Below are 54783 nucleotides of genomic sequence, written 5' to 3'. Positions count from 1 at the left end.
CCTCGGCCCACAGTTCGCCCCCGTGCGGGTGCCAGGTCAGTCTCTCGGCGATGACGGCGCGGTCTCCCTCGGCGCCGGCCTCCTCGAAGGCCACGTGGGCCATCGAGCCGACCCTCTCCGGCAGCGCGAGGTAACCCTCGCCGTGCACGTAGGTGTTGCCGCCCCACAGGTTCTGTCCGGACAGGTGAGAAGCGGTCAGCTGGAGGCCCTTGTGCCAGCGGTGGTCGTTGGGCCGGTAGTCCGTGACGAGTGCGCCGGACAGGGTCCGGACCGGGTGGAGGTACGGCTTGGGCGCCTCCCAGTCGGCTTCGGGACGGTACACGTAGGAGAACAGCTCGGTGCCGGCCGCCCCGTGGGCCACGGTGACGCGGTCGCCGTGGACATGGGTGAGTGAGAGCGTCATGCGTGGTCCTCTTCCTCGCGCGGGGGGCGGCCGGCCTCGGACGCGGATGCCGGCACCACCTCGTAGCAACCGCTTACCGTCATGGCGTTCCCACGTTCTAACCGGCGCGCCTCCGTAAGGTCAACCCCCAACGACCTGCGACGCGCCGGCGGGCCCGCTGCACCGCCTGGCCGTGTGGGCACCGGCGGGGGCAAAGACGAGTGCCCTCCTCGAGAGCACTCTCGCTCGGCGAGACACCGGGGCGCACGCCGTGCCGCCCTACGCTTTTCGACCATGGAAATCCCGAGACGACTCATCGAACTCAGGCATGCCGTCGAGGCCGCGGACAACCGTTACCGCAGCAACAGGGGCGAGAACGCCACGGTCGCCCTGGCTGTCTGGTCCGACGCCACCGCCGCCCTCGCCCAGGGCATCGCCGCCTACGCCGACGAGACCGGCGTCCCGCACCACGAGGTGGAATCGGCCGTACAGCGCGCGGCAGGGCGACGCGCTCCCGCCGACTGAGCGCTCCGGGCGCGCCGTTGACAGTCCTGGCTAATGGCAGTAGCTTTTAGTTAATGTCGTTAGCCCGACTGGGGAGTGAGACATGACCGAGTACCTTGCTGTCGACGGCGGCACGATCGCGTACGAGGTGACGGGGTCGGGCCCACTGATCGTCCTCGCGCACGGCATGGGGGACAGCCGCGCCGCGTACCGTGCCGTGATCCCGCAGCTGGTGGCCGCCGGTCACCGGGTCGCCGCGGTGGACCTGCGCGGCAGCGGCGAGTCCGGCGTCGACTGGCCGGAGTGGAGCCGCACCGCCATCGCGGGTGACCTGCTCGCCCTGATCCGTCACCTGGGCGGCCCTGCCGTACTGGTCGGCCACTCGGTCTCGGGCGGCGCCGCCACCATCGCCGCGGCACGGGAACCCTCGCTGGTCACCTCGGTCGTCGAGCTGGCACCGTTCACCCGCAAGCAGTCGGTGCGCCCCGGCGACCTGCGGGTGAGGCGGTTCCGGCGGGGCATGCTGCGACTGATCGCCACGGGCGTGTTCGGCAGCCTGCGACTGTGGCGCTCCTACCTCGACGTGGCGTACCCGGGCGTGAAGCCGGCCGACTGGGCCGAGCGGCTCGACCGCATCGAGTCCCTGCTGCGCGAGCCGGGCCGGATGAAGGCCATGCAGGGCATGGGGCGCAGCGCCCCGACCGACGCCGGAGCCCAGCTCGGCAATGTCCGCTGCCCGGTCCTGGTGGTGATGGGCACCCTCGACCCGGACTGGGCCGACCCGCACGCGGAGGGTTCGGCGGTCGTCGATGCCCTGCCGTCCGGGCTCGGCCGCCTGGAGATGATCGAGGGCGCCGGTCACTACCCGCACGACCAGTTCCCCGACGAGGTGGTCTCGCTCGTGCTCGCCTTCCTCCGCTCGGACGCCGCCCGTGCCTAGGGCGGGCCTGGATCCGGCGGCCGTGGTCGCGGCCGGTGCCGCCCTGGCCGACGAAGTGGGCTTCGCCAACCTGACGATGGGCCTGCTGGCCGAGCGGGTCGGCGTACGCACCCCTTCCCTGTACAAACACGTGAGCGGCCAGGACGACCTCAACCGGCGGATCGCGGTCCTCGCCCTGAACGAGGCCGCCGACGCCGTCGGTGGCGCGGTCCAGGGCTACGCGGGCCGTGACGCCCTGGCGGCCGCGGCGCGCGCCTTCCGCGCCTTCGTCCTGACACACCCCGGCCGGTACGCCGCGACGATCGGCCAGGAACCGTCGGGGCCGGAGGACCCCCTGACCACCGCGGGACAGCGGCTGCTCGGCGCGTTCACCGCGGTCCTGCGCGGCTACGACATCGACGACCGCGACGTGAACCACGCCCTGCGCCTGCTCCGCAGCCTCTTCCACGGCTTCGCCGCGCTGCAGGCCTCGGACGGCTTCCAGTGGAGCACCGACGTCGACGAGAGCTTCGAGTGGCTCATCGCCTTCGCGGACCGGGGCCTGCGCACCCTGTGACACCAGCGCCGCGCACCCCCTTCGGCGCACCCGCCGGGACGAACGCGCCCGGGTGGGACGGGGTACGGGCGGGCTCCCTGCGCGCGGACGTCGCACCCGACGGCGTCACCGCGATGCTGCGCGGCGTGTTCCTCCCGACGGCCGCCGACGACGAGCCGGAGCGCACGCACCGCCTGCTCGACCTCGTCGTCGACGCCCTTCGCCCGCCCGGGAGTTCGGGACCCGGGCCGGTGGGTCACCGGCGGGCCGAGGCCGCCAGCATCGGGAGCGAGACGATGTCGGCGAGGGCCTGCTGGCCGGCGATGTTCGCGTGGACCCCGTCACCGGTGTCGTACGGCGGGTGGATGCTGTTCGGTCGTACGGGGTCTTCGAGCACCTGGTCGAAGGGGAGGATCCCGTCACAGGTGCCGCCGCAGCTGTTCCACTTCGAGACGAAGGTACCGACGGCGTGCCGGTCGCGGTTGTGCTGGTCGGTGTAGCCCGGGCGAGGGGTGATGGGCGTGACGTACACCTGGACGCCCGCGGCCCGCAGTCGCCGGAACACCTCGCGGTAACTCGCCTCGATCTGCGCGGCGTCGCAGCCGGCCGGGAGGTCGTTGGTTCCGTAGTAGTAGAGGACCCCCGTGACCCCGTGCAGGGAAAGGACGTCGCGTTCCAGCCGGGCGGCGGCGTCCAGGCCTCGGACGGACTCACCGATGCCCGGGCAGGTCGCGGCGCTGGTGGTGCCGCCGATGCCCGCGTTGGCGACGGCGAACTGCCGGGTGGGAGGCAGCTCGGAGGTGATGCGCCGGGCGAGGTCGTCGGTCCACCTCAGGTCGGCTCCCGGGCGGCTGCAGTCCGGCCCGCAGTTCGTCGACCCGGTTCCGTCGACCACTGAGCTGCCGTAGGCGACGAGGCTCCCCCGCAGGCGCGGGTTGCGCACGTCGACCGCGCTGACCAGGAGGGTGGAGCCGGTCGTCCCGGTGAACGCGGTGCCGCCCGGGTCGGCGGTGTGGTCGCCCGAGCCGGGCGGGGTCAGGTAGTTGGTGCGGAAGGCGCTGTCGTGCCGTCCCGGAACCACCGTGCCGGAGACGGAGAGCGACACCGCGATGTCGTCCTGGGCGGCGGTCCTCAGTGCGGTGGTGTCGCTCCACACCTCACCGCCGGGCGGGACGACGACCCGCCGCCTGCCGTCGAACGTGACAGGGCGCGGGCGCCCTTGCGTCGCGGCGTCCTGGCCGTCGCTGTGAGCCACGGTCGCCGCGTCGACGGTGAGCGGTGCCTCGCCGAAGGTGTTCTGGACGCGTATCCGGACCGCGTCACCGCCCTGGCTCAGGTGGGTGATCATGCGCATCGACTGGTCGCGCAGCGGGGTGGGCGCGAGGCCCTGCTGTGAGGCGGCCCAGGACGTGAACCAGGCGTTGCTCCCGGGGTGACGGTCCGGCCCGGTGCCGGCGGGAGCGGCGGCGGTGCTCGCGGACGCGGCGAGGACGGAGGACGCCAGGGTGAGGGCCAGGGTGGCCGCGACGCCTCTGGCCAGGGGCGCCCGGGCGGTGGTGAGTGCTCGGGCAAGGAATCGGTGCATCGGTGCCTGCCTTTCCGACGTGGCTGGACGGGTGCGGGACTGGATCCTCCCCGGCCCTCCCCCGGCTCACGCCACTCGAGGCACCGCGGCCTCTCGCGCAACGTGAACACCCCGACTCCGCGTCCCCGACGCGGTGTTGCGCAAGCCGAACGCGCCGACGTCCCGCCCGTGGGGCGAGCGGCGAGGGCAGCCATGGACAGCCACCGACCCGCTGTGACGTGATCCCCGCGGCGGAACGGCCCTGCTTGGCGTGGTCACCGGGCGATTCCGGGCAGGCGCTGCGGCGTCTGGACCGCTCGGACCGATCATGAGCATCGCGGTTAGTAATGAATACCGTTTTCATGTAGCGTCGAGGTCCAACGCACGGCTCCGCCGCTCCCCGAGCGCGCGCGGAGCCGTCCGGCCGTCTGCCGAAAGGACCCTTCCCATGGCCGTTCCCAAGCGCAAGATGTCCCGCAGCAACACCCGCCACCGCCGGGCCCGGTGGAAGGCGAGTGCACCGGCCCTGGTGCCCGTGACGGTGAACGGGGTGACCCTGCGGGTTCCGCCGCACCTGGTGCCGGCGTACCGGCGCGGTCTCCTGCGCCCGGAGGGCTGACACTCCTCCCCCGCGTTGCAGGCGTGCGGGCCCCGGCGGAGACTGGCCATGAGCGACGGCGGCCGGAGAGGGCCTGGGCGATGGGCGACTACGCGGACCTTCCTGGGGTCAGGACCTGGTACGAGACCGAGGGGACCGGCGAGCCGCTGGTCCTGCTGCACGGCGGTCTGTGCACCAACGACACGTGGGGGGCGCAGCGCTCCGATCTCGCCGCCGCGTACCGCGTCTTCCTGCCCGAGCGGCGCGCGCACGGCCACACCCCGGACGTGACGGGTCCCCTCGCCTACCGGGACATGGCCGAGGACACCGTGGCGTTCGTCGAGACCGTCGTGGGCGGCCCCGCACACCTGGTCGGCTGGAGCGACGGAGGGATCGTCGCCCTGCTCGTCGCCGTCGCCCGGCCCGACCTGGTGCGCAGGGTCGTGGTGATCGGGGCCGACTTCCGTCCCGCCACCGAGTGCTTCGCCGAGCCCGGCATGCTCGACGCGATGACGCCCGAGGGACCGGACCTGGCGTTCTTCCGCGAGATGTACGAGGCCGTCTCGCCGGACGGTGCGGACCACTGGCCGGTGGCGGCGGCGAAGGTGCTCGACATGTGGCGCACCCAGCCGACGCTCACCACGGACGAGCTGGCCCGCATCCAGGCGCCCACGCTCGTCATGGCCGGTGACGACGACCTGATGACGCTGGAGCACACGACCGCCCTGTACCGCGCCGTTCCCGGTGCGCAGCTCGCCGTCGTGCCCGGAGCCTCCCACCTGGTGCCGCTGGAGAAGCCGGCCCTGGTCAACGGGCTGATCCGGGACCACCTCACCCAGGACGAGGTCGAAACGATGCTGCCCGTCAGGCGGGCGCCCGCGCGCACCGAGTGACGCGACGTCAGTGGCGCGGAGCCACGGGAGCCACCGGGTCGAGGGCCAGTGCGGCGAAGGTCGCCAGCCAGTGGTCGGTGGTGAAGTCACCGCGCTCCACCGCCGGCATGCCCGCCGCGAGATGCGCCCCGGCCGCCTCGTCCAGGCGGGCGCGGGCCGGGCCGTCGGGCAGGGCGTCGGCGAGTGACCGCAGGGCCGCGGCCCTGCTGAGTGTCAGGCCGAGCAGATGGCCGATCTGCGGGTCGGCGTGGTCGGAAACGACCGGCACCTCCAGCAGCGCGCAGGGGGCACCGGTCCGGAGCCCGGGCAGGAAGCGGTCGAGCCACGCCGCGAGCCGCTCGGGCGCCAGGACCCTGCGCATCGCGTCGGCCTCGGTGAGCGCCGGGGACAAGAAGTCCTGCCCCGACGGTTCCCAGTGCGCGGGCGCGTCGTGGTCGTCGGCGAACCAGCTCAGCAGGCGGTCCCGCACGGCCCGGTCGGTCCCGGCCGACAGTTCGCCGGAGTCGAGTGCGAGGCCCAGCGCGAAGGCGCTGTTGGGATGGTTGCCGTGGCGTACGGGATAGGTGGCCTTGGGCAGCCAGTCGGCCAGCAGACCGTCGACGGCGTCCACGGCGGGCTTCAGTGCCCCGGTCCAGCGTTCGCCCTCCGCGCCCCCGTGTGCCCGGCACTCGGCGGCGAGCGCGAGCAGCCACGCCCAGCCGTAGGGGCGCTCGAAGGACGGGCGGTCGCGCAGGTAGGCGGCCTCGGTGGCGAGGTTGCCGGGGGTGAGGTGCCGGTCGAGCACGGCGACGGCCGCATCGGTGTCGGGGAGCGCGGGGGTGCCTCCGTGCCGGCGGAGCAGGCGGACGAGCAGCCAGTGCATGTGCACCGAGGAGTGCCAGTCGTACGCGCCGTAGAAGGCGGGGTGCAGGGAACGGGGTTCGAGGTGCTCGTCGGCAGAGGTGATCAGGTGGGCGGGGAAGTTGGGGTACTCGCGGGTGATGTTCGCCAGGGCGAGCTGGGCGAAGGGGGCCGCGTGGGCGCTGAGCGGCATCAGTGGGTGGCTCCTTCGGTGACCTTCAGGTCCTGCTCGGCGGGGGTGCGGGTCGCGGTGGCCAGCAGGGCGCGCAGGCCGTGGGCGACGGTGGCGGACGGGAGGGCGGGTGCGGTGCCGTCGGGCACCTGTTCCGGCGCCCAGGGCACGTGCGCGAACCCGCCGCGTATGTGCGGGAACTCGGTGGCGATGAGATGGCCGAGGCCGTACGCCACGTGATTGCAGACGAACGTGCCGGCCGTGTTGGAGACGGCGGCCGGGACGCCGGCCTCGCGCATCGCGGCGACGCACGCCTTGACGGGCAGGGTGGAGAAGTAGGCGGCGGGGCCGCCCGGGACCACCGGTTCGTCGATGGGCTGCCCACCGGCGTTGTCGGGGATGCGGGCGTCGTCGACGTTGATGCCGACGCGCTCCACGGTGACGCCCGGGCGTCCGCCCGCCTGGCCCAGGCAGAGCACCAGGTCGGGGGCCTCGGTCCGGATCGCGTCGCGCAGGGCGTCGAGGGACTCACCGAAGACGCAGGGCAGTTCGGCGGCGGTCACCGTCAGCCCGGCGGGCGGTTCGGCGGCCACCAGGGACGCCGCCTGCCAGGACGGGTTCACGCGCTCGCCGCCGAAGGGGGCGAAGCCGGTGATGAGGACACGGGTCATGGGCGTTCCTTGCCTTGCGGTTCGGGTCGTACGGGTGCCGGTGCGGGCGGGGCCCGTACCGGCGGTCGGAAGGCGAGACGGTCAGAAGGCGAAGAGCGCCATGATGACCGTGCAGCAGCCGAGCAGCGCGATGCCCGTCGGCAGCTGTGCCTTGATCGGCCCGTACTGGTCCTTCAGTTCGAGCAGCGTGGCCGGGACGATGTTGAAGTTGGCGGCCATCGGCGTGCACAGGGTGCCGGCGAAGCCGGCCAGCATGCCGACCGCGAGGACGGCGGGCTCGTTGCCGTGCATCTGCTGGATGAGCACGGGCCAGCCGATCGCCGCCGTCATCACGGGGAAGGCGGCGAAGGCGTTGCCCATGATGACGGTGAACAGGAACATGCCCACGCAGTACGCGACGACGGCGAAGTACTTCGAGTCGTCGGGGAGGATCTTGTTCATGATGTCGCCGACCTGGTCGCCGACCCCGGCGGCGGCGAAGATCGAGCCGAGCACGGCCAGCAGCTGGGGCAGCAGCAGTGCGGAGCCCATCGCCTCCAGCATGGAGCGGCCGGAGTGGATCGGGACGGAGAGCTTCTTCTCGCCGGTGACCAGCATGCCGACGACGAGCGCGGCGATGCAGCCGAGGCCGAGCCCGAGGAGGGTGGCCTTGCCCGTCTCGAAAAGGCCGGACTCGTCCAGCACGGAGGCGCAGACGATCGCGACGAGCGGGATGGTCAGCGCGGGTACGAAGATCTTGTTGCCGAGCCGGCCTGCGGCGGCCTCGCGCTGCTCGCCGGTGGTGGTGACCGGGACGCCCTTGCCGAGGAAGTTGAAACCGGCGAGCACGATCAGGGCGAGGACGGCGACGCCGAGCGGTTCGGCGGGCAGGGTCCAGCCGCCGTTGCCCGCGGTGGCGTTGGCGACACCGGTGCCGTAGGGGAAGGTGAGTCCGAGCAGGCCCCAGAACGCGGCGGAGGTCCACCGCTTGGGATTGCTGCGGTCCGTGGCCATCTGCACGGCCATCACCACGAAGACGAGGCCTATCAGCCAGTACAGCCATTCGACCTTGATCACTTGTCGGCCCCCTCGGGAAGCGGCAGGTCGTGTTCGGCGGCGGCCTGCGCCATCTCGCGCTCGAGCTGCTTGTCCATGAGCAGCAGCCGGGCACCGTGGATGAGGAAGGCGCAGACGGCGAGCGGGATCGCCCACAGGGCGAGCTGGGTCGGCTCGATGTCCTGGTGGTACGTCGAGTTCACGAAGCCGGTGATCAGCAGGATGGAGCCGATCGCGATGAAGCAGTCCTCGCCGAAGAAGACGCCCACCGTGTCGGCCGAGGCCGAGTAGGAGCGCACCTTCTCGCGCAGCTTGTCGGGCAGCTTGGCCCCGGTGGAGCGTTCTGCGGCGGCCTCGGCCATGGGTGCGACCAGGGGCCGCACGGTCTGGGCCGGGCCGCCGATGCTGTTCAGGCCGAAGGCCGCGGTGACCTGCCGGACCAGCAGGTAGACGGTGAGGAACCGGCCGGCGCTGAGCTTGCCCAGCCGGCCGATGAGATTGCGGGCCTGCTCGCGCAGGCCGTAGCGCTCGAGCAGCCCGATCACCGGGAGCACGATGGCGTAGACGGTGACCGAGCGGCTGTCGGCGAAGGACCGGCCGAAGGCCGCGAGGACCTCCAGCGGGTTCATCTTGCCGAGCAGTCCGGTGACGATACCGGCGACGCCCACCACGAGGACGGGGTTGCGGCGCGTGACGAATCCGAGGATCACCACGACCACACCGAGGAGAACGATCATTCGGTGGCCTTCTTCAGGCATGAGGGGGCAGGGCACGGATCCGGAGCTTCGGAACGTGACTCATCGGTCCTGGGGACCATAGCTCCAGATACGTGGCAGATGCACGGACACTAGCGATCGTTGAACGATCTAACAAGAGGTGGATCCTCATCGTCTCCGGGAGCGGTCGAGCGGGCCGCCTCTTGTCGGATCGTTCAACGATCGTCTACTTTCAGGGTGTGATCGACCTCAACGCAGACCTCGGTGAAGGCTTCGGCCGCTGGACCCTCACCGACGACGACGCCCTGCTCTCCGTCGTCACCAGCGCCAACGTCGCCTGCGGATTCCACGCGGGCGATCCCTCGGTGATGCGCCGCGTCTGCGACCTCGCCGCGGAGCGCGGGGTGCGGATCGGGGCGCAGGTGTCCTACCGCGACCTGGCGGGCTTCGGACGGCGCGCCATGGACGTGCCCGCCGACGAGCTGGCGGCCGAGGTGGCGTACCAGATCGGCGCGCTCCGGGTGTTCGCCGAGGCCGCAGGGGCCGTGGTCGCCTACGTCAAGCCGCACGGCGCGCTCTACAACCGCACCGTCCACGACGACGGGCAGGCCCGTGCGGTCGTGGCCGGGGTACGGCTGGCGGGCGGCGCGCTGCCCGTGCTGGGCCTTCCCGGCTCGCGGCTGCTCACGGCCGCCGCCGACGCGGGGCTCACCGGCGTCCCGGAGGCCTTCGCGGACCGTGCCTACACCGCGCGGGGCACCCTGGTCCCCCGCCGCGAGCCGGACTCGGTGGTGACGGACGAGGACGCGGTGGTACGCCGTGCGGTGGCGTTCGCCGTGGAGGGCTCCGTCGAGGCCGTGGACGGTACGGCCGTCGCGGTCGCCGCCCGCTCCCTGTGCGTGCACGGCGACACCCCGAACGCCGCCCGGATCGCCGCCCGGGTGCGTGCGGCGCTGGAGACGGCCGGGGTGGGGATCGGGGCGTTCGCATGACCGGTGCACGGTCCCTCACCGCGCGTCCCGCCGGCCGCCACGCCCTCCTCGTCGAGTTGTCCGACGCCGAGCACACCGCGGCCTTCCACGCCGAGGTGCTGCGCCGGCGCGCCGCCGGTACGCTGCCGCCGGTCACGGAGGTGGTGCCGGGGGCGCGGACCGTCCTGCTGGACGGGGTGCCGGACCCGGAGGCGCTGGCCCGCCGGGTCGCCGGCTGGGAGGTGCCGCCGGTCGCGGACGACACGGGCGACGCGGTGGAGATCCCCGTGCGCTACGACGGGCCGGATCTGGCCGACGTGGCGGCCCTGTGGGGGGTCGCACCGGACGAGGTCGGCGCCCGCCACAGCGCGCACACCTACCGGGTCGCGTTCTGCGGCTTCGCGCCCGGGTTCGGCTACCTCACCGGGCTGCCGCCCCGGCTGCACGTCCCCCGCCGGTCCACGCCCAGGACCCGCGTGCCGGCCGGCGCGGTCGCCCTCGCCGGTCCCTACAGCGCGGTCTATCCCCGCGCCACCCCGGGCGGCTGGCAGCTGATCGGCACCATGCCCGACCCACGGCCGCTGTGGGACCCGGCGCGGGAGCGGGCGGCGCTGCTCACACCGGGCACGCGTGTGCGGTTCGTCACAGCGGACGACACAGGGACGGACAGCGCGAGGACGGCGGACCCCAGGGCCGACCGCGCCACGGCGGCCGACGCGGACCCGGAGGCCGGGGCATGACGGCCAAGCTGACGACGGTGCGCTCCGGTGCGCTCACGACGGTGCAGGACGCGGGCCGGCCCGGCCACGCGCATCTGGGCGTCCCCCGCTCCGGCGCGCTGGACGCGCCCGCGATGCGGCTCGCCAACCGCCTCCTCGGCAACGACCCCGACGCCGCCGTCCTGGAGACGACCCTGACCGGCTGTGCCCTGCGGCCCGACCAGGACGTCACCGTCGTGGTCGGCGGGGCACCCTGCCCGGTGACGGTCGACGGCGGGCCGGCCGCCTGGGGCGCCCCGGTGCGGGTGCCGGCGGGCTCGGTGCTGGACGTCGGTGTGGCGACCGCGGGCGTCCGCTCGTACGTGGCCGTCGCGGGCGGCATCGCCGGCGAACCCGTCCTGGGCAGCCGCTCCACGGACCTGCTGTCGGGGCTGGGCCCGGATCCCCTGCGCGACGGGGACGTCGTGGCGGTGGGCGCTCCCCCGCGGCCGGTGCCGCTGCCCGTCGCCGCCCCCTGGCCCGGACCGCCGGCCGAACTGGTCCTGCCGGTGCGCCTGGGTCCCCGCGCCGACTGGTTCTCCCCGGCCGCGCTGCGCACGCTCACCTCGGCCACCTACCGTGTCTCCCCGCACAGCAACCGGATCGGCCTGCGCACCGAGGGGCCGCCGCTGCAGCGCACGTCGACGGGTGAACTGCCCAGTGAGGGCATGGTTCTGGGCGCCGTACAGGTCCCGCCGGACGGACGTCCGGTGATCTTCCTGCACGACCACCCGACGACGGGGGGCTATCCGGTCGTCGCGGTCGTCCCGGAGCCGGCTCTCGCGGCGGCGGCCCAGGCTGCGGTCGGAACACCGCTGCGCTTCACACGCGCCTGACGACCGACCAGCCGGTCACCGCGCCGACCGCGTACCAGAACAGGTCCGGTGCGTTGAAGGTGGACCCCAGCACCAGACGGGCCGCCGTGCTCTGCCGGGCGAGGTGCGCCGGCCCGTCGGTGAGCTGGAGGAACTCCACTCCCCAACTCACCGCCAGGGCCACGGCGGCGGCCTTCGCCGGTGCCGTTCTCGGCGCCGCCACGAGGACGAGGGCGAACAGCAGCAGGGTGTACAGCGCGTCTCCGCCGTACTTGGCCACCTCCCCCGTCGCGACGGCCCTGAGTGCCAGTCCGGCGCCGACGATCACCGCTGCGGCCGTCGCGGCCGCGAGGCGCTTCCGCGTCGGATCGTCCCGCGCGGGGACCCTGGTGGAGGAGGAGGTCATGCGTCCATTGTGCGGTCGGTTCCGCCGCCGATTCTCCACGGCCTGTGGCGGACGCGCGTAGACCTCGGGCACCATCGTCCTGCACCGCACGACTGCGTGGTCAGCTTCCGCGAGAATCCGCCGGGACGCGAGTGGAGTGGGGTCAGTGCTTCAAGTCGAGTTCGACCAGGGCGCGTTGGCCCGGTTACGGGTGGCGCGGGGCGCCGACGCCCTCTGGGAGACGGTGCTGAGCCTGCAGCTGCTCCAGAACGGCCAGGAGTCCCTGGCCTACGACCCCTGGCGGCGCGAGGTGCGCCGGGCCCTCCACCGGGCCGGACTGACCGACGACGTCAGGGCGTTGATGTCGCTGTGTCCGGCCGCGGGGTACTTCCCGGACTTCCTGACGCCCGGTCTCGGCGACCTCGGACTGGAGGACGCCGTGGACCGGGTGCAGTCGACGCCCCGGCGCCGACTCGTCACCGAACTGACCCGGTTGTGTGCGGAGTCGCACGGTCCGGTTCCGCGCAGTGTGCGGTGGGTCGCCACCGGGGAGTCGACGGCACTGCGCTGGCTCGGCGGCACGTTGCGGCGCTACCACGCCCTCGCCGTGGCACCGTACCTGTCCGTGATCCGCGCCCGGGCCGGTCAGGACCGTGCCCGTCGGGCCGAGGCGGCGCTCGCCGGCGGGGCGGAGGCGCTGCTGGCGAGCTACGCGGAGCTGCCGGGCTGGCGGCGGCCCGACGGCACCCGGCTCGCCACCCCCTATCCCGAACCCCGGTTGCTGCGGCTGGGCGGGCGCCCGCTGACGCTGGTGCCCGCCTTCTTCTGCGTACGCGCCCCACTGGCCCTGGTGGACGAGTCGCTGCCGCACGTGCTGGTGCATCCGCTGTGCCCTGAGCCCGGCTGGCTCCCGCGGCTGCGGTCCGGCGCGGCCGGGCCGTCCGTCGCGCAGCTGATCGGCGCGTCCCGGGCCTGGATGCTGGAGTCGCTGGAGGCGCCGATGACGACGACGGCCCTGGCCACCGCGCTGCGCCTGGCCCCCTCCACGGCGAGCCGGCACGCCGCCGTACTGCGCGAGGCGGGGCTGGTGAGCACCCGGCGCGAGGGCAACCGGGTGCTGCACCACCGTACGGCGTTGGGGTCCGCGCTCCTGGAGGCTCAGCAGGTGGGCACGCCCGGGAGCCACGCGTCGGCCACGTCGATGAAGATGTTGGAGACGTAACCGCCGTAGTCGGGCAGGTAGGACCAGGCGTCGTTGCTGTAGCCGTCGTAGTTCACGAGCTGGCCGTGGACCTGGCACCGCACGCGCACGGTCGTGGGCCCGGGCAGACTCGCCACGCGCGTGGATGCGGCCGTCGCCTGCTGCCGGACGCTCACGTCGGTGCCCCAGGTCGGGAACGACGTGGTGTCTCCGCCGCCGTCGGTCCACAGGTAGGTGACGGTCACCCAGCCGTTGTCGTTCAGGCCGACGTTGTAGAAGGTGCCGTCGGCGAGGTCGATGCCGGCCGGGTTGGCGACCTGCCGGCCGAACTCGTCGCGCCCGCCGTTGTAGCCGTCCTCGTACGCGGCCTGCGCCTCGGGCAGCCCCTGCGGCAGGTCCTTCCACTGCTCGCGCTGCGCCGAGGGGTTCCAGTGGTCGTCGTGCGTGTTCCACGGGCCGACGTCCCAGACCGGTGCCGTCTCGCAGCGAGCGGGCCCGCACACCTGCACCGAGTACTGACCGCTGCCGTTGGGTGACAGGGCACGGCGGGAGGGGAGCGCCACGAAGTGGTCGTTCGCCTGGATGACGTGACCGTTGGCGGTGGTGTGCCCGACGAGCCCCTCGCGGGTGGCGTAGACGCGGGCGGAGAAGGCGGAGGCCGTCGCCGCCGGTGCGGGTTCGGCGGGGGCGGTGCCCGTGTCGTCCGCCGTCAGGGTCACCGCGCGCACGGCCGCGGTGGGCTCGCCCTTGGCGTTCCACAGGGTGAGGCGGGCCTGGACGTCGACGACGTCACGGGGCAGCTCGGCCGGGGTGCCGGCCGCCGCCCGCCGCCACTCGGTCCAGGTGCCGTCGGCCGTGCGTCCGCGTACGTCGACCTCGACGCTCGCCGCGTCGGGCACCGTCGCGTCGAGGTCCGCGGTGACCCGGTTCACGGGCCGGTCCACGTGGTGCGTCTCCAGTACGGCGGAGGCGTAGCCGCGGTCCCGGCCGAGGGAGGCGGGGCTGACGGAGCCGTCGCGCACCCGCAGGGCGCCCGAGTCGTACCGGACGTTGACGTCGTCGGTGCCGGTCCTGGACAGGTCCGCGCGCCAGGACACCGGGGCGGGCGGGACGGCGGCGTCGGCGGCCGGGGCGGGCGCGGCGGCGAGGGTCATGCCGGCGAGGGCGAGCAGGCCCACCGTGCCGGTCAGGGCGCGGGTGGTCCGCGGTCTGCGGCGCGGGGCGGAGCCGCGGCGGAGGAGGGTAGGCGTCAGCATGTGGGCACTCCCGGGAGCCAGGCGTCGTCGACGTCGATGAAGATGTTGGAGACGTAACCGCCGTGGTCGGGCAGGTACGACCAGGCGTCGTTGCTGTAGCCGTCGTACTCGACGAGGCCGCCGTGGACCTGGCAGGCCACGCGGACGGACGTCGGTCCTGGCAGACTCGCCACCCGTGCGGAGCCGGTCGTCGGCTGCTGACGGATGCTCACGTCCGTCCCCCAGGTGGGGAACGGGGTCCCGGTGGCGCCGTCGTCGCCCTGGACCAGACTCATGTAGTAGGCCCAGTCCCAGTTGGGGCCGGGGTCGGTGTGGTCGTTGCCGGGGACCTCGCTGTGTCCGACGATGTGCGCGCGGTCCTTGGGGATTCCGTACTTGTCGGTGAGGTAGCGGGTCAGCGCCGCCGACGAGCGGTACATGGCGTCGGTGAACCAGGCGGGGTCGTCGACGTAGCCCTCGTGCTCCACGCCGACGGAGTAGGGGTTCGCCGAGCGGGCGTGCCAGGCGGTGTCGCCCTCGCGCACCGCCTGGGTGATCTGCCCGTCGGAGGACCGCACCACGTAGTGAGCGCTGACCTGGGCGGACGGATTCTGGAACCAGCTGATGGACCCCGCGTACGAGCCCTGGGTGACGTGGATGACCACGGTCGTGACGGCCGAGCTGCGGCCGGCGGCGTAGTTGCCGGAGTAGGCCGGGTTCCAGAGCGCCGAGGGGTATTCGGCGGCCGCGGCGAGTCCCGCCCCGGTGTCCACCCCGGCGTACGTGCCGCGTTCGGGCCGCACCGTGCGCGGGGCGACGGTGACTTGTTCGCCGCCGTCGACACGGGTCCGTACGCCCTCGCCGAGGATCTCGTAGACCGCGTCGGCGTACAGGCGGGCCGCGGCCTTGCCGCCGGGGGCGCCGTAGCGGGCGGCGACGGGGTACCAGGCGCCGAGCCGGTCACGGTCGGCGGCGTCGAGGCCGGCCTCGTCGGCCAGGGCGCGCAGTACGGCGGCGGCGCCCCGGATGTTGGCGCCGGTGTCCTGCCTGAGGTCGGCGAGGCTCGCGCCGGTGAGCCGCGCGGCCCGTTCCAGGGTGTGCCGTTCGGGGTTGCTGACCAGGTGCATCATGCCGTAGCCGTGGTCCTGGCTGGGCAGTCCGGCGTGGTCGTCGAGGCGGGTCTCGCCGTAGCCGATGGCGACGAGGAGGTCCCGGGGGACGTCGTGGGCGTCGGCCGCACGGGCGAACGCCGCGTTGACGGAGGTGCCGGGCGGGACGGGCGGCGCGGGTGCGGCGGTGGCCGGGGACGGCTGGCCGGTCAGGGCCAGGGCGGCTGCGACGGCAGCGGCGCACAGTGCGGTGCGCGCACGTCTGGCGGGGAGTCCGGAGGACATGTGGGGGCTCCGCTCTCTCCGGTGCCCGCGGGGGGTGTGGGGTGACGACCGCACGGGCACCGGGAGGGCGCGGCCGACCGGATGCGTGGGCCGAACGCGCCCGCGAGGCACGGGAGTTGTTCGCACACCGGTCGTCGCATGATGGATCGCCCAACTTGTCGTGAGCAAGTCATTGCAGCCTGAGCGAAAGGCCTTGCGGTCACGCGTGCAGCCCACATGCGAAGCCGACATGCGCAGCCGATGCGTACGGCCGGCCTGCACAGCTACATGTACAGCCAAGGCTGTACAGCTCTTCCTGCGGACATTAATCTGGAGGCATGAGCGAGAACGAGAGCCCGTCACCGTCTGCCGTCCAGGCGTCGCGCGAGGTCCGTGCGGTCATCAGCCGGTTGCGCCGACGCATCCTGAAGGCGTCCGAGGTCGAGGACCTCACCCTGGGCCAGTCCTCGGTCCTGGCCCGGCTGTCCGACAAGGGAGGCGTCACGGCCAGCGAGCTCGCCGCCACCGAAGGGGTCCGGCACCAGTCGATGACGGCGACGGTCGCGGCGCTCGCCTCCATGGGGCTGGTGGAGCGGCATCCCGACCCGGACGACGGGCGCCGCCTGCTGATCACGCTGACCGCTGAGGGCGTGCGTCGGGTGGAGGAAGGCCGTCAGGCCCGGACAGAATGGCTCGCCGATCGCCTGCAGGCCAGATGCACGGAGGAGGAGCGCCGCGCGGTGATCGCGACCATGGCCGTACTGGAGCGACTGACCCGTGACTGACGCGAAGGCGGGCCCGGCCGTCGGCGCGGAGAAGCCCGGCTTCGACCGCAGGCTGCTGCCGCCGATGCTGCTCGGTTCGGTGCTGAACCCGATCAACTCGACGATCATCGCGGTCGCCCTCGTACCGATCGGCAGGGCCCTGGGCGCACCCGCCTCGCAGACCGCCTGGCTCGTCTCCGCCCTCTATCTGGCCACGTCGCTCGGGCAGCCGGTCGTCGGCCGGCTCATCGACATCTTCGGGCCGCGCCGGCTCTTCCTCCTCAGTACCGGCCTCGTCGGCGTCGCCGGTGTCGTCGGCGCCCTGGCACCCGGCCTGGGCGTCCTGATCGGCGCCCGGGTCCTGCTCGGGTTCGGCACCTGTGCCGGCTACCCCGCGGCGATGGCGCTGGTGCGCAGCGAGGCCGAGCGCACGGGACGGGACAGCCCCGGCGGGGTGCTCACCGCGCTCGCGGTCGCCAACCAGACCATCGCCGTCGTCGGCCCGCTGCTGGGCGGTCTGCTGATCGCGGTGGGCGGCTGGCGCACCACCTTCGCGCTGAACGTGCCGCTGGCCGTCGCGGCCGTACTGCTGGGACTGCTGCGGCTGCCCAAGGCGAACCAGGCGAACCAGGCGGACCCGGCGGGCTCGGCGGGCTCGGCGGGCTCGGCGGGCGATTCCACGCGACACGGGAACCTGGCCGCCCGGCTCGACCTGCCCGGCATGGGGCTGTTCGCCGCGATGCTCGTCTCGCTGCTGCTCTTCCTGATGAACCTGCACCTGCACGACTGGTATCTGCTGGCGCTCTCCGCCGCCGCCGGAGCCGCGTTCGCGATACGGGAGCTGCGGGCCGCCACGCCCTTCATCGACCTGCGCGTGCTCGGCGGCAACGCCCCGTTGCTGGCCACCTACGGACGGGCGCTCGTCGCCTATGTCGTCGCCTACTCCTTCCTCTACGGCTTCACCCAGTGGACCGAGGAGGGCTTCGGGCTGACGCCCTTCCACGCCGGCCTGGCGCAGATACCCATGTTCCTGCTGGCGATCGGAGTCTCGATCGTGTCGGGGCGCAGTACGGGTGTCCGGGGGAAGCTACTGCTCGGCGCGGCCGGACAGATCGTCGCGTGCCTGGTGATCCTCACGCTGAACGGGAACAGCCCGCTGTGGACGCTGCTCCTGGTCGCGCTGGTCTTCGGCATCCCGCAGGGGCTGAACAACCTGGCCCTGCAGAACTCCGTCTATTTCCAGACCGATCCGGAGCGCACCGCCTCCTCCGCCGGGCTGCTGCGCACGTTCGCCTACATCGGCTCGATGGTCGCCTCGTCCGCGACCGCCGCCTCCTTCGGGCAACACGCCGACACCGGCGGCCTGCACCGGCTGGCCTGGGTCATGCTCGGCGCCGGTGTGCTCTATCTGCTGCTCACTCTCTTCGACCGCACGCTCGGCCGAACGGCGGGAACGGACACGCGGGCAGCGGCCTGAGCAACCCCCGACGGTTCAGGCCTGAGGGGCCGCGGGCCCTAGAACTGCTTCCCGCAAGTGCATCGATCCGCGGACCGGCGGGTTCAGCGGTGGTAGCCGTGGCCGTGCCGGCCGGCCAGCTCTCGGTGGGCTGGTCCCACGACGCGGTCGACGCACAACGCGACACGGTCTGCGGGCGCTCCGACAAGCCGGTGGCCAGTGGTGACCTGCCGCCCCCGGACAGTGGCCGTCGCAGCCGGGGCGGCCCTTAAGACTGTGCGTACCGCTGCCGCTGCTGAGCGGCGCCGCCGCGGGAGGGGCGCGCCTGGGGGGCATGGTGGCAGCGGGTTGCGCGTACCACCTCCGGTTGAAACACACCTTGCTCTTGCCATTGCCCTATGCCGTGGGCTTCGGCCCGCTGCCCGCCTTCGGGGCGGGACACTCTGCCCTCGTCACGGAACGTCCCGTACAGCGGCGCACCTCCGGGTACTCGTCCTTTTGTCCAGCCGTCGGCGACACCCGACGGGCCGCCCTTGAGGAAGGACACCTCATGCAGCATGACGAGATGATCGGAAAAGTGCAGGCGCTGACCCAGCTGCCAGGCCGCGGGCCGGCCGAGCGGGCGACACAGGCCGTGCTGACCACCCTGGCCGAACGGCTTCCGGCCGGGCTCGCCGATCACATGGCCGCCCAGCTTCCACCGGAACTGGCGGCTTCCGTCCGACAGGTGACGGACTCCTCGGCCGATGGGCCTTCAACCGCGTCGGCTGAGCGATTCGACCTTGCAGCGTTCACCGGAAGGATCGCCGGCCGCGCCGGAACGGACGAGGATGCGGCCGTACGCGAGGCCGCCGCCGTACTGGAGGTGCTAGACGCCGCGCTCGCTCCAGAGCTGATGGAGAACGTGGCCGGGGCACTGCCCGCGGACATCCGCGAGCTGCTGCCCGCAGGCCGCGCCGCCGAGGACGGGGACTGAGGCGTCGAAGACGGATGGGGAACGGCCCTGCAGGCCGTGGCCGACGGTTGACGGCTGGCTGAGAGCCGTCGGCGAACCGGTTGCGGCCCGCTGCCCGGTCGCCGATGCGGCCGGACGGCCGCGCAGATGGCGGAGCGCTGTGAAAGCCAGGTCGTGTCGTAAGGTGCCGTCGCTGATCAGTAGATCGTAGGGCGTCTGTCGGCGTCGCCAGCTCGTGCCTGGGGGGCGCTGGAGCAGGTCCTCTCACGGTCATCCGGCCCCGCTTTGAATGCCTGCCTATTCAGTCCCTGGGTGGGACAGTCACCGGCTTCTTCCTGACTCAAGACTTGTTGCCGGGCTCATTCCTACGGGTTTCGTACTCCTCGTGTCCTTTGGGGCACGGCGGAATCTTGTCGCCCTGCTTGACGTGGACCTTCTCATCGCATTTGGCGCAGTAGAAATCCCCGGTCTTCTGCGCCTTCTCGCCCGCTTTGGCTGTCACGGTCGATCACCTCCGGGTCCTGTCCCGCTGCGACTGGTCGCGGCACGATCATCGTGATGGCGGCTCCGGTGCTGGTCATCTCACCGAAACTGGGAGTGACTGAGCCATTGCCCCCACCCAAGCGCGACCTTCGTCCAGCCGCCACCGCGGGCCCCGAAATGGGGCCTGCGGTGGTGGCCGCGTTGCCCTCAGGACCAGTCGGCAGTGCGGCAGCCGGCGAAGTAGCAGAAGCTACCGGGACAGAAGGGTTCATGCGGCGGGCCCGTGGCCGAGCGCGTTGACGATTTCGGTTACGTTGGCGTACTCGCCGCTGTCCGGCAGTTGCCGCACCGATTCCAGCGTGGTGTCCGGCGCGTGATGTGCTTCCAGGACGTCCAGCACTGTTTGTCGGTCGGCGGGGAAAGCGGATCGCTCGAAATGTCGTGCGAGTTCACGTCGCAGGGAATCTGCTTCGGCTTTCGCCTGAGCCTTTTCCCGCTCCTCTCCGGGCGGCGGCACCGGTCCGCTCGTGTTCACGCGAACATCGTCGTCCGCCGGCGGCTCAGGGTCGTAAGCCTCCTCCGCGTGCGTCGGCCGGCCGGAACGCAGGTGGCCCTCCAGCTCGTGCTTCATCTCGTCGTCCTCACGCGGACTGATCGGATTACTACCTCGCTCCATTGTGGACACCTCGCTTCTTTCATGTACGTCCTCGTCAAACCGAGGTCGGTTCGTGCATCCAATGCAGCAGGGCACCGAAGCGCCCGGGGACGTCGGAGCCGCTCTCTGCCAGGGGAGCAACGATCAGTACTTCGTCGGCCTGTAACGGCACCTGGCCGCAGTCGCCTGCCACGTACAGCAACATGCCGGGCACATCGCTTCGGCGGGTTCGCCGACGTTGCATTCCCAGGCATTCTCGGCCTGAGGGGAAGCGAAGCCACTCTTTCTCCTCATTCGCCCCCTTCCCTCGACCGGGTGCCCGGAGGACAGCGAGGGACACCCTGCAAACGCCTGGCATGCGGCGGCAGGGCGAGCGCCGGCCGGCGCTCGCCCACCAAGAAGTGCTACCGGTACGAGCCGAGGCACCAACGGAAGCTCGGCAAGGATCCCGCACCACGCGGCGGGCGTGATCACTGAGCTTCTTGGCCGACCCCCATCCGAGTGCATTCCGCACGGACCGGCCCGCGTGTCGTTTGCGTCAGGAGTCATACTGCACCCCGCACGGCGAGAATGGACCCGCCCATCACCCCATGCAGCGGGAGACATACGCGCCGTGACCACTGTCCACGAGCCTCCAAGGCCCGAAGCCGGCGACCACTACTCGGACGAACTGCCCCTTCGGCGCAAGGCGCCCGGCAACGTAGTGATCAAGTGGCTGACCACCACTGACCACAAGACGATCGGCACGATGTACCTGGTGACGTCGTTCGCGTTCTTCCTGATCGGCGGCGTGATGGCGCTGGTCATGCGCGCCGAGCTGGCCCGGCCCGGTCTGCAGATCGTGTCGACCGAGCAGTTCAACCAGGCGTTCACGATGCACGGCACGGTCATGCTGCTGATGTTCGCGACGCCGCTGTTCTCCGGCTTCGCGAACTGGATCATGCCGCTGCAGATCGGCGCGCCGGACGTGGCGTTCCCGCGGCTGAACATGCTCGCCTACTGGCTGTACCTGTTCGGCTCGACCATCGCGGTGGGCGGGTTCCTGACCCCGCAGGGCGCGGCCGACTTCGGCTGGTTCGCCTACAACCCGCTGTCCAACGCGGAGCACTCGCCCGGCATCGGCGGTGACCTGTGGATCATGGGTCTGGCCTTCTCCGGCTTCGGCACCATCCTCGGCTCGGTCAACTTCATCACCACGATCGTCTGCATGCGCGCGCCGGGCATGACCATGTTCCGCATGCCGATCTTCACCTGGAACGTGCTGCTGACCGGTGTGCTGGTCCTGTTCGCCTTCCCGGTGCTGGCCGCGGCCCTGTTCGCGCTGGAGGCCGACCGCAAGTTCGGTGCCCACATCTTCGACGCGTCCAACGGCGGTGCCTTGCTGTGGCAGCACCTGTTCTGGTTCTTCGGGCATCCGGAGGTCTACATCATCGCGCTGCCGTTCTTCGGCATCGTCAGTGAGATCATCCCGGTCTTCTCCCGCAAGCCGATCTTCGGCTACATGGGCCTGGTCGGGGCGACGATCGCGATCGCGGGTCTGTCGGTGACGGTGTGGGCCCACCACATGTTCGTGACGGGGGGTGTGCTGCTGCCGTTCTTCTCGTTCATGTCCTTCCTGATCGCGGTCCCGACCGGTGTGAAGTTCTTCAACTGGATCGGCACCATGTGGAAGGGCTCGCTGTCCTTCGAGACGCCCATGCTGTGGGCCACCGGCTTTCTCGTCACCTTCCTCTTCGGCGGCCTGACCGGCGTGCTGCTGGCTTCACCGCCGCTGGACTTCCACGTCTCGGACTCGTACTTCGTGGTGGCGCACTTCCACTACGTGGTGTTCGGCACCGTGGTGTTCGCGATGTTCGCCGGCTTCCACTACTGGTGGCCGAAGTTCACCGGCAAGATGCTGGACGAGCGCCTCGGCAAGATCACCTTCTGGACGCTGTTCGTCGGCTTCCACGGCACGTTCCTGGTCCAGCACTGGCTGGGCGCCGAGGGCATGCCGCGCCGCTACGCCGACTACCTGGCGGCGGACGGCTTCACCGCCCTCAACACCATCTCGTCGATCAGCTCCTTCCTGCTCGGCATGTCCATGCTCCCGTTTCTCTACAACGTGTGGAAGACAGCGAAGTACGGCAAGCCGGTCGACGCGGACGACCCGTGGGGCTACGGCCGCTCGCTGGAATGGGTCACCTCCTGCCCGCCGCCGCGGCACAACTTCTGCACGCTGCCGCGCATCCGCTCCGAGTCACCCGCCTTCGACCTGCACCACTTCGACCTCACCTCTTTGGACCAGAAGGAGAACACCGGCCGACGTGACGTCATCGACGCGCCGGGACACGAAGGCGAACGGCCATGACCGGCAGTCAGCGCCCACGCCCGCACCTCGACGACGCCGCGACCGTCGCCACGCAGGCAGAGGGCTTCCTGCGGGCTCAGGCCTACTACGACGAAGCCCGCAGCGAAGCACAAGCTTTGTGCGACCGCATGCCGTGGATGACCACAGCCCAGGCCGAAGACTTCACGCGGCACTACGTCGACCATCGGCTCACTTTGACGCGTGCCATGCTCAGCGCGACCGTGGCACGCGCTGGAGAGCTGCGCCAAGAGTACGAAGGACGCTACCTCCAACTGCGCCGCGCCCTGCTCAGACGGCACGCAAGCTGGGTGTCGGTCGTGCTGGCGTCCGCTACAGGCATGCACGCGATGGCCTGGATCTGGCTGCGGTAGCCATGGTGGTGGCGGGCTCGGCACCTCGGTTCCGCCAGTCCCGCTGACCACGAGGTCCTGAGACGATCAGCTCACCCCGCACTGGCACGGTCGCGGGGTGAGCGCCGTCGGCCACCGAGATGGCGTTTCCCTCAGCAACAGCCGGAGACCCGCCTCTGCGATCGACGACACCCCCGAAACTCGCCCACACAGCAGTGGGCCCTTCGAGGAGGGACCCATCCGATGGCAGCTGACCGGGAAACGGGTACAGCCGTGGTGACCGGAGCGTCCTCGGGCATCGGCGCCGAGTACGCCACCCAGCTGGCCCGGCGTGGCTGGGACCTGGTGCTGATCGCACGTCGCGCCGACCGGCTCGCCGCAGTGGCCGAGCGGCTCGGCGACGGCATCGCGGTGACCACAATGGTGGCCGACCTCGCGCACGAGGCAGACCTCGTCCGGGTCACCGAACGCGTAGCCCAGGACGATGTCACCCTGCTCGTGAACAACGCCGGCATCAACGGCTACGGCCCCTTCGCGGCAGCCGACCCCGGCCTTCTGACCAAGGTCATCGACGTGAACGTGGTGGCGCCCACCGTGCTGGCCCACGCGGCGCTTCCTCACATGACGGCTCGCGGCCGAGGTGCGGTCATCAACGTGGCCTCACTCCTGGCGTTCGCCGGTTCCCTGCCGCCGGTCCCACTCCCCCATCGCGCTGTGTACGCCGGTACCAAGGGCTACATGGTGACCTTCACCAGGACTCTGGCGGCGGAGGTCGCCACCACGCCCGTGCGCGTACAAGTGGTCTGCCCCGGACTCACCGCCACGGAATTCCATCTCAGCGCCGGCCACACGCCGGTGTCCGGGCAGGAACGAGTGCACGACGAGGGCGGAATGCCCCCGGCCGACGTGGTCTCCGCATCGCTTTCCGCACTGGACGCCGGTGAAGTGGTGTGCGTGCCCGGCCTGCGCGACGCCGACGCCGTCACCCGACTGGCGGCTGCCGAACGGGCTCTCCGCGACGGCTCCGACATCGTCCTGGCCCCCCGCTACCGGTCAGCGACCACCCACGAGAGCTGATGCCGGTCCCGGTCGGGGGCTGCCCACGTCGCCGTGCCGGGGCCAATCGCCAGGGCACGGGTGATCGAACTCCATTCGCCGAAGTGCGTTGTCCTACTCGCCGTCGATCAGCAGCAGTGACTTGCCCACAGTGGTGCGCGCGGCCAGACCACGGTGAGCTTCGGCGGCCTGCTCCAGCGGGTAGGTGGCGCCGATCGCCGGACGCAGGCTTCCCTTGGCGGCGCGCTCCAGCGCCAGACCCAGCAGTTCCCGGACGGTCTCCTGGTCCGGTGGACCGTCCATGAGCGGCATGAGCAGCCGTATGCCTCGGCGTGCGGCCGATTCCCGGTCCGGGGCGGCGAAGCCGTCGGCGGTGCCGTAGGTGACGAACCGACCACCGTCCGCGAGCGCGTTCACGGCGGCCGTACCGAGCGCCCCGCCCGCGCCGTCGTAGACGAGCGCGGCGCCGCCGCCGGTCGCCTCACGCACCCGCTCGGTCCAGTCCGCCCGCGTGTAGTCGACGACGGCCTCGGCGCCAAGGTCGCGGGCCAGGTCCCGCTTGGCGTCGCTGGACGCGGCGGCCACCACCCGGGCTCCGGCCTCGACGGCCAACTGCACCAACAGTGTGCCCGCCCCTCCGGCCGCCGCCGAGACCAGCACCCACTCTCCTCTGCGCGGCGCCCCCAGCCGGTGCAGGTTGAGCGCGGTCACGCCGTCGTGCACCAGTGCGGCCGCCGTCACGGCGGCCAGCCCGTCAGGGACCGGCATGATTTCCTCTTCACCCGCGACGACCTGTTCGGCGTAACCGGTGCCGGTTCGTACGGCTACGACCCGGCCGACCCAGGCCGGGTCCACTCCGTCACCGATGGCCAGCACCTCACCCGCTCCGCCGCCACCCGGCACGTACGGCAGCGTTCGCGGGAAGATGTCCTGCCCCCACCCGGTGCGCAGCAGGGTGTCCAGGAAGATCACGTCGGCCGCGACCATGCCGACGACGACCTGGCCGGGGCCGGGCACCGGATCGGGCAGGTCCACGAGGGTCAGCACCTCCGGAGCGCCGAACGAGGCCACTTGAACCGCATGCATGAGCAGCACCCTTCACTCAAAACGATGTCCCGCACAGCCTCCAACCTCAAGTCCGGTCGAGGTCAAGAAGATCCTTCCAGCATCGACAAGCTGCTCGCGGTCCGAGCACTCCGGCCGACGGCGGACCTGTTCGCCGATGTGGCTACGGTTCCACCCGCGCGACCCCTCCCGTTTCGAGGGCCACCCACAGAGCGCCGTCGGGACCCAGGGTGATGCCGTGAGGCTCGGACGACGGTGACGGCAGGCTGTACTCGGCGATCTCGCCGCTGTCGGTGATGTGGCCAATGCGGTTGGCTCCCCATTCGGTGAACCAGCACTCCCCGGTGGAGGCCGCGACAATGGCGTGGGGTTTGGCCGTGCGGTCAGGGAGCGGAAACTCCTTGATCCCGCCATCCAGCGAGATCCTGCCGATCTGGCCCGCTGCGATCTCAACGAACCACAGGGCGGCGCCGTCGCTCGTGATGCCCACGGGTGCGGCGCCCGCGGTGGGGAGCGGGTGCAACGCGATCTCTCCGTGGACAGTGATGCGGCCGATCGCGTTCGCCTGGTTGAGGGTGAACCACAGGGCCCCATCAGGGCCTGTGGTGATTGCCGAGGGAAAGGCGCCGGTAAGGGGAAGAACGTACTCGGTGGTCTCCCCCTTCCCGGTGATACGGCCGATGCGGTCGGTGTTCATCTCCGTGAACCACATCGCATCGTCCGGGCCGACAGTGATACCGAAGGGGCCGCTGCCGGGTGTCGGTACGGGGAAGGACTCCGTTTCACCGTCGGCGGTGACGCGGCCGATCCGGTGATCCTGGGACCGTGTGAACCACAGTGCTCCGTCGGGCCCGGGGGTAATGACCGTAGGGCGGCACTCGGACGAGTCCAGGGGGTATTCGCTCAGTTCGCCGTCGAGAGTGAGACGCGCGATGCGCCCACTGCGCGCGAAGGTGAGCCACAGCGCACCGTCCGGTCCGGCCGCGATGCCGTAAGGCCCAGCCCCCTCGTCCGCCACGGAGATCTCCCTGATGGCCGGGGCATCGGAATGGTGCACAGCAACTCCTTGTCGGGGTGGGATCAATCGACGCTCCCGACCGATGCCGCGGCTCCGTCTCGCACCAGGTCGAGAATGATTACCCGCCGGTGGAATGGCTCACCAGCACGGGAGGGCCCCAGGCCGGCGTGGTGACGACGCTACCGATGTCTCGCCAGTACTGCTCGGGACCGGTGGAGTCGAGCCGGTTCTGCCCGTGGCCGCCGAAGTCCACGCCGGACAGGACTCCATCCACGACGGGAAGTTCGGTCGCTGTTCCGGTCACACCGCACCCTGCCTGCGAGAAGGCAGAGGGTGCAACTGCTTTCCTCACTGGGAGGCAGGGCAGTGGGGCGGGCGCTTGCGAAGGGGAAACAGCTGCACCAGTCGGAGTCGCCGTCAGGCAGGGAACAAGGGCCGGCGGCCGCGCAGCGCAAGGCCGGTAGATGCCGCCTCCCCCGCCACATCGTCGGCGTATCCGGCATGCGACCAACTTCAACGGGCAGATGAACGGTCCGCAGAGGGAGGGGGAACACCGACATGACGACGGAGTCGATCGAACGGTCGGAGGCAACGACCGACGGGGGTTGTGCGTGCGGAGGGCAGACCAGGGCTGCCGCAGTCGAGGCACCCGAGACACCGCGGGAGCGGGTCAACCGTCGCTGGAACGAGATCATGCAGGAGACCCGTGTCGCTCAGACGGGGGTCCAGATCCTGTTCGGCTTCCTGCTCAGTGTCGCGTTCACCCCGCTCTTCCACGATCTCAGCACCTTCGACCACGGCGTCTACGTCGCCACCGTCATCTCGGGTGCCACGGCCACCGCGTGCCTGATCGCCCCGGTCTCCATCCATCGCTTCCTGTCGGGGCAGCGGATGAAGGACGAGATGGTGGAGGTGGCGCACCGGCTGATGATGTGCGGCATGCTCCTGATGGCCGGGACCATCGGCTGCACACTGCTCCTGATCCTGCACGTCGTGGTGCCGGGCCTCATGGCGAAACTGCTCGTCGGCGGGGTGATGATCTGGTTCGCACTGTCGTGGTACGCCCTTCCCCTGTGGCTTCGCCGCCGGTCCGCCCGCCGTGCGGCCCGTCAGGACTGAGCGGACAGCGCGGCGCGGCCCGTCGGAGGCGGCCGGCCCACCCGAGGAAGGGTCCGGGCACCGCGACTCGCTCAGCTGAGCCTGTTGCAGCGGCACCGCATGCCCTGACAGCATGCCGCCATGGACGGTCCTCGGCGGCTCGGCGGCCGATCGCAAGCCGACTTTCCCCTGTCCGGGAACCGAACGCGGCATGATGCCCCGCTCCACATCACGCTGGGCGGCATGAAGACGTCCGCCATCGTGCTGGACGACGACGGTGGCATCGTCGCCGCCAACGAAGCGGCCCAGAGGATGCTGGGCAGAAGCCTCGCGGAGCTCGTCGGAGAGGACTTCCACGACCTGCTGCACCGGGACGACCACGGGAACGCCATGCCCCGCACCCGCTGCCCACTGAGGAAGGCGCTTCTCGAAGGCAGCACCAGACATGGCGACACCGGGCGGTTCGTGCTCGGGGACGGCTCCCTCGTCCCGCTGTCCTGGCTGGTCACACCCTATTCACTCGGCGCGAAGGAGCCGGGCGGGCTCGTACTCCTCTATGAGCCGACGCAGGTGAAACTGCGCAAGGGCGATGAAGAAGACCCCGCCCCCCTGACGGAACTGGAGCGCCTGGCCCTGCTCGCGGAGACGACCACGCGGCTCACGTCGACGCTGGATGTGGACGAGGCACTGCACCGGCTGGTGGCCCTGACCGTGCCCCGGCTGGCGGACTGGGCGGTGTTCGACCTGCTCACCGAACGCGACGAGGTGACGCGCGCCCTGGTGATGGAGCACAAGGACGGCGTCCTGATCGAGCGGGAGGACCTGCAGGGCCCCATGCCTCCGGTGCCCGAGGAGTCCCCGATGCCCCTGTCCCGCGCCCTGCGCGGCGCCGCTTCCTCTCTCGCCGGACCTTCCACCTACCAGGGCGAGCCCGATTCGGGTATCGCCGTCGAGCAGCATCGCTTGTTCGCCGAGACCGGCATGCACTCCGCCGTCATCGCGCCCATCCGCGGCCTGCGGGACGTACTCGGTGCCCTGACGCTGGGCCGCTCCCAACGCCGTGCCCGCTTCACCGCCGCGGACCTGCCGCTGCTGGAGGACCTGACGCGCCGGACGGGCCTCGCACTGGACAACGCCCGCCTGTACCAGCGCCAGCGCAAGGTCGCCGAAACCATGCAGCGCCACCTCCTGCCGCAGCTCCCCAGCGTGCCCGGCCTCGAGATGACCGCGAGATACCTGCCCGCCCCGCACGCCTCCTCGGTCGGCGGAGACTGGTACGACGCCTTCGCCCTCGGTTCCGAAGCCCATGCCCTGGCCATCGGTGATGTCGTCGGGCACGATCTCGACGCCGCGGCCGGCATGGCACAGGTACGCAACATGCTGCGTGCCTTCGCCTGGTCCCAGCCGTCGGCCGATCCCAGTGCCGTGGTCAAGCAGCTCGATGAGGCGGTGATGCACATCGCCGAAGTCCCCATGGCGACCATGATCCTCGCCAGGGTCTCGCTCGGTGACGACCGGCTCTGGCACCTGCGGTGGACGAACGCCGGCCACCCGCCGCCCCTGCTCGTCACCCACGACGGGCAGGCCCGCTACCTCGACGACCCCCACGGCATTCTCCTCGGTACCGGGGCCGGCAGACCACGCCCCGACACCGTCACCGTCCTGCCACCCCGGGCCACACTGCTGCTCTACACCGACGGGCTGGTCGAGTCCCCGCACCATTCCATCGACCGAGGGCTGGACCGGCTGCGCCGGCACGCGGCGTCCCTCGCCCGCCGTCCCCTCCCCCGGTTCTGTGACTCCCTGCTGGACGGAGTGCGACCCGACGACAACGACGATGACGTCGCCCTGCTCGCCTTGCGCACACCGGCCCGCGCGTAGGGTGGCAGCGGATCGGCGACGATCGGCCGGGCAGGTCCACGACGGGAACCGCCGAACATCGCCGCCGCGTGGGCCAGAGACCTGGTGTCTCGCACCCGAACCCGGCCAGACGTCGACTCGTGCGGTGGCCGGCGAGGGCGGGGACGCGCAGCGCGCCGTCGCGGCACGGAACCGGCGTCTGCCGGCACCCGCACGTGATGCCGCCGGACGGTCGCCGCGGCGCCGGCCGCAGAGGGCCGCACCCGCACTGCCCGCGCTGGGCACGGCGGGCTCGCGGGCCGCCAGCCGGTGTGCTGCGTGCGGGCGTGGGACCGGACCGGTTCGGACCGGGTGCGCGACTTCCAAGTATGGGGTCTGGAGCAGGCCTTCACCTTTCGCACCAGCACCGCGGCGACCGTCTCCTGCCTGCAGCGCTGAGCCGCTGGGGAGGCCGACGACCGGCTACGGCACCGTGTAGCCGGCGGCGCGGAACAGCTCGTACCACTCGGGCCGGGTGAGCGGGATGTCCGAGCCGAGCGCGGCGGCTGCGACACGCTGCGGCGTGGTCGTGCCGAGCACGACCTGCATGCGCGCGGGGTGGCGCGTGATCCAGGCGACCGCGATCGCCTCGGCCGGTACGCCGTACTTCGTGCTCAGCCGGTCGATCACCGCGTTCAGCTCGGGATAGCGGGGCGAGCCGAGGAACGGGCCGTCGAAGAATCCGGCTTGGAAGGGCGACCACGCCTGGACGGTGATGTCGTGCAGGCGGCAGTAGTCGACGATCCCCTCGTCGCGCACGACCGACTGGTCGAGGCCCTGCATGTTCGCGGCGACACCCTGCGCGATCATCGGCGCGTGCGTGATCGAGAGCTGGAGCTGGTTCGCGACGATCGGCTGTGTCACGTGCTTGCGCAGCAGATCGAGCTGCCGCGGCGTCTGGTTGGAGACGCCGAAGGCGCGCACCTTGCCCGCTGCCGACAACTCGTCGAAGGCACGGGCCACTTCTTCCGGTTCGACGAGCGCGTCGGGACGGTGCAGCAGCAGGATGTCGAGATAGTCCGTGCCCAGTGCCTCGAGCGAACCGTTCACCGACTCCACGATGTGTTCGTAGGAGAAGTCGAAGTACGGGCCGTCCTTGACGATCCCGGCCTTCGTCTGGATGACGAACTGCTCGCGCTCCGAGGGGCTGAGCTTCAGGGCTTCCGCGAAACGGCGCTCGCATCCGTGGCTGCCCGAGCCGTAGACGTCGGCGTGATCGAGGAAGGTGATGCCGGCGTCGCGCGCCGTGCGCACGAGCGTGCGCACCTCGTCGTCGGTCATGTCCTGGATACGCATCAGGCCGAGGACGACGTTGGGGACGACCATGTCGGTGCCGGGCAGGGTGAAGGTCTTCATGCGGCTCTTTCGCTGTGGCTCGGACGGATCAGGCGGACAGGAGCGCGATCTGGTCGGTTGTGAGTTCGAGGTCGGCCGCGGCTGCGGAGTCGCGGATGCTCGCGGGGCGCGAGGCGCCGGGGATCGGGATCACCACGGGCGCGAGCGCGAGCTGCCAGGCGAGCGCTACCTGGTGGACGCTGGTGCCGATCTCGTCGGCGACCTGCTGGAACACACCGTGACGCGCTGCCAGGTCCTTGGCGTTCGCGATGCCGCCGAGCGGGCTCCACGGCAGGAACGCGATGCCGTGCTCGGCACAGTGCTCGAGTTCTGCCTGGCTGGAGCGGAACGCCGGCGAGAACTGGTTCTGCACCGACACGAGCCGGCCGCCGAGCACTTCGCGGGCCTCCTCGATCTGCGCGACGTCGGCGTTCGAGATTCCCGCCATCAGGATGACGCCCTCGTCGAGCAGCTCGCGGACGGCACCGACCGAGTCGGCGTAGGGGACCGCGGGATCGGGGCGGTGGAACTGGTAGAGGCCGATCGCGTCCACGCCGAGCCGGCGGGCGGACTCCTTGGCCGCACGCTTGAGGTACTCAGGATCACCGTTGCGCGTCCACGTGCCGTCGCCGGGGCGCAGGTGGCCACCCTTGGTGGCGACGAGGACGTCGGCGGCGCCGGCCCCGTACTCACGCAGTGCTCGGGCGATGAGTTCCTCGTTGTGGCCCACCTCGTTCGCGTCGCGGTGGTAGGAGTCGGCTGTGTCGATGAGGGTGACACCGGCGTCGAGCGCACCGTGGATGGTGGCGATCGACTGCTCCGCGTCCGGGCGCCCTTCGATCGACATCGGCATACCACCGAGGCCGATCGCGGAGACGGTCCGGTCGCCGATGGTGCGCTGCTGCATGGATCTCCTCGAACTGGACGCTCCCGTGAGCGCGCGGTGCCGCGCGACTCCCCCGCGCTCACTCTAGGAATCGCCGATCCAGAAATCCAACAGCTCTGGTTTCTGGGATTCAGAAGTGTGGGATGTGGATGCGGCGGCGCCCGAGCACCCTCACAGGAACCGGCGGATGGTCTGCACGGCCGCCTCGCGGGTGCGCTGCAACGCGGATCGCTGTCTCCGACGACCTTGCCGAATCGGCTCGCCGGCTGTCCTGTCGGCCTCGAAGTGCCTGTCCAGGGTGGCGGTGAACTCCGCGTCGAGCACGGCGAGCACGACTTCCTCGTCGTGGTCGAGGGAGCGCCGGTCGAAATGGGTCGAGCCGACCAGGGCAGCCGTACGCATACGCCGCCGCCTGGAGCGTCTGATCGGTATCGCGGCGACCGAGGCAAACGCCCTGCGCGCCCTGTGCCACGGAGGGCGGCCGCATCTCCTGGACACTCGTGATCCCTCTTCCCTTTTCCGTCAGCACTCGCTGAGCATGCCGGCCCGCAGGCGGGCCAGCAGTCGGGAGATCAGGCGGGACACGTGCATCTGGGAGACGCCGAGGTGCTCGCCGATGTCCTTCTGGGTGAGTTCCTCGACGAAGCGCCAGTGGATGATACAGGCGTCGACGAGATGGTCATCTCGCTGGCCGCGAAGGGCCTGACCACCGGCGAGGTCCAGGCCCACCTGGCCGAGGTCTATGGCGCCGAGGTCTCCCGCCAGACCATCTCCACCATCACCGACATGGTGCTCGAGGGCATGGCCGAGTGGCAGAGCAGGCGCCTCGACACCGTCTATCCGGTGGTCTTCATCGACGCCATTCACGTGAAGATCCGCGACGGCGCGGTGGCCAACCGGCCCATCTATGTGGCCCTGGCCGTCACGACCGAGGGCCGGCGGGAGATCCTCGGGTTGTGGGCCGGCGACGGCGGCGAGGGCGCCAAGCACTGGCTGCACGTCCTCTCCGAGATCAAAACCGCGGCGTGAACGACGTCCTCATGCTGGTCTGCGACGGGCTCAAGGGCCTGCCCGAGGCAGTGGAGACGGTCTGGCCGAGGACCATGGTGCAGACCTGCGTGGTGCATCTGCTGCGGAACTCCTTCCGCTATGCCGCCCGCCAGGACTGGGACAAGATCGCCAAGCTTCTGAAGCCGGTCTATACGGCGCCGACCGAGGAGGCCGCTCTGGAGCGGTTCGCCGAGTTCGCTGACGCCTGGGGCCGGAAGTATCCGGCGATCGTCAAACTGTGGGAGAACGCGTGGGAGGAGTTCACCCCTTTCCTGCGGTTCGACACCGAGATCCGCCGCATCGTCTGCACCACCAACGCGATCGAGTCGGTGAACGCCAGAATCCGCCGCGCGGTCAAGGCCCGCGGACACTTCCCCAACGAGCAGGCCGCATTGAAGTGCGTCTACATGGCGATCATGTCCCTCGACCCCACGGGCAAGGGCCAGGCCCGCTGGACCATGCGCTGGAAGACCGCGCTGAACGCCTTCGACATCACCTTCGACGGCCGCCTGTCGGCAGCCCGCCAGTAACCCCAACTACCCCAGCTACAGCGCACGTTTGACAGACCCCAGTGCCCCGAAGCCGGGGGCGGACACGCGGGGCGGTGAGGACGTCCCGGTCCCGCCCACCCGCCCAGTGGCTCGGCGCGGCCGAGGCTGTCCGAGTGGTGTCGGCGGTGAGGGACGGGAGGAGCGCGCGTCTGGCCCAATTTCAGCACCACTCATCAGGGAGACCCGGAACTTCCGCCGTGCGAAGACTCGGCAAGTGCGATCGATGTATGCGTGAGTGAGGTAGTCATGACCGCCAAGGCCGGCGAGAAGGCACAGAGACAGATGATGACTTCTACCGCGCAAGCTGCAGCGAGAAGATTCATGTCAAGCAGGGGGACAAGACCCCGTCCTGCCCGAACGGGCACAACAGTTCGTGACCCGGCGCAACGAGCCGGGCAACGAGTCCTGACGAAATCGCTCACGTGTGCACCTCGAAGCCGCCGCGACCGTCGAAGTGCACCTCACGTACCTTGTCGAACCCGTCCTCCGGCGACGGCCTGCGCAGGCGTTTCAGCGTGGCCAGGACTCCGACGTCCGGGACACGCTGACGGCCTGACCGAGCGGCATTGCGCCGCAGCGACCCGGCCACGTCCGGAGGGAACCAGTAGGCCGTGGCAGAGGCACCGCACGAGTGAGCCGCTTCCACCAGCGGGCCCCACTCCTGCGGCGACGGATTGGTGTTGTCCACCGCCACCGATCTCCCGGCGGCAAGGTGCTCCGCCACCAGCCGCATCTGGCGCTGCTGCTTGTTCCTGGCTCCCCGCGGAAAGAGATCCTTACTCACCAGCGCGTACCCATCCGCCAGGCACCGCGCGTAGAACGTGGACTTCCCGGAAGCCTGCAGCCCGACCAGCACGGCCACATCCACTTCAGCCGCCATGACCACCACCATGACACGCGGTCGGCCGACCGGGAGGCGATCGTTTCATAAGTCAGGCACCTTCCTGCAGCTCTTCGGCGCACGCATCGCGAGGCCGTGTGTACGGCTGGGATGTGAGTGACGCGCCAACAACGGTTACCCGTTGCCCACCAGAAGCTCGCACGACGAAGGAGACGGCATGGCTCACGGCACGAGCGCCCGGGACGTGGTGAGCGCCCTGAAGGACGTCGATTTCCCCGCCGGCAAGGAGGAACTGGCCCAAGCGGCGGTTCGGTCCGGCGCTTCCCAGGAGGTCGTGAAAGCGCTACGCGCGATCCCGCCCGAGCAGTACGCCAACCGCGAAGAGGTGGCTCGGTCGGTGCGGGTGGACCCCGATTCCGATCTCGGTCTCAGTCCCGCGCAGCGGGCCGAGCAGGCCCGTGAGGGCGGCAGGCAGGGGCAGTCGCAGCATCTGCGTGATGTACCCAAACCGCCGGTAGAGGACGAACTGGACCGCTGAGACCGACGTCGGCGGCCCACCGACACGGAACCCGCAGCCGACGAGGACAGGCGCTGTCATGGTGCGCAAGAAAGAAGGCAACGGGCCTCCAGCGCCGCACTGCGGCGCTGGAGGCCCGTCGGACTGGCCACCCCCAGTGCACGCGGCGTGACAACCGGAGCATCGAAACAGCGGAGGCACTTATCCGACCGCGATCCCCTCTCGCAGGAGGAGAAGATCGGGTCCGGCATCGGGACAAGCAGCAGTGGCGGACCGGCGACCCTGGCCCCAGAGAAAGGTGCGGGATCTCCCGGCTCAGGGCGCGGACACCTCGTTCTCCGGACGCGGGCACCTCGTTACACCGAGCGACACGAGCAGGTGTTCAAAGCGGTGAGCGCCGTCCGGGAGCGCCAGGCCGGAGCATGCGCAGCACGGCCCGTTCAGCAGGCCCCTGAGTGGCGGGGATCCCGTACGCGCTGTCGTCACCGAGGTAGGGCAGCGCGGAAGCGATGGTCACGCCTTCCTCGTACAACTCGATCACCCGTGGATTGATGTAAGACGCACGACAGACCGCAGGTGTGTTGCCGAGGTACCCAGCCACCTCACGCGCCGCCCTGGCAATGGCTCGGCGCCGGGCGGTCTCGCTGCGCGTGACGGGCCGGGAGACGGCCAACGCCACGGCAGCCATGACCGTGCCGTGCCAGGTGCGGAAGTCCTTCGCGCTGATCTCCAGGCCGGCCAACTCTTTGAGGTACACATTGACGTCGTCGCCGCTCACGTCGTGCCAACGACGCCCCTCCCAGTACGCCAGGAGCCGGTCACCGCCGCCCCGTCGCCGTCTGAGCGCGTTGAGACTACGGCAGGCAGGGGGATCCGCGACCGTTCGGACGATCTCCTTGCCATGCTTGCCGGTGTAGGTGAACAGGACCGCACCGGCCTGACAGTGGGAGTGCTCGCGCAGCAGCGTCGTCAGGCCGTAACTGCTGTTGAGTTCGGTGTACCGGTCGCTACCGATGCGGAAGAAGCCGAGGTCGAGCAAGCGTACGGCCGTAGCGAGAACGCGCTGCCGGGTCAGTCCCCGATCGCCCAGATGCCCCTCGACGGCCTCCCGCACCACCGGAAAAACCTCAGCAACATCGAGCACATGCTCGTGCTTGGCCTGCTCCTGCTCGGTGCGGAACTGCGGGTGATACAGGTACTGACGGCGTCCGGCGGCGTCGGTGCCCACGGCTTGCAGATGCCCGTTCGTCCGAGCACAGATCCACACATCACGCCAGGCCGGCGGTACGACCAACGCCCGGATCCGGTCCAGCTCCGCAGGATCGCGCACCGGGTCCCCCCTAGTACCGAGGTATCGGAAGCCGCGCCCGTGCCGCAGGCGGCGATACCCCGGGTCCGTGGGACGACTGTGGTAAAGACGCATTCAACCTCCTGCTGCTCACCTGGTGAGACCGAGCCGACTCTCCCCGGGCTGCGACCAGCGCGGAGCGGTCGACGTGGTTCCTCTCGTACTACCCAGATTCCGGGTTCTCAGAGAGGCCAGACGTTCTCCCGCAGGAAGACGTCAGGTGAGGACCAGGAAGGTCCAGATGCCACACCAGGAAGAACACCTGCAGACGGGCAGGCTCCGTTACTGGGCACGGTGTCTCGGAACACACGCCCCGTCCACCGAGATCGCAGCCGCACCGACGGCGCGAGGGCACCGGACGCACCACGACGGGAAGGAATCTGATGACGAAGGCCCGGAACATCATGACCGGCGGGGCCGAGTGCACCGGCGCAGAAGAGACGGTGCTGGACACCGCCCGCAACATCAAGGACCTCGAGGTCGGAGCCCTGCCGATCTGCACACCGACAACAAGCTCACGGGCATACTGACCGACCGGGACATCATCGTGAAGGTCCTCGGCGCGGGCGGACCCCGCCACCTGCCCGGCCTGCCGATCCGAAAGCCGGCGACCTGCTGCGGCACTCTCCATCGACTGAGCCTCGCAACCACCGGCCCGGCCGCCGTCGTCCCTTGGGAATGGCGGCCTGGGCCCGAGTAACCGGGTCGGTGCAAGACCCACGGAAGCGGTGGTGAAAGGGAGGCTCTCCGATGCTCATGGCACACCCCGCCGTGCTGAAGGCCTGAGCGAGCAGTATGACGCACTGCGCGTCCTGCATGCCGAGGACGGCACCGAGGAGGTTCGCCAGCGTATGGATGACGTCGCCTACACGCTGCGTGTCGACCGGTACCCGCGACATTGACGCGGCCCTCATCGCCGCCCGCCAGCGGCTGCCGGGCGCCCGCCCTGAGGACGACTCGTTTCTCACCACCTGACACGTCCTGCGATCGCCATGAGTACGACGGCCGACCTGCCACCCTTACCAGCCTCTGGGAACTGACCTTGACTCGATACTGTTCGGCGTCTGCCGTCACCGGGACGAACAACCTCCGCACGCCACCAAGTGCAGCTCTGTCCGACGGCAACTTCCTGTGCGCGATCAGCGTGGGCCGGTCAAACGCCGCCTCGGTGAAGTTGGAGGAAGGGACTCTTCAGGGCCGTGAGCGAGCCTCACCCCGCTCCGGTGCGGGCGGCCCGGGTTTGCGCCGACCGGGGTCCTGTCGGCCGCGGGCGTCAAGATTCGCTCGGTGGTCCGCCCGGCATCTGCGCGTGTTCCCCTTCCAGTGCCCCGGCCTCCTTCTCCAGCGCTTCGGCGGTTGTGTCGGCCGCGGCACGGATCCTGTTGCGGGCCGCCACTCCCAGAGCCGCACCGCCCGCGCCGTAGGCACAGGCCAGCACCGCCGCGGCCCTGCCCCTCGGCAGAACGGACTCGGCCGCTCGCAACACGGTCTCGTGAACCGCCCACAGGGCGAGAACGCCGCACGTCCCCGCCCCAGCGAGCAGCACTCCGCCCGCACCGAACCGCTTCAGCGCGGCCAGGACCTCCTCCTGCACGGCCCCGATCTCCCGCCGGGCCAGTTCCGTAGTGTCCTGAGCCAGCCGGGCCGCGGCGTCCCCCACGCGGCCCCCGGCCGACGCCGAGTCGTCGCCTTGCATCCGCATCGACCTCTCCTGCCTGCCAGTCTGCGAATCGGCCGGCGCCATGTGCGGTGCGGGCCTCCTGAGCCCCTCCGCATTACCCCAGCCGGGCCTCCTGACACCGACACGTGCCCGCGCGTCGGTGTTCAGGGGTCGGGCGTTTGCTCCTCGCCCAGCGGTAACTCCGGATTGGACGGCCGTGTGTCCCTGGACGAAGCCCCCTTGGCCTGCCCACACGTCCGGCGCACTCTCGGACGTGTGAGGAAAACGCAGCCCCTAGGCAGCGATCCCTTTTTCGGTGAGCCTCCGGCCGACCTGCCCGATCGGCGCTGCCGGCAAGTGTCCGGCGTCGCTCATGCGGCGATACGACAGGCAGTGCGGGGAAGGGGTCGGGTAATGGCCGACGAACTCGACGATGAATGCCTACTACGGCAGTCATGTGCCTCGTAGCAGCAGCTACCGTACGGGCACGATCGCGACGGGGCAGCTCGCGTGATGCAGCACCGCGTGTGCCACTGACCCCAGAGGCAGGCCGAACCGGCCCTCGACCGACCAGGGCCGTGTCGGTCCGCAGCCCGGGATACGCGGTCGCGACCCGGGTCCGGGCATCGCCAGCAGCTTGGTCGCTGCCTCGAAGACCTGCTCCGTGAGCCCCGTCCCAGTCTCGTCGTACCCGATCTCCACGGCTGAGCCGAGGGCGTGGACGAGCCGCAACGCGGCACCGCGCCGCTCGGCTTCGGCGGCTGCCCAGTCCACGGCAAGCTCGGCAAGCCAGGACTCGGACGTGTCATCGATCCCGGCGAGGACGACCGGCCGTGACGACCCGTCATCGTCCCCACTCCCGTCAGTAACGAAGCCTCAGTCAGTCATCGAGTTGCCCTGCGCGCGTTGTGCGAGCGGTCATTCCTCCTCCTCCGACGCCTTTCCCACCGACCGCAGTCGGTTGTCGCACCACTGCCTGGCCGTATCGGCGACCTTCTCCAGAGCACCGGGTTCCTGGAACAGGTGTGTGGCTCCCTGTATCACGCGCAGGGAGTGCGGGGCACGCAGTCGCCGGGCCGCCTCCTCGTTCAGCCGCAGCACCTCGGGATCCTGGCCGCCGACCATCAGCAGCACCGAGGCCGTCACTTGATCGAGGGCGTCTTTGGCCAGGTCGGGCCGTCCGCCCCGGGAGATCACGGTCAGTACGCGCCACGGCCGATCGGCCGCGGCAACCAGAGCGGCGGCCGCACCGGTGCTGGCGCCGAAGAGAATCACCGGCAGCCCGCTGGATTCGGACTGCACCTCAAGCCAGTCGATCGCCGCCACGAGCCGCCTGCCCAAGAGGGGAATGTCGAAGCGATGCTCTGCCGTCAGCGTGTCATGGCGCTCTTCCTCTTCGCTGAGCAGGTCCATGAGCAGCGTGCCGAGGCCGGCGCTACGCAGTTCGGCGGCAACCATCCGATTGCGTGGACTGTGCCGGGAGCTGCCACTGCCGTGGGCGAACAGCACCACGGCCCCAGCAGGCGTCGGGGTGACGAAGTCGCCGTGGAGCGTGGTACCACCCGCGGGCACCAGAACCGTCTCGGAGATCATCGGCGTCAACTTCTTCCCCGCTCTGCCGAATGGCGGATCGATTCGTCCGCTGTGTCACCGCCCCGCGTACCCATTTCACGGGCAGGGCATGACCCGAACCCCGGTGCTACGGCGTTTCGGCCCTCCCCATACGGGCAGCGCTTCGATGGCCTCCGTCGCCGACCGCGCGACAGCCTCCGCGCCGGCTACTGTGCAGCCGTGCTGAGGTCGTCCTGGTAGCGCAGCAAGACGCCCACGCCGTCGGTGAGGCGCATACGGTCCTGTGGCAGCACGATCAGTTCAGCTCCGGTGCGGAAGACGGCGTAGAGCACGGCCGTATCGGCCCGCTCCTCCCCGGGAGACGTCGCACCGAAAGCCTCCAGTTCTGAGGCCGAAAGCGCGATCTGCGGCGCCTTCGGACATCCGGCGGTGCCGCGCACGCTGTGCCAGGAACGCTTCCACCTGCTGCTCGTCCGCGGCGCTCAAGCGCCCCTCCAGCACTTGCCCCACGCGTGCTTCCAGCAGAGCCGGTCCGGCAGAGGACTCCGAGGGACAGGGCGAGGCGTCCGTGCGCGGTGAACAAGGCTTGTCCATGCCTACCGGGCAGCGAGCGGCCCGTTCCCACGACAGTCGCCAGGGCGGAGATGATCGCGGTGTCGGCTCCTTGTGCGATCAGGGCATCGCGCTGGTGCCGCCGGCGCAGGTCGATCGCCTTGTCGGCGTCGTCGATGTCCCGGGACGTATCGAGGTAGACGCTTGCCCAGGGACCGAACCCGGCGAAGAGGGGATCGAGAACGGCGCCCGGCGTCCTCCACCCATCGAGCGGTCTCGCGCTTCGTCTTCTTCTCCGTCCAGGTAGGAGAAGAGCACGTCGGCTCCCTCGCGGGCGAAGGCCAGGGCCACCGCTCGTCCAATCCCGCAGTCCCCGCCGGTGATCACGGCCTTGCGGCCGTCCAGGCGGCCACTGCCCCGGTAGGACTCCTCACCGTGATCCGGAGGCGGGGCGGGTCCATGGGCCGGCCCGGCCGGGATGCGGCTGGTCCTGGGAAGGGAACTCAGGCTCTACGGATGCTGGTGGACGGGGTTCTGTGGTTGGTTCACGGCTTTGGCCTTCCTCATCGGTGGCACGCTTTCCGACTTGCCTGGTCGATCTCACACGCCCATCGGCCAGGTCTGTGCCTCCTCGCCGCGTGCCGGAATCGCGCGCAATGGGGTGAGCGCTCTCGTGCGGTCGAGAAAGCAGAAGGCGTCGTAGCGACCGTCGAGGACGGTGGGCACGTAGTTGCCCCAGCGTTCCTGCTCCGGCCGGTAGACGACGCCGATGGCGCGGTGATCGCGCTCCTGGTCCCTCCACTGTGGGTGGTTGGTGCTGGTAGGCCCCTGACGCTCCGTCTGGGGAAAAACAAACAGGGCCTGCCCGTCGGGCAGTGCCTGGTGCAGCAGGTCCTCGACGCTGTCCGGGCGCGCGGGTGGCACGTCCATCGCCCGTGGTGTGTCACCCCAGCTGTCCGCGGCGACCACGGTGCCCGAATAGGAACCGAAACCGACCAGCACGACGCCTTCCGCAGCATGCCGTTCCCGGACGAGCTGGCCGACGTTGACCATGCCGGCGTCGGTCATGTCGGTGGCGCGGGCGTCGCCGATGTGGGTGTTGTGCTCCCACACCACTGCCTTGGCGCCGGGCCCGTGGTGGTCCATGAGCCGTTCGAGGGTGTCGGCCATGTGGTGGTCGCGGATGTTCCACGACTCGGGACCGCTGCTGATCATGGACCGGTAGTACCGGTCGGCCCCGGCCAGCACCTCCGCGTTCTGCCGGGCGGCGAACTCCGCCAGATTGCCGTCCAGCACCGCGGTCTCTGCGGCCCGCCGCCGCAGCTGGGTGAGCAGCTCCACCACCTGTGGCTCACAGCCCTCGGGCGTGAACCGGGTGGCCAGCGCATAGGACTGGGGATCCTCGGCGTACGGCTCGAAGCAGCGGTACGCCTCCACCGCATGCTCCACCCGGCCGGGGTCGTGTACGCGCAGATGGTCGAGCACGGCGTGCAGCGACTCCCAGAGGCTGTACACGTCCAACCCGAAAAAGCCGACACGTCGCTCCGTCGGCAGATCTTCATTGTGCCGACGCAGCCACCTCGTGAACGCGGCTACATCCGTGTTGGCCCACATCCAACTCGGCCAACGCCCGAAGCCCGCCAGCACCTCGCCGGGGTCCTCGGGCGCCCCCAGTGCACCGACCAGCGAGCAGTGCACGGCCTGGCAGTCCGGCCAGTCGCCCTCCACGGCGACGAAGGAGAACCCCTTCTCCTCGATCAGCCGACGGGTCAGTACATCGCGTACCTGGTAGTACTCGGCAGTACCGTGCGACGCTTCGCCAAGCAGGACGTAGCGGGCGTCGCCGATACGTTCCATCAGCGGATCCAGGGAGGCCGGGCCGGACAGGGGCAGGGCTTCCTCTTGTATGCGGGCCGGGTCGGTCTCGGGCACGGTCACGTCCCTTCTGCCGGATCCGGCCCCGAGTTCCCGCCGCGCTTACGCCGAAAACGAAGGATGGGACGACGTCGGCAGCAGAGCCCCGGCCCTTCGGCGGCGCGCCGCGAACAGCTTCCGTGCGGGCCTGGCCTGCGCCGGGCCGGGCCCCGGACTCTCGGGTGAAGCGGCAATCCGCAGCACCAGTTGCCTTCCGTAGCACTTGATCGGCCCGCAGGCGCAGCGATCCAGTCCCTCCACGGCGGGTACTCATACTCGCCGGCCCGGAGATCTCCTTTCACCAAGACAGCGACCGTTGGAGCAGGTGGCGCCCATGACCCCCGACACGGTCTCAGCGCCCGCGGATCGCGTGACGCTCGACGGTGACCTCACGGTTACCGAGGACGGCACGGCGGAGGCGTTCCTGCTGTGGGACCCGGCCAAGCTCGGCGAGCCGGCGGGTCACGCCGCGGTGGCCCTCACCTCCGGACAGATCACCGGCCGTGAGGGGCAGATGTTCCTGGCCGGAGACATGGGCTGGTTCAAGCTCGGTGGGAACGGCGTCATTACCCTCGGCGATCCGACGGTCTTCGACGCCGGGAACATCGACGACTACGACTTCTGACCTCCGCTTCCCACGCCCGCTTGCGACCTCCGCCTCCGACATCCGCTTCCGATCTCGCGCGCACTTGCCCGGTCGGGTGACGTCCGGGCCGTGCCGACGGCGGCCGGGATGCCGGCGGCGGGGAGAGCGCCGCCGCGCTCACCGGCTCTCTCCTCCGGGTGGCCCCGGGTTGCCGGAGCCGCCGGCGTTCAGGTGCTGCAGCGCCTCGACCAGTTCGTGGCAGGCCCGTTCCACCGACCGTCTGGTGTTGAGCTGTTCGCTGATCACCGCGGAGAGCAGGAGCGCGGTCAGGCCGAGGGTGCCGTTGAACGCCTGGAGCTTCATCATCGTCTCGATCTCGGTCAGCTTTCCGAAGGAGCCTGCCTCCTGCCGGGCCACGACGGTGGCCACCACCGAGGCGAAGAGGGCGCACGGAATGCCGCCCGCCAGCTGGAAGCGCAGCGCCGACCAGATGAGGATCGGATACGTCAGGAACATCACGCTGACCGAGCTGTACATGATCAGCGGCACCAGGACGCACACGACGACGGTGAGCCCGGCGGCCTCGGTCCATCGCACGGACGGGGGCGGCAGACGAGCGCGGTACAGCAGGATCAGCAGCGGGGTGACGAGAACGACCCCCATGGCGTCACCGACCCACCAGGCCAGCCAGACGATCTCGACATGGTCGGTGGGGAGTTTGCCCGACACCAGGAGCATGCCGACGCCCGTTCCCGAGCTGACCAGCATCGCGGTCAGAGCCCCCAGGAAGACGAGCGCCAGTCCGTCCCGCAGGCGGCTCAGGCTCACGCGGAACCCCACCGCGCGCAGCATCAGCCAGGCACAGACGGGTGCGGTGGTGTTGCCGGCCACGATGCCGACGGCCTCGACGCCGGGGGCACCCAGCGAAACGATGACCAGCAGCGCACCGAGGGCGATGCCCGGCACGCACCACGGCCCGAACAGGAGCAGACAGGCGACCGCGAGGCCGGTGGGCGGCCAGATGGGCGTGACGACCGACCCGTCGGCGGTCAGCTGCTGGGACAGCCCCAGCCGCCCCGCCGCGTAGTAGCAGCCGGCGACCAGCAGCGTCGCGCAGGCGAGGACGACCGGTCGCGGCCATGCACGGATACCCACCACAGCAGTCATCAGACACCGGGACCGCCGGGTCAGCGAGGTGGGAGGCGCAGCGTCCCGCCCTACGGCGTAACGGCACGCCCGTCATGGCCGACGACGAGCACGGCCGCGTCGTCCTCGTGCCCGATCAGCTCGGCGTTCTTGAGCACGGCGGCCGCCAGCGCGTGCGCCTCCATGCCGACGCCGGCGGCGAGGCTCGCCAGCCGTACCACCCTCTCCAGGCCGTCGTCGACGCTCAGGGACGGTCCCTCCACCACGCCGTCCGTGACCAGGACGAACACTCCGCCCGTGCCCAACCGGTACCGGGTCACCGGGTAGTCGGCGCCCTCCAGGACGCCCAGTGGCGGTCCGCCCTCGTCCCGGCAGACCTCCGCCCTGCCGTCCGCGGTGGCCCGGACGCACGGGATGTGCCCGGCCCGGGCGCTCTCCAGCAGGCCGGTCGCCGGGTCGTACCGCATGAACGTGCAGGTGGCGAACAGGTCCTTGTTGAGAGAGAGGACCAGTTCGTTCGTGCAGGCGAGGAGGTCGCCGGGCTCGCTGGTCACGGAGGCGAGCGCCCGCAGGCCGACCCTCACCTGACCCATGAAGGCGGCCGCGTCGATGGCGTGGCCCTGGACGTCTCCGACGGAGAGGCCGATGCGGCCGTCGGGGAGGGTGAAGGCGTCGTACCAGTCGCCGCCCACGTTGAGTCCGGCGTACGCGGGCGAGTAGCACGCGGCCAGGTGGATGCCGGGTACGGCGGGCAGGTCCGCGGGGAGCATGTCGCGCTGCAGGGCGATCGCCAGCTCCACCTGTGACCGCCGCAGCTCGGCGAGCTCCCTCGCCCGTGTGGTCAGCGAGGCCAGCCGGGCGAGCAGCTCTTCACCGTCAGGTGCGGGACGCTTGCGGAACATCGACCACTCCCCGCCAGGCCGCCTCTCCCGGCAGAGGCCTCTCGGGGCCCCCTGGACAGTGCAAGTCTGTCACCCGGGACTCAAAAGGTCATGCGGAGCCGTCCGGGGGCGCGCGCCCCGCCACGGCCGGGACGGCGGCGCGTTCCGTACCCTTGCCGCATGCGCATGCGCCCCACTCTGAGCTGGACCCCGGGAGTCGACCTGCCGCCGGGCACCACGGACCTGGAGCCGGTCGCCGACGCGCTGCGCGCCGGCGGGGTGCTGGTGCTCAGCGGGGCCGGCATCTCCACGGAGTCGGGCATCCCCGACTACCGGGGCGAGGGCGGGAGCCTGAGCCGGCACACGCCGATGACCTACCAGGACTTCACCGGCTCGTCCGAGGCCCGCCGCCGGTACTGGGCGCGCAGTCATCTCGGCTGGCGCACCTTCGGCCGCGCCCGTCCCAACGGGGGGCACCGGTCGGTGGCGGCGTTCGGGCGGCACGGTCTGCTCACCGGTGTGATCACCCAGAACGTAGACGGTCTGCACCAGGCCGCGGGCAGCGAGGGCGTCGTAGAACTCCACGGCAGCCTGGACCGGGTCCTCTGCCTGTCCTGCGGTGCCTTCAGCCCGCGCCGCGAACTGGCCCGGCGGCTGGAGGCGGCCAACGCGGGCTTCTCACCGGTGGCCGCCGGCATCAACCCGGACGGCGACGCCGACCTCACCGACGAGCAGGTCGGGGACTTCCGGGTGGTGCCCTGCACGGTCTGCGGCGGCATCCTCAAACCGGACGTGGTGTTCTTCGGCGAGAACGTGCCGCCGCGGCGCGTCGAGCACTGCCGCGAGCTGGTGCGCGAGGCGTCGTCGCTGCTGGTCCTCGGCTCCTCGCTGACGGTGATGTCCGGGCTGCGCTTCGTCCGCCAGGCGGCCGAGGCGGGCAAGCCGGTCCTGATCGTCAACCGGGACGCCACCCGCGGGGACCGGCTGGCCGTCACCCGGATCGCGCTCCCGCTGGGACCGGCCCTCACGACGGTGGCCGACCGGCTGGGCCTGACCGTCGGGGACGCGGCGCCGGCCTGACCGTCGGGGACGCGGCACCGGCCTGACCGTCGGGGACGCGGCACCGGCCTGACCGTCGGGGACGCGGCACCGGCCTGACCGTCGGGGACGCGGCACCGGCCTGACCGTCGGGGACGCGGCACCGGCCTGACCGGGCAGCCCGCGTCCCGAGCGGGTACGGAATCTCCCCGCGGCACTCCCTTGACCGTGGTCTCTGCACTCCATATGGTCCTCGCACCTCACGAGGTACATCGATTAACCAATCGTTAACCGCTTGGTTGGAGACCACCCCTGTGCGCTCATCGCTGACACGGCGCGAACTGCTCGCCGCCGGTTCCGGTCTGGCCGCGGCCGCTGCCCTGCCCGCTCTGTCCGGCTGCTCGTCGCTGGCGTCGGCGGACTCCGACCCGGACACCCTCGTCGTCCACACCCAGCTCGGCACCACCGCGCCCGGCTCCCCCACGTATCTCGCGGCCGTGGACCGCTTCCGCGAGGAGAACCCGGGGGTGAAGGTCAAGAACCTCGTCAACGGCGACGACCTCGCGCAGGTCTACGAGACCTCACGGCTGGCCCGCAAGGAGGCCGACGTCGTGATGGTCAACCTCTACGACAAGACGCTGGCCTGGACGGACGTCGGCGCGACCGTCGACGTCAAGCCCTACCTCGACGACTGGGGGCTGCGCGGGCGCGTCCTGCCCGCCGCCCTGGCCGACTGGACCGACGACGAGGGCCGGGTCCGGGCCTTCCCCTACTTCGCCACGAACTGGCCCGTCGCCTACAACCGCGCCCTGCTCGACCGGGCCGGGGTCGACGAGATCCCCACTACGGGGGACCGGCTGATCGCCGCGGCCCGCAAGCTGCGCGCCAAGGGCATCGCCCCAGTGACCGTGGGCGGCAACGACTGGACCGGCCAGAAGCTGCTGGCGCAGATCATCCAGACGTTCCTGTCCCAGGAGGAGGCCCGGCACGTCTACACCACGGGTGACTTCGGCGGCCGCGGCGCGCGCCTGGGCATCGAGTACTTCACGCACCTGCGCGACGCCGGTGTGTTCGCGGACAAGGCCCAGGGCCTCACCTCCGACTCGATGACCACGCAGTTCAACACCGAGGAGGCGGCCGTCCAGTCGGCGATGTCCTCCGCCCTGGCCAAGGTGCCCGAGAAGGTGGCCCGGCACACGGAGGTCGGCGGCTGGCCGCTGGCCGACGGGGCCGCGCACGACGGTCCCACCGTCATCCGCGCCTACACCCTCATCGGCTTCTGGATCAGCCCCAACGGCGTCCGCAAGATGGAGCACGTCGAGAAGTTCCTGCGGTTCATGTACCGGGAGGACACGGTGGCGCGGTTCGTGACGGAGAGCGGCCGGGACATGGCCTTGCGCACGGACGCCGTCTCCACCGGCTTCCCGCTGGTCGGGGCGGCCCAGCGGCTCGGCTCCGAGGTGAGCCAGGTCCTGCTGCCCGACGTGTACGTCCCGCCCGCCGCCGCGCAACCGCTGATCACCGCGACCAGCACGTCGTTCACCCGGGGCACCAGCCCGGCCCGGGTGCGCGCCGCCCTCGAGTCCGCGTACCGGTCCGCATGAGCCGCCCGTACGCCACCGGTCCCGCCGCCCGGGTCCCCCTCGTCCCCCTCCCCCGTTCCACCCGTTCTCCGGGAGTCACCGCATGACGACGCTCACGACGACGCCGGCCGGGAGCGCGGCCCCGAGGTCCGCCCCGCCCGCCTCCCCCGCCCCGGCCGGACGCCGGCCCCGGCAGGGCGGCACCGTCCTCGCGGTGCCCGCGCTGGTGTGGTACCTGGTATTCATGGTCGGGCCGCTGCTCGCGATCTTCGTGATCGCGGCCCTGCGCTGGCCGGGCATGCTCCAGCCGGTGTCCTTCGCCGGTCTCGACAACGCCCGGGTGGTGCTGGACGACCCGGTGTTCTGGGACGCGGTCCGCAACACCGCCGTACAACTGGCCGTCGCCGTGCCGGTGATGATCGTCTGCGCGTACATGCTGGGGTACTACGTGGCCCAGCGACCGCCCGGACACCGGGTCATCCGGTACCTGCTCTTCATCCCGGGGCTCATCTCGACGCCCGCCAAGGCGATGGTCTTCTACGCGGCCCTCTCCCCGGACGGCCTGCTCAACGGAGGGCTGGAGGGCATCGGCCTCGGCTCCCTCACCGACGCCTGGCTGGCCTCGCCGTCGACGGCCCTGGCGTGTCTGATCGCCCTGGACATCTGGGCCGGCATCGGCTTCACCGCCGTCCTGTTCGCCGCGCGGCTGGGCAGTGTGCCGGACGAGCTCGGGGAGGCCGCCCAGCTGGACGGGGCCGGGCACTGGCGGACGATGTGGTCGGTCCACTTCCCCGTCATCCGCGACTACGTGGGCGTGGTGACGATGCTCCAGTTCCTGTGGACGCTGTTCGGCTCGGCGCAGCACGTGCTGCTGCTCACGCAGGGCGGCCCGGGTACGTCGTCCACCACGCTGTCGTTCCTCGTCTACCAGAAGGCGTTCATCGCCGCCGACCTCGGCTACAGCCAGACCGTCGGCGTCCTCCTCTTCCTCGCCGGACTCGTCGGGCTGCTGACGATCCGCCGCGTCTTCCGCCAGAACTACTGATCGGAGCAGCACTCATGAAGCTCGGCAAGCGCTGGCTCCCGGCCCACATACTGGTGTGGACGTACGCGGTGCTGCTCGTCGTCCCGCTGTACTACTTCCTCGCCTCGGCGTTCAAGTCGAACGACGAGATCTTCGCGCACCCCTTCGCCCCGCCGTCCTCGCTGGACTTCGGCAACTTCCGGACGGCCTTCGAGAGCGCCGACCTCGGACTCGCGGTCGTCAACTCGGCGCTGGTGACGCTGTTCTCGCTGGCGCTCACGCTGCTGCTGGCGATCCCGGCCGCGTTCGCACTGGCGCGTTCGACCGGGCGGCTGGCGGGCGTGGTCGAGAAGGTCTTCTCGCTGGGCTTCCTGATCCCGACGTTCGCGGCGCTCTTCCCCACCTTCCTCCTCGCGGCGGCCACCGGTCTGTTCCACACCCGGATCTTCATGGTGCTGTTCCTCCCGGCCACCGCGCTGCCGCTGTCGGTGGTGATCCTGGTGCAGTTCATGCGCACCATCCCGCCGGAGATGGAGGAGGCCGCCCGGCTGGACGGGGCGTCCACCTTCGCGGTGCTGCGGCACGTCTACACGCCGATGTGCCTGCCGGGCATCGCCACCGTGCTGCTGCTGAACTTCCTGACCTTCTGGAACGAATACCTGTACTCGCTGGTCATCATCGGCCCCGACCCGGCGCAGCGCACGGTCCAGGTCGCCCTGCCCACGCTGAAGTCGATCACCGGCACGGACTACGGCGTGCTGACGGCGGGCACGGTGCTGACCCTGGTGCCGGTGTGGCTCGTCTACACCCTGCTCCAGAAGCGCATGCAGCAGGCCCTGGTCAGCGGGGCGGTGAAGATGTGAGCGTCTCCACCGAGCGGGCCGGACGCCGGCCCACCATCAAGGCGGTCGCGGCAGCGGCCGGAGTGTCGACGGCCGCCGTGTCCCAGGCCTTCAACAACAAGGGCCGGCTCTCCGAAGCGACCCGCCGCCGGATCCTCGACGCCGCGCTGGAGCTGGGCTGGTCGCCCAGCGCCCCCGCAGCGGCGCTGCGCAACGCGCGCACCCGCAGCCTCGCCCTCGTGGTGCGGCGCCCCACGGACGTACTGGGCTCCGACCCCCACTTCAGTGAACTGATCACCGGCATAGAGGGCGAGTTGGCACCCCGGGGCTACGGTCTGCTGCTGCACCTGATCAGCGGTCACCGCGAGGAGAACGCGCTGTACGAGCGGCTCGCGGCCGAGGGCCGGGTGGACGGCGCCGTGCTCACCGACGCCCGCGACGACGACGCCCGGCCCGCGCTGCTCGCCCGCCTCGGGCTGCCGGCGGTGCTGCTCGGTTCGCCCGACGACACGGCCGTCGTCCCGCGCGTCGGGCTGCGCGACCAAGGAGCGGGCATCGCCGAGGCCGTCGCGCACCTGCTGGACCTCGGCCACCGGCGCGTCGCCTACGTCAGCGGACCGCCCGAGCTCCAGCACACCCGCGTGCGCAGGGCGGCCTTCGAGGGTGCCCTGCGCGAGGCGGGCCTGCGCCCGTTCGCGGTCCTGCCCACCGATTTCAGCGAGCGCCGCGCCGTCGGCGCCACCGAAGCCCTCCTCGACGCGGCCGACCGGCCCACCGCGATCGTGTACGCCAACGACTCGATGGCCGTCTGCGGCATCGGCACCGCGCAGCGCGCCGGACTGGCCGTCCCCCGGGACGTGTCCGTCGTCGGCTACGACAACCTGCCGCTCGGTTCCTGGCTCCACCCCCGGCTGACCACGGTCGACCAGCAGGTGCAGCGGGTGGGCGCGGCCGCCGCGCGCATGCTCCTTGCCCTGTGCGGCGAGGAGGTCGAGGAGGCCGCCCTCGCCGAACGGCCACGCCTGGTCGTTCGCGAGTCCACGGGGCCCGCGCCCATCTGACCACCACCCGGCCGCGGCGGACCGCGGCCACGCACCATCCGCACCCCCACCACCCGAGAAGGACCATGCGACGCCACAGCGCCCAGCTCACCCACCAGCCCGACGTCCTGCCCTGGCTCGGCGCCAACTTCTGGTCCCGCACCGGCGGCCCGCTGATGTGGCGGAACTACGACCCGAAGACCGTCCGCGACGAACTGCGGGTGCTCGCCGACCACGGCCTCAACACGACCAGGTCCTTCTTCTACTGGCCGGACTTCCACCCGGAGCCCGACCGGATCGACGACGAACTGTGCGCGCGCTTCGAGGACTTCCTCGACGCCCACGTGGAGACGGGCATGGGGACCATACCGACGTTCATCGTCGGCCACATGTCCGGCGAGAACTGGGACCCGGCCTGGCGCGGCAACCGCGACCTGTACGAGGACGTGTGGATGGTGGGCCGCCAGGCGTGGTTCGTCTCCCGCATGGCGCGGCGCTTCAAGGACCACCCGGCCGTGACGGGCTGGCTGATCACCAACGAGATGCCCGGGTACGGGCGGATCTACCAGGTCGACCCGCCGTCCTCGGACGTGGTGACCGCGTGGGCCCAGGCCATGTGCAACGCGGTGCGGGCGACGGGCGCGAGGCAGCCGGTGTCGCTGGGCGACGGGGCGTGGGGCATCGAGGTCACCGGGCGCGACAACGGGTTCTCGCTGCGGGAGACGGCCGAGTACGTCGACTTCGTGGGCCCTCACGTGTACCGCTCCGACACCGACCGGCCGCGGCAGCACTACCGGGCCGCCTTCGAGTGCGAGCTGGCCTCGGTGACCGGACAGCCCGTCGTGCTGGAGGAGTTCGGGCTGTCCACCGACACCGTCTCGGCCGCCAACGCGGGCGTCTTCTACCGGCAGACCCTGCACAACTCGCTGCTGGGTGGCGCCACCGGCTGGCTCGCCTGGAACAACACCGACTACGACGACCTGTGGGACCGGTCCCCCTACGACCACCACCCCTTCGAGATGCACTTCGGCATCACCGACTCCGCCGGGGCGCCCAAGGAGCCACTGCGGGAACTCGCCGCCTTCGCTGCGGTGTTGAAGGCGGTGGACTTCCCGCGCTGCTCCCGGTCGGACGCCGACGCCGCCCTGGTCGTGCCCGCCTTCCTCGAACGGGGCTATCCCTACAGCCGCCCGGCCGACCGGCCCCTCATCTTCACGTCCCTGCACCAGGGTTACGTCACCGCACGCGCCGCCGACCTGCCGGTGGCCCTGACCCGCGAGGCCGACGGACTGCCGGGCGAGGCGTCGCTCTACCTGCTTCCCGCCACGCGGCAGCTCACCACCCGCACCCGCAGGGAGCTGGCCCGCCGGGCCGTCGAGGGCGCCACCGTCTATCTGTCGTTCTGCTCCGGCGAACACCCGGCCACCCGCGGCCCCTGGTTCGACGACCTGGACGGGTTGTTCGGCGTCGAACTGCAGCTGTCCTACGGTGTCGCCGAGCCGATCGATGACGACGTGCTGGAGATGACGTTCACCGAGGACTTCGGCGGCCTGCGCGCCGGCGAGGTGCTGCGTTTCCCGGTCGCCGGGAACGAGGACAGCCGCGCCTACCTGCCCGTCGTACCGCGGGCGGGCCGGGTGGTGGCCGTGGACGCCCACGGCCGGCCTGCCCTGATCGTCAACGAGACGGGAGTGGGCCGCACGGTGCTGGCCACCTATCCGCTGGAGCACATGGCGGCACGCACCGCACGCGTCAACCCCGATGTCACCCAGCGTCTGTACGCGGCGCTCGCGCAGGTGGCGGGGGTGCGGCGGCCCGTCACGGTCGCCGATCCGCACGTCTCGGCGGACGTCCTCGTCCACGCCGACGGCCGCCGTTTCGTGTGGCTGGTCAGCCAGAGTCCCGAGCCGCTCGTGGTCCGTCCGGCCGCCGAGGGGCAGTTGCACGCCCTGAGCGACGGCGCGCCGGTCGAGGACGTGCCGCTCGACGCTTACGGCGTCGCGGTGCTGGAGCTGCGATGACCGTCCCGCGCTACCGCGATCCGGCCGCACCGGTGCCGGATCGCGTGCGTGACCTGCTGGGCCGCATGACCCTGACGGAGAAGGTCGGCCAGCTCAACCAGCGCATGTACGGCTGGGACGCCTACGAGCGCGCCGGGGACGGTCACCGCCTCACGGACGCCTTTCGCGCCGAGGTCGCCGCCTTCGACGGCATGGGAGCGCTGTACGGACTGCAGCGGGCCGACGCCTGGTCCGGCGTCGGCTTCGCGGACGGCCTCGACACGCGGGACGGGGCGCGGACGGCGGCGGCCGTGCAGCGGTACGTCATGGACCATACGCGGCTCGGCATACCCGCCCTGCTGGTGGAGGAGATGCCGCACGGCCACCAGGCGCTGGACGGCACGGTGCTCCCGGTGAACCTCGCGGTCGGTGCCACCTGGGACCCGGCGCTGTACGCGGACGCGGTGGCCGGGGCGGCCGCCGAAGTACGGGCGCGCGGCGCGCACATCGCGCTGGTGTCGGCGCTCGACCTGGTGCGTGATCCGCGCTGGGGGCGCAGCGAGGAGTGCTTCGCCGAGGACCCCTACCTCGCCGCGCGGATGACCGAGGCGCTGGTCGAGGGCGCGGGGCGGGCGGGGGTGGCCGTGGTCCTCAAGCACTTCGCCGGGCAGGGCGCCACGGTCGGCGGCCGCAACAGCGCGGCGACGGAGCTGGGGGCCCGCGAACTGCACGAGGTGCACCTCGCGGCGGCCCGGGCCGGGGTGGCCGCGGGCGCGGCCGGGGTGATGGCCGCCTACAACGAGTTCGACGGCCTGCCCTGCGTCGCCAACCGGTACCTGCTGACCGATCTGCTCCGTACGGAGTGGGGCTTCGAGGGCGTCGTCATGGCGGACGGCACGGCGGTGGACCGGCTGGTGCGGCTGACCGGCGATCCGGTGTCGGCCGGGGCGCTGGCCCTGGACGCCGGGTGCGATCTGAGCCTGTGGGACGACTCCTTCGCCCGGCTGGGCGAGGCGGTGGAACGCGGTCTGGTGTCCGAGTCGGGCCTGGACGCCGCGGTGGCGCGGGTCCTCACGCTGAAGTTCCGCCTGGGCCTGTTCGAACAGCCCTTGCCTCCGGCCGCGTCCGAGGCCGTGGACCTGCCGGATCCCGTCGAGCTGGGCGAGCGCCTCGCGGTTGCGTCGGTGACCCTGCTCGCCCACGAGGGCGGCGTGCTCCCCCTGTCCCGTGCGGTGCGGCGGATCGCGGTCCTCGGCCCGAACGCCGACTCCCTCGCCCAGCAGATCGGCGACTACACGGCGCCGCAGCGGCCCGGCGGCGGGGTCACCGTCCTGGCGGGCATCCGCGCGGCGGCCGCGCCCGGCACCGAGGTGGTGCACGGCCGGGGGTGCGGCCTGGTGGGTGACGACGTGTCGGACGTTCCGGCGGCCGTCGCGCTGGCGGCCGGGTCCGACGTGGCCGTGCTGGTGCTGGGCGGCTCCAGTGCCCGCTCCGCGGACATGGTCTTCGATGCGAACGGGGCGGCAGTCACCGGTGCCGGGACGCCGTCCGGCACGACGTGCGGCGAGGGGGTCGACCTGGCGGAGCTGGCACTGCCGCCCGGACAACGGGCGCTGCTGGCAGCGGTGTCGGCGACCGGGACCCCGGTCGTGGTGGTACTGGTCCAGGGCCGCCCGCACGCGCTGCCCGAGCTGGACGCGCCCGCGGCGGCGGTGCTGAGCGCGTGGTATCCCGGGCCGCGGGGCGGGCGTGCGGTGGCCGAGGTGCTGTTCGGCGACGCCGAGCCGCGCGGTCGGCTGCCGGTCTCCGTGCCCCGGTCGGCCGCCCAACTGCCCGTCCACTACAACGGCAAGGACCACCGCTACCGCGGGTACGTCGACCAGAGCGCCGGTCCGCGCCATGCCTTCGGGCACGGTCTGTCGTACACGAGCGTCGCCTACGGGGCGCCGCGGCTGTCGCACTCCCGGGTCGGCGCCGACGACCCGCGCCTGACCTGCCGGGTCACGGTCCGCAACACGGGGGCCCGGCCGGCCGAGGAGACGGTGCAGCTGTATGTGCGCCGGCTGTCCGGGGGGACGTCCTGGCCGCGCGTGCGCGAACTGCGGGGCTTCGTCCGCCTGCGCATCGCGCCCGGCGACGAGGCCGACGCGGTCTTCGAGGTGGGCGCGGACACGCTGGCCTCGGTGGGGCGCGACCTCCGCCCGGCCGTGGAGCCGGGGTTGGTCGAGCTGGAGACGGGCCCGGCGTCCGACCGGACCGTGGGCGCCCGCCTGGAGATCACCGACTCGTCAACTTAGGCTAGCCTTGCCTACATGGCGAAGGTTCGACGGCTCACGCCCCAGCACCCTGAGATGTTCCGCGCCCGCGTGGTGCGGAGCGAACGGGTCTCCCCGTCCATGCAGCGCGTCACGGTCACCGGACCGGAGCTCGGCGGCTTTCCGTGGCTGGGGTACGACCACTGGTTCCGCCTGTTCCTCCAGCTGCCCCACCAACGGGGCCTGCGCCTGCCGGAGTTCACGGGTTCGCAGTGGTGGCAGCCGTACCTCGCCATCCCGGAGGACGAGCGGCCGCACTGCGCCAACTACTCCGTGGCCGACTACCGGCGGACGACGGCCGAGCTGGACATCGACTTCGTCGTGCACCGCGGGCCCACCGGCGAGGTCGAGGGCAGGGCCGCGATCTGGGCCTGCGGCGCCCGGCCCGGGGACGCGCTCGCCCTGCTCGACCAGGGCATCCTCTTCGACTGCCCGCAGGACGCCTCCGAGGTCACCGTGGTGGCCGACGAGACCGGGCTGCCCGCCGCGGCGAGCATCATGCGCTCGCTCCCCGAAGGCACCGTGGGACGCCTCATCCAGGAGATCCCCACGGACGCCGACCGCCGCGGACTGAACGCCCCGGCCGGTGTGACCGTCTCCTGGGTCGTGCGGCGGGACAGTACCTCGGTCCCCGGCGCCGCCGCGCTGGGTGAGCTGCGCCGGCTGACCCGCGCGGACGCGTCCGGGTACGCCTTCGTCGTCGGCGAGTCGACCCTGGCCACCGAGGGACGCAGGCACCTGCACCGCCTGGGCCTGCCGAAGGAGCGCATCACCTTCTCGGGATTCTGGAAGCACGAGGTGCCGGCGGCGGCCTGACGCCGGACGGCCTGCCCTACGTCTGGGAGCCCTTGACGCGCTGGTAGTGCCGCCGGGCCTTCATCCGGTTCCCGCACTCGGCCATGGAGCACCATCGGGCGCTGTTGGGCTTGCTCCGGTCCAGCAGGAAGCGCCGGCACTCCGGGTTGCCGCACGGCTTGAGCCGTCCCGGCCTGGCCTCCTCGACGCGCGCCCAGGTCAGCAGCAGCTCCACGGCCAGGCGGTGGGTGTCCGGCACCTGAAGCACCCATTCCAGCCTGCCGTCCTCGATGGCCGGCACCTTGCTGACGCCCTGGAGGAACGCGCCCAGGGACTCGGGGTCCCGCCGCCCCCGGACGACGTCCTGGAGGACGCCCCGCACGGCGACCAGGAAGGCGACCTCGTCGTCCGAGCCGCTCCCGCCGTGGCCGCGCGCCCATGCGCGGCCTTCGGCGGGCGTGCCCAGGGCGTCGCTCACCGAGCCGCGCACCACGGGAGTCGTGTTGAGCAGCTCCAGGAGGACGTCCTCCGCGGCCCTGTCGGTCACCGCCTGCACCCCTGACCATTTCG

53 protein-coding genes and 7 pseudogenes (1 of these 60 running past the window's edge) are annotated in these 54783 nt (G+C 71.2%); 30 read left to right on the top strand and 30 right to left on the bottom strand.

Features of this window, described 5'->3' with window-relative positions; genetic code table 11:
* Positions 1–403, bottom strand: the 5' end (the start) of a protein-coding gene (locus tag ABS735_RS16860) for a DUF6807 domain-containing protein (protein WP_373905349.1). Its footprint begins 575 nt before the window's first position; 403 of the gene's 978 nt are visible here — the first part of the coding sequence; the start codon lies at positions 401–403; its stop codon lies off the left edge, out of view.
* A 273-nt stretch (positions 404–676) separates the two neighbouring features.
* Between ABS735_RS16860 and ABS735_RS16855 the strand changes: the two genes are divergently transcribed.
* The 3 genes from ABS735_RS16855 to ABS735_RS16845 all read left to right on the top strand — a co-directional run bounded on the left by ABS735_RS16855 (position 677) and on the right by ABS735_RS16845 (position 2382).
* Positions 677–907: a hypothetical protein gene (locus ABS735_RS16855; RefSeq protein ID WP_373905350.1), complete on the top strand. Its 231-nt coding sequence runs from the start codon at positions 677–679 to the stop codon at positions 905–907.
* An 82-nt stretch (positions 908–989) separates the two neighbouring features.
* Entirely contained in the window at positions 990–1826 is an 837-nt protein-coding gene (locus ABS735_RS16850; protein ID WP_373905351.1) for an alpha/beta fold hydrolase, read from the top strand.
* A gap of 22 nt (positions 1827–1848) precedes the next feature.
* Positions 1849–2382, top strand: a complete 534-nt coding sequence (locus tag ABS735_RS16845) for a TetR/AcrR family transcriptional regulator (RefSeq protein WP_373906198.1) — start codon at positions 1849–1851, stop codon at positions 2380–2382.
* A gap of 235 nt (positions 2383–2617) precedes the next feature.
* Here ABS735_RS16845 and ABS735_RS16840 read toward each other — a convergent pair whose 3' ends face one another.
* Complete coding sequence (locus ABS735_RS16840) at positions 2618–3946, bottom strand: SGNH/GDSL hydrolase family protein (protein ID WP_373905352.1); 1329 nt, start codon at positions 3944–3946, stop codon at positions 2618–2620.
* A 427-nt stretch (positions 3947–4373) separates the two neighbouring features.
* On the opposite strand from ABS735_RS16840, the gene rpmF reads away from it, so the two are divergent.
* Positions 4374–4544: a 50S ribosomal protein L32 gene (gene rpmF / locus ABS735_RS16835; protein WP_373905353.1), complete on the top strand. Its 171-nt coding sequence runs from the start codon at positions 4374–4376 to the stop codon at positions 4542–4544.
* A gap of 80 nt (positions 4545–4624) precedes the next feature.
* Positions 4625–5416, top strand: a complete 792-nt coding sequence (locus ABS735_RS16830; RefSeq protein ID WP_373905354.1) for an alpha/beta fold hydrolase — start codon at positions 4625–4627, stop codon at positions 5414–5416.
* A 7-nt stretch (positions 5417–5423) separates the two neighbouring features.
* On the opposite strand, the gene ABS735_RS16825 is transcribed toward ABS735_RS16830, so the two are convergent.
* From ABS735_RS16825 to ABS735_RS16810, 4 genes are all read right to left on the bottom strand, one after another.
* The gene (locus tag ABS735_RS16825) at positions 5424–6449 is read right to left on the bottom strand and encodes a DUF2891 domain-containing protein (protein WP_373905355.1); all 1026 of its coding nucleotides are present in this window, start codon (positions 6447–6449) and stop codon (positions 5424–5426) included.
* Complete coding sequence (pcp, locus tag ABS735_RS16820) at positions 6449–7099, bottom strand: pyroglutamyl-peptidase I (protein ID WP_373905356.1); 651 nt, start codon at positions 7097–7099, stop codon at positions 6449–6451. The genes ABS735_RS16825 and pcp overlap by 1 nt, the downstream gene beginning before the upstream one ends.
* An 81-nt stretch (positions 7100–7180) precedes the next feature.
* Entirely contained in the window at positions 7181–8155 is a 975-nt protein-coding gene (locus ABS735_RS16815; protein ID WP_373905357.1) for a DUF979 domain-containing protein, read from the bottom strand.
* Positions 8152–8871, bottom strand: a complete 720-nt coding sequence (locus ABS735_RS16810) for a DUF969 domain-containing protein (protein WP_052841386.1) — start codon at positions 8869–8871, stop codon at positions 8152–8154. Before ABS735_RS16810 ends, ABS735_RS16815 begins: the two co-directional genes overlap by 4 nt.
* A 218-nt stretch (positions 8872–9089) precedes the next feature.
* Here ABS735_RS16810 and ABS735_RS16805 point away from each other — a divergent pair, with 218 nt between their 5' ends.
* The 3 genes from ABS735_RS16805 to ABS735_RS16795 are packed head-to-tail and all read left to right on the top strand — an operon-like array spanning position 9090 to position 11415.
* The gene (locus ABS735_RS16805) at positions 9090–9842 is read left to right on the top strand and encodes a LamB/YcsF family protein (RefSeq protein WP_373905358.1); all 753 of its coding nucleotides are present in this window, start codon (positions 9090–9092) and stop codon (positions 9840–9842) included.
* Positions 9839–10561, top strand: coding sequence for a 5-oxoprolinase subunit B family protein (locus ABS735_RS16800; RefSeq protein WP_373905359.1), 723 nt, complete (start codon positions 9839–9841; stop codon positions 10559–10561). The genes ABS735_RS16805 and ABS735_RS16800 overlap by 4 nt, the downstream gene beginning before the upstream one ends.
* Complete coding sequence (locus tag ABS735_RS16795; RefSeq protein WP_373905360.1) at positions 10558–11415, top strand: 5-oxoprolinase subunit C family protein; 858 nt, start codon at positions 10558–10560, stop codon at positions 11413–11415. Before ABS735_RS16800 ends, ABS735_RS16795 begins: the two co-directional genes overlap by 4 nt.
* Here ABS735_RS16795 and ABS735_RS16790 read toward each other — a convergent pair.
* Positions 11402–11800 carry a ribosomal maturation YjgA family protein gene (locus ABS735_RS16790; protein WP_373905361.1) on the bottom strand — a complete coding sequence of 133 codons (399 nt, stop codon included), beginning with the start codon at positions 11798–11800 and terminating at the stop codon, positions 11402–11404. The genes ABS735_RS16795 and ABS735_RS16790 overlap by 14 nt on opposite strands.
* A 145-nt stretch (positions 11801–11945) precedes the next feature.
* Here ABS735_RS16790 and ABS735_RS16785 point away from each other — a divergent pair, with 145 nt between their 5' ends.
* Positions 11946–13001, top strand: coding sequence for an ArsR/SmtB family transcription factor (locus tag ABS735_RS16785; protein ID WP_373905362.1), 1056 nt, complete (start codon positions 11946–11948; stop codon positions 12999–13001).
* Here the strand turns inward: ABS735_RS16785 and ABS735_RS16780 are convergent.
* Both ABS735_RS16780 and ABS735_RS16775 read right to left on the bottom strand, forming a co-directional pair.
* A complete protein-coding gene (locus ABS735_RS16780; RefSeq protein ID WP_373905363.1) occupies positions 12938–14236 on the bottom strand; it encodes a hypothetical protein in 1299 nt (432 codons plus the stop codon). The two genes, ABS735_RS16785 and ABS735_RS16780, sit on opposite strands and share 64 nt — an antisense overlap.
* Positions 14230–15609, bottom strand: coding sequence for an N-acetylmuramoyl-L-alanine amidase (locus ABS735_RS16775; RefSeq protein WP_373905364.1), 1380 nt, complete (start codon positions 15607–15609; stop codon positions 14230–14232). Before ABS735_RS16775 ends, ABS735_RS16780 begins: the two co-directional genes overlap by 7 nt.
* Before the next feature lie 317 nt (positions 15610–15926).
* Between ABS735_RS16775 and ABS735_RS16770 the strand changes: the two genes are divergently transcribed.
* The 3 genes from ABS735_RS16770 to ABS735_RS16760 all read left to right on the top strand — a co-directional run bounded on the left by ABS735_RS16770 (position 15927) and on the right by ABS735_RS16760 (position 18784).
* Positions 15927–16373: a MarR family winged helix-turn-helix transcriptional regulator gene (locus tag ABS735_RS16770; protein WP_373905365.1), complete on the top strand. Its 447-nt coding sequence runs from the start codon at positions 15927–15929 to the stop codon at positions 16371–16373.
* A gap of 64 nt (positions 16374–16437) precedes the next feature.
* Complete coding sequence (locus tag ABS735_RS16765; RefSeq protein WP_373906199.1) at positions 16438–17829, top strand: MFS transporter; 1392 nt, start codon at positions 16438–16440, stop codon at positions 17827–17829.
* A 529-nt stretch (positions 17830–18358) separates the two neighbouring features.
* Positions 18359–18784, top strand: coding sequence for a DUF2267 domain-containing protein (locus tag ABS735_RS16760; RefSeq protein WP_373905366.1), 426 nt, complete (start codon positions 18359–18361; stop codon positions 18782–18784).
* A gap of 319 nt (positions 18785–19103) precedes the next feature.
* On the opposite strand, the gene ABS735_RS16755 is transcribed toward ABS735_RS16760, so the two are convergent.
* From ABS735_RS16755 to ABS735_RS16745, 3 genes are all read right to left on the bottom strand, one after another.
* Positions 19104–19265: a zinc ribbon-containing protein gene (locus ABS735_RS16755; RefSeq protein WP_373905367.1), complete on the bottom strand. Its 162-nt coding sequence runs from the start codon at positions 19263–19265 to the stop codon at positions 19104–19106.
* A gap of 249 nt (positions 19266–19514) precedes the next feature.
* Entirely contained in the window at positions 19515–19877 is a 363-nt protein-coding gene (locus ABS735_RS16750) for a DUF2795 domain-containing protein (RefSeq protein WP_373905368.1), read from the bottom strand.
* 79 nt (positions 19878–19956) lie between these two features.
* Positions 19957–20106: a hypothetical protein gene (locus ABS735_RS16745; protein ID WP_373905369.1), complete on the bottom strand. Its 150-nt coding sequence runs from the start codon at positions 20104–20106 to the stop codon at positions 19957–19959.
* Positions 20107–20514: 408 nt separating this feature from the next.
* Between ABS735_RS16745 and ctaD the strand changes: the two genes are divergently transcribed.
* The 3 genes from ctaD to ABS735_RS16730 all read left to right on the top strand — a co-directional run bounded on the left by ctaD (position 20515) and on the right by ABS735_RS16730 (position 23678).
* Complete coding sequence (gene ctaD / locus ABS735_RS16740) at positions 20515–22251, top strand: aa3-type cytochrome oxidase subunit I (RefSeq protein ID WP_373905370.1); 1737 nt, start codon at positions 20515–20517, stop codon at positions 22249–22251.
* Positions 22248–22622 (top strand): hypothetical protein, encoded by a 375-nt coding sequence (locus ABS735_RS16735; RefSeq protein ID WP_373905371.1) that lies wholly within the window; start codon positions 22248–22250, stop codon positions 22620–22622. Before ctaD ends, ABS735_RS16735 begins: the two co-directional genes overlap by 4 nt.
* Positions 22623–22844: 222 nt before the next feature.
* Positions 22845–23678: an SDR family NAD(P)-dependent oxidoreductase gene (locus tag ABS735_RS16730; protein WP_373905372.1), complete on the top strand. Its 834-nt coding sequence runs from the start codon at positions 22845–22847 to the stop codon at positions 23676–23678.
* 93 nt (positions 23679–23771) lie between these two features.
* Here ABS735_RS16730 and ABS735_RS16725 read toward each other — a convergent pair whose 3' ends face one another.
* From ABS735_RS16725 to ABS735_RS16715, 3 genes and pseudogenes are all read right to left on the bottom strand, one after another.
* Entirely contained in the window at positions 23772–24743 is a 972-nt protein-coding gene (locus ABS735_RS16725; RefSeq protein ID WP_373905374.1) for a zinc-binding dehydrogenase, read from the bottom strand.
* Between the two features lie 142 nt (positions 24744–24885).
* Positions 24886–25779 carry a Vgb family protein gene (locus ABS735_RS16720; protein ID WP_373905375.1) on the bottom strand — a complete coding sequence of 298 codons (894 nt, stop codon included), beginning with the start codon at positions 25777–25779 and terminating at the stop codon, positions 24886–24888.
* 82 nt (positions 25780–25861) lie between these two features.
* A pseudogene (locus ABS735_RS16715) lies at positions 25862–26044 on the bottom strand (alpha/beta fold hydrolase); the annotation flags it as partial.
* A 254-nt stretch (positions 26045–26298) separates the two neighbouring features.
* Here ABS735_RS16715 and ABS735_RS16710 point away from each other — a divergent pair.
* Positions 26299–26859, top strand: a complete 561-nt coding sequence (locus ABS735_RS16710; protein WP_373905377.1) for a DUF6328 family protein — start codon at positions 26299–26301, stop codon at positions 26857–26859.
* 222 nt (positions 26860–27081) lie between these two features.
* Entirely contained in the window at positions 27082–28719 is a 1638-nt protein-coding gene (locus ABS735_RS16705; RefSeq protein WP_373905379.1) for a SpoIIE family protein phosphatase, read from the top strand.
* 441 nt (positions 28720–29160) lie between these two features.
* Here ABS735_RS16705 and ABS735_RS16700 read toward each other — a convergent pair whose 3' ends face one another.
* From ABS735_RS16700 to ABS735_RS16685, 4 genes and pseudogenes are all read right to left on the bottom strand, one after another.
* A complete protein-coding gene (locus tag ABS735_RS16700; RefSeq protein ID WP_373905380.1) occupies positions 29161–30093 on the bottom strand; it encodes an aldo/keto reductase in 933 nt (310 codons plus the stop codon).
* Positions 30094–30121: 28 nt separating this feature from the next.
* A complete protein-coding gene (locus ABS735_RS16695; RefSeq protein ID WP_373905381.1) occupies positions 30122–30979 on the bottom strand; it encodes an aldo/keto reductase in 858 nt (285 codons plus the stop codon).
* A gap of 150 nt (positions 30980–31129) precedes the next feature.
* Positions 31130–31357, bottom strand: a pseudogene (locus ABS735_RS16690) (phospholipase D-like domain-containing protein); the annotation flags it as partial.
* Positions 31358–31480: 123 nt separating this feature from the next.
* A pseudogene (locus ABS735_RS16685) lies at positions 31481–31618 on the bottom strand (sigma factor-like helix-turn-helix DNA-binding protein); the annotation flags it as partial.
* On the opposite strand from ABS735_RS16685, the pseudogene ABS735_RS16680 reads away from it, so the two are divergent.
* Positions 31619–32538 (top strand): annotated as a pseudogene (locus tag ABS735_RS16680) (IS256 family transposase); the annotation flags it as partial.
* Positions 32539–32977: 439 nt separating this feature from the next.
* On the opposite strand, the gene ABS735_RS16675 reads toward ABS735_RS16680, so the two are convergent.
* Entirely contained in the window at positions 32978–33439 is a 462-nt protein-coding gene (locus ABS735_RS16675) for an AAA family ATPase (RefSeq protein WP_373905382.1), read from the bottom strand.
* Positions 33440–33617: 178 nt separating this feature from the next.
* On the opposite strand from ABS735_RS16675, the gene ABS735_RS16670 reads away from it, so the two are divergent.
* A complete protein-coding gene (locus ABS735_RS16670) occupies positions 33618–33938 on the top strand; it encodes a DUF2795 domain-containing protein (RefSeq protein ID WP_373905383.1) in 321 nt (106 codons plus the stop codon).
* A gap of 361 nt (positions 33939–34299) precedes the next feature.
* On the opposite strand, the gene ABS735_RS16665 is transcribed toward ABS735_RS16670, so the two are convergent.
* Positions 34300–35340 (bottom strand): DNA topoisomerase IB, encoded by a 1041-nt coding sequence (locus ABS735_RS16665; protein WP_373905384.1) that lies wholly within the window; start codon positions 35338–35340, stop codon positions 34300–34302.
* Positions 35341–35648: 308 nt separating this feature from the next.
* Here ABS735_RS16665 and ABS735_RS16660 point away from each other — a divergent pair, with 308 nt between their 5' ends.
* The gene (locus tag ABS735_RS16660) at positions 35649–35795 is read left to right on the top strand and encodes a CBS domain-containing protein (RefSeq protein WP_373905385.1); all 147 of its coding nucleotides are present in this window, start codon (positions 35649–35651) and stop codon (positions 35793–35795) included.
* Between the two features lie 220 nt (positions 35796–36015).
* Positions 36016–36240 (top strand): annotated as a pseudogene (locus ABS735_RS16655) (DUF5133 domain-containing protein).
* Positions 36241–36538: 298 nt separating this feature from the next.
* On the opposite strand, the gene ABS735_RS16650 reads toward ABS735_RS16655, so the two are convergent.
* From ABS735_RS16650 to ABS735_RS16625, 6 genes and pseudogenes are all read right to left on the bottom strand, one after another.
* Complete coding sequence (locus ABS735_RS16650) at positions 36539–36967, bottom strand: phage holin family protein (RefSeq protein ID WP_373905386.1); 429 nt, start codon at positions 36965–36967, stop codon at positions 36539–36541.
* Between the two features lie 432 nt (positions 36968–37399).
* A complete protein-coding gene (locus tag ABS735_RS16645) occupies positions 37400–37699 on the bottom strand; it encodes a universal stress protein (RefSeq protein ID WP_373905387.1) in 300 nt (99 codons plus the stop codon).
* Between the two features lie 144 nt (positions 37700–37843).
* The gene (locus ABS735_RS16640; protein ID WP_373905388.1) at positions 37844–38518 is read right to left on the bottom strand and encodes a dienelactone hydrolase family protein; all 675 of its coding nucleotides are present in this window, start codon (positions 38516–38518) and stop codon (positions 37844–37846) included.
* Positions 38519–38703: 185 nt separating this feature from the next.
* A complete protein-coding gene (locus ABS735_RS16635) occupies positions 38704–38937 on the bottom strand; it encodes a hypothetical protein (protein WP_373905389.1) in 234 nt (77 codons plus the stop codon).
* Between the two features lie 351 nt (positions 38938–39288).
* Positions 39289–39598 (bottom strand): annotated as a pseudogene (locus ABS735_RS16630) (SDR family NAD(P)-dependent oxidoreductase); the annotation flags it as partial.
* A gap of 51 nt (positions 39599–39649) precedes the next feature.
* On the bottom strand, positions 39650–40981 hold the full coding sequence (locus tag ABS735_RS16625; RefSeq protein WP_373905390.1) for an erythromycin esterase family protein: 1332 nt from the start codon (positions 40979–40981) through the stop codon (positions 39650–39652).
* Between the two features lie 382 nt (positions 40982–41363).
* On the opposite strand from ABS735_RS16625, the pseudogene ABS735_RS16620 reads away from it, so the two are divergent.
* A pseudogene (locus tag ABS735_RS16620) lies at positions 41364–41588 on the top strand (rhamnose ABC transporter substrate-binding protein); the annotation flags it as partial.
* A gap of 138 nt (positions 41589–41726) precedes the next feature.
* Here the strand turns inward: ABS735_RS16620 and ABS735_RS16615 are convergent.
* On the bottom strand, positions 41727–42716 hold the full coding sequence (locus ABS735_RS16615; RefSeq protein ID WP_373905391.1) for an MASE1 domain-containing protein: 990 nt from the start codon (positions 42714–42716) through the stop codon (positions 41727–41729).
* Between the two features lie 50 nt (positions 42717–42766).
* Positions 42767–43597, bottom strand: a complete 831-nt coding sequence (locus ABS735_RS16610; RefSeq protein WP_373905392.1) for a PP2C family protein-serine/threonine phosphatase — start codon at positions 43595–43597, stop codon at positions 42767–42769.
* 159 nt (positions 43598–43756) lie between these two features.
* Between ABS735_RS16610 and ABS735_RS16605 the strand changes: the two genes are divergently transcribed.
* The 8 genes from ABS735_RS16605 to ABS735_RS16570 all read left to right on the top strand — a co-directional run bounded on the left by ABS735_RS16605 (position 43757) and on the right by ABS735_RS16570 (position 54234).
* Positions 43757–44656 (top strand): NAD-dependent protein deacetylase, encoded by a 900-nt coding sequence (locus ABS735_RS16605; protein WP_373905393.1) that lies wholly within the window; start codon positions 43757–43759, stop codon positions 44654–44656.
* 272 nt (positions 44657–44928) lie between these two features.
* Positions 44929–46218, top strand: coding sequence for an ABC transporter substrate-binding protein (locus tag ABS735_RS16600; RefSeq protein WP_373905394.1), 1290 nt, complete (start codon positions 44929–44931; stop codon positions 46216–46218).
* 82 nt (positions 46219–46300) lie between these two features.
* Positions 46301–47242 carry a carbohydrate ABC transporter permease gene (locus tag ABS735_RS16595; protein ID WP_373905395.1) on the top strand — a complete coding sequence of 314 codons (942 nt, stop codon included), beginning with the start codon at positions 46301–46303 and terminating at the stop codon, positions 47240–47242.
* 14 nt (positions 47243–47256) lie between these two features.
* On the top strand, positions 47257–48084 hold the full coding sequence (locus tag ABS735_RS16590; RefSeq protein ID WP_373905396.1) for a carbohydrate ABC transporter permease: 828 nt from the start codon (positions 47257–47259) through the stop codon (positions 48082–48084).
* Complete coding sequence (locus ABS735_RS16585) at positions 48081–49124, top strand: LacI family DNA-binding transcriptional regulator (protein ID WP_373905397.1); 1044 nt, start codon at positions 48081–48083, stop codon at positions 49122–49124. The genes ABS735_RS16590 and ABS735_RS16585 overlap by 4 nt, the downstream gene beginning before the upstream one ends.
* Before the next feature lie 65 nt (positions 49125–49189).
* Positions 49190–51124 (top strand): glycoside hydrolase 5 family protein, encoded by a 1935-nt coding sequence (locus ABS735_RS16580; protein WP_373905398.1) that lies wholly within the window; start codon positions 49190–49192, stop codon positions 51122–51124.
* Positions 51121–53400, top strand: a complete 2280-nt coding sequence (locus tag ABS735_RS16575) for a glycoside hydrolase family 3 N-terminal domain-containing protein (RefSeq protein ID WP_373905399.1) — start codon at positions 51121–51123, stop codon at positions 53398–53400. The genes ABS735_RS16580 and ABS735_RS16575 overlap by 4 nt, the downstream gene beginning before the upstream one ends.
* A gap of 15 nt (positions 53401–53415) precedes the next feature.
* Complete coding sequence (locus tag ABS735_RS16570) at positions 53416–54234, top strand: siderophore-interacting protein (RefSeq protein ID WP_373905400.1); 819 nt, start codon at positions 53416–53418, stop codon at positions 54232–54234.
* Positions 54235–54250: 16 nt separating this feature from the next.
* On the opposite strand, the gene ABS735_RS16565 is transcribed toward ABS735_RS16570, so the two are convergent.
* Positions 54251–54760, bottom strand: coding sequence for a CGNR zinc finger domain-containing protein (locus ABS735_RS16565; RefSeq protein WP_373905401.1), 510 nt, complete (start codon positions 54758–54760; stop codon positions 54251–54253).
* Between the last annotated feature and the right edge of the window lie 23 nt (positions 54761–54783).

Origin of the sequence: Streptomyces sp. MMCC 100, from assembly GCF_041538145.2 — a bacterium.
Taxonomy (GTDB): Bacteria; Actinomycetota; Actinomycetes; order Streptomycetales; family Streptomycetaceae; genus Streptomyces.
The sequence above is the reverse complement of the archived record's forward strand: the minus strand, read 5'-3'. Positions and strand labels throughout refer to the sequence as shown.

Coding starts and splice junctions, on each gene's coding strand:
- ABS735_RS16705 (WP_373905379.1), top strand. CDS start 27,082: ATGAAGACGTCCGCCATCGTGCTGGACGACGACGGTGGCATCGTCGCC.
- ABS735_RS16825 (WP_373905355.1), bottom strand. CDS start 6,449: ATGCCGCTCAGCGCCCACGCGGCCCCCTTCGCCCAGCTCGCCCTGGCG.
- ABS735_RS16670 (WP_373905383.1), top strand. CDS start 33,618: ATGGCTCACGGCACGAGCGCCCGGGACGTGGTGAGCGCCCTGAAGGAC.
- ABS735_RS16590 (WP_373905396.1), top strand. CDS start 47,257: ATGAAGCTCGGCAAGCGCTGGCTCCCGGCCCACATACTGGTGTGGACG.
- ABS735_RS16780 (WP_373905363.1), bottom strand. CDS start 14,236: ATGCTGACGCCTACCCTCCTCCGCCGCGGCTCCGCCCCGCGCCGCAGA.
- ABS735_RS16750 (WP_373905368.1), bottom strand. CDS start 19,877: ATGAAGCACGAGCTGGAGGGCCACCTGCGTTCCGGCCGGCCGACGCAC.
- ABS735_RS16770 (WP_373905365.1), top strand. CDS start 15,927: ATGAGCGAGAACGAGAGCCCGTCACCGTCTGCCGTCCAGGCGTCGCGC.
- ABS735_RS16725 (WP_373905374.1), bottom strand. CDS start 24,743: ATGCATGCGGTTCAAGTGGCCTCGTTCGGCGCTCCGGAGGTGCTGACC.
- ABS735_RS16660 (WP_373905385.1), top strand. CDS start 35,649: ATGACGAAGGCCCGGAACATCATGACCGGCGGGGCCGAGTGCACCGGC.
- ABS735_RS16830 (WP_373905354.1), top strand. CDS start 4,625: ATGGGCGACTACGCGGACCTTCCTGGGGTCAGGACCTGGTACGAGACC.
- ABS735_RS16570 (WP_373905400.1), top strand. CDS start 53,416: ATGGCGAAGGTTCGACGGCTCACGCCCCAGCACCCTGAGATGTTCCGC.
- ABS735_RS16675 (WP_373905382.1), bottom strand. CDS start 33,439: ATGGCGGCTGAAGTGGATGTGGCCGTGCTGGTCGGGCTGCAGGCTTCC.
- rpmF (WP_373905353.1), top strand. CDS start 4,374: ATGGCCGTTCCCAAGCGCAAGATGTCCCGCAGCAACACCCGCCACCGC.
- ABS735_RS16735 (WP_373905371.1), top strand. CDS start 22,248: ATGACCGGCAGTCAGCGCCCACGCCCGCACCTCGACGACGCCGCGACC.
- ABS735_RS16775 (WP_373905364.1), bottom strand. CDS start 15,609: ATGTCCTCCGGACTCCCCGCCAGACGTGCGCGCACCGCACTGTGCGCC.
- ABS735_RS16650 (WP_373905386.1), bottom strand. CDS start 36,967: ATGCGGATGCAAGGCGACGACTCGGCGTCGGCCGGGGGCCGCGTGGGG.
- ABS735_RS16745 (WP_373905369.1), bottom strand. CDS start 20,106: ATGTTGCTGTACGTGGCAGGCGACTGCGGCCAGGTGCCGTTACAGGCC.
- ABS735_RS16710 (WP_373905377.1), top strand. CDS start 26,299: ATGACGACGGAGTCGATCGAACGGTCGGAGGCAACGACCGACGGGGGT.
- ABS735_RS16850 (WP_373905351.1), top strand. CDS start 990: ATGACCGAGTACCTTGCTGTCGACGGCGGCACGATCGCGTACGAGGTG.
- ABS735_RS16640 (WP_373905388.1), bottom strand. CDS start 38,518: ATGATCTCCGAGACGGTTCTGGTGCCCGCGGGTGGTACCACGCTCCAC.
- ABS735_RS16580 (WP_373905398.1), top strand. CDS start 49,190: ATGCGACGCCACAGCGCCCAGCTCACCCACCAGCCCGACGTCCTGCCC.
- ABS735_RS16795 (WP_373905360.1), top strand. CDS start 10,558: ATGACGGCCAAGCTGACGACGGTGCGCTCCGGTGCGCTCACGACGGTG.
- ABS735_RS16610 (WP_373905392.1), bottom strand. CDS start 43,597: ATGTTCCGCAAGCGTCCCGCACCTGACGGTGAAGAGCTGCTCGCCCGG.
- ABS735_RS16810 (WP_052841386.1), bottom strand. CDS start 8,871: ATGATCGTTCTCCTCGGTGTGGTCGTGGTGATCCTCGGATTCGTCACG.
- ABS735_RS16695 (WP_373905381.1), bottom strand. CDS start 30,979: ATGCAGCAGCGCACCATCGGCGACCGGACCGTCTCCGCGATCGGCCTC.
- ABS735_RS16665 (WP_373905384.1), bottom strand. CDS start 35,340: ATGCGTCTTTACCACAGTCGTCCCACGGACCCGGGGTATCGCCGCCTG.
- ABS735_RS16575 (WP_373905399.1), top strand. CDS start 51,121: ATGACCGTCCCGCGCTACCGCGATCCGGCCGCACCGGTGCCGGATCGC.
- ABS735_RS16605 (WP_373905393.1), top strand. CDS start 43,757: ATGCGCATGCGCCCCACTCTGAGCTGGACCCCGGGAGTCGACCTGCCG.
- pcp (WP_373905356.1), bottom strand. CDS start 7,099: ATGACCCGTGTCCTCATCACCGGCTTCGCCCCCTTCGGCGGCGAGCGC.
- ABS735_RS16855 (WP_373905350.1), top strand. CDS start 677: ATGGAAATCCCGAGACGACTCATCGAACTCAGGCATGCCGTCGAGGCC.
- ABS735_RS16790 (WP_373905361.1), bottom strand. CDS start 11,800: ATGACCTCCTCCTCCACCAGGGTCCCCGCGCGGGACGATCCGACGCGG.
- ABS735_RS16760 (WP_373905366.1), top strand. CDS start 18,359: ATGCAGCATGACGAGATGATCGGAAAAGTGCAGGCGCTGACCCAGCTG.
- ABS735_RS16730 (WP_373905372.1), top strand. CDS start 22,845: ATGGCAGCTGACCGGGAAACGGGTACAGCCGTGGTGACCGGAGCGTCC.
- ABS735_RS16765 (WP_373906199.1), top strand. CDS start 16,438: ATGCTGCTCGGTTCGGTGCTGAACCCGATCAACTCGACGATCATCGCG.
- ABS735_RS16595 (WP_373905395.1), top strand. CDS start 46,301: ATGACGACGCTCACGACGACGCCGGCCGGGAGCGCGGCCCCGAGGTCC.
- ABS735_RS16840 (WP_373905352.1), bottom strand. CDS start 3,946: ATGCACCGATTCCTTGCCCGAGCACTCACCACCGCCCGGGCGCCCCTG.
- ABS735_RS16615 (WP_373905391.1), bottom strand. CDS start 42,716: ATGACTGCTGTGGTGGGTATCCGTGCATGGCCGCGACCGGTCGTCCTC.
- ABS735_RS16700 (WP_373905380.1), bottom strand. CDS start 30,093: ATGAAGACCTTCACCCTGCCCGGCACCGACATGGTCGTCCCCAACGTC.
- ABS735_RS16800 (WP_373905359.1), top strand. CDS start 9,839: ATGACCGGTGCACGGTCCCTCACCGCGCGTCCCGCCGGCCGCCACGCC.